The following is a 56,694-nucleotide window of genomic DNA, read 5'->3' on the forward strand; positions in this document are numbered from 1 at the left end:
GCTGCAGCCGACGATGGAAGGGCAGTTGCAGAGCTTGACGATGATTCCGGTTCCACTATGGATCGGCTATACGATTTTTTATATTCTGCTGACTGTTTTCTGCATTTTCATGGCGGTCAAAAAGCTTCGCGTCAATATGAATAAATACAAATAAGGAGGGATTCCCATGAACAATCGCGACATCCATAAGTATGTCAAAAAGACAGACAAGCTATTGAAAATGCTCCATTTTAGCCGCACTCTGCAGTCCGCTTTAGTTGCAGGCCTTGTTTTGGCAGTGGCTTTGCTGTTGGTGTCGCGCTTGTTCGTGCTTCCTTATTATGAATTTTATGCATATGCTGCGGGATTTTTTGCTGTAGGAAGTTGGCTATTACTGTCGTTCAAAAACTTGCCGAACCTTCAGCAGGCAGTTCAGGAGTTGGACCGGTTCACACCACATAATCAGCTGCTGACGGTGTGGAGGCTGACCGAAAAAAATCCTTTAACAGAAGAGTTGACTAAAAAGACTGCACAAACCGTTCCTTTCAGCTATCAATTGTTCCGTAAAGAACGCAAAGCCTGGCTGCGGCCCAAGTGGTTGATTGGGACTGTCGTCAGTGCGACTTTAATGGTACTGCTCCTGATCTTTCCGAGCAATTTGCAAAACCAGGCCAATGACGTAGAAAAAGAGCTCGAATTGGTGGAAGACATAAAAAAAGAAGTTGATGAAATGAAAAAACAGGCAGAAACAGAAATTGTGAAAAAAGAATTGGATGCATTAAAAACAACGATTGAAGATGAAAAAGACCCTGAAGCGGTATTGAGAGAAGTGGTGAAAAAGCAAAAAGAATTGGACTTGAAGGAACGGCAACTGGCTGGAAAAAAGGATGCAAGTGCCGAAACAATGTCCAAAGACATTGGGAAAGCTGCTGATCAATTAGCTGAACAAGCCGGAAACACCCAAACAGCTTTGAGCAATATGGGGAAACCGGTAGCATTTCCTCTGCAGCAGACTATCGCTAACCGTGAACAATCAACACAAAAAAATCCAAGTGAATCTGAAACCGGCAAATCTTCTGAGGGAACAGGTGACGCCGGCAGTTCCGATGCAAACGGCCAATCATCCGATAACGAAGAAGGAAAAGAAGGCGAAGGTGAGAGTAAGGGCCAGGGCCAAGGACAGGGTCAAGGTCAGGGTCAAGGTCAGGGTCAAGGCCAAGGACAGGGTCAAGGTCAGGGTCAAGGCCACGGTCAGGGTCAGGGTCAAGGCCAAGGTCAGGGTCAGGGTCAAGGTCAAGGTCAAGGACAAGGCCAAGGACAAGGACAAGGACAGGGGGCTGGCAAGGGCAAGGGCAGCCGGGATTTATTGACCGTCCCTTCCCGAATTGGCGGTGAAGGCGAAACAGCAGTGGACAGTGGCGAAATTGGCGAAGTCAAGGCTGCGGGAGAGCAGCAAGGAGCCGTTCCCGCCACAAAAGGCACAATCCAGCCGTATGAAGAGGTCGTGGGCGATTATTCGGATGCCTATTTTTCAAGCGCGGACCGTCTGCAATTGCCGCCTGATCTGCAGACCATTGTAGAGCAGTACTTTACGGATATTGAAACCGACAAATAGAAAAGAGGGGTCTCATGACATACACAACGGATCAATTTACAGAGATGAGCCAATTGCTTCAGGAAGTCAAAGAAGAGATTGGACGCTTTATCGTCGGCCAGGAACGGGCTGTCGAGTTTTCTTTATACGCGATTCTAGCGGATGGCCATGCGTTGCTAGAAGGGCTTCCAGGGCTTGGCAAGACGATGCTGATCCGGACCATTTCAGACGTGCTCGATTTGTCGTTTTCAAGAATTCAGTTCACTCCTGATTTGATGCCCTCGGATATTACAGGGACCAGTCTGATCGAGCGGGATGCAGAAGGGCGGCAACAATTTACGTTCCGGGAAGGGCCGATATTTCACCAAATGGTGTTGGCTGATGAAATTAACCGGGCTACTCCTAAAACACAAAGTGCATTGCTTGAGGCGATGGGAGAAAAAACAGTGACGATTCTTGGCGATACGAAAAAGATGGCACGCCCATTTTTTGTATTGGCAACACAGAATCCGATTGAAATGGAAGGTACCTATCCGTTGCCGGAAGCACAAATGGACCGCTTCCTATGCAAAATACTGGTTTCTTATCCGACACGCAGCGAATTGGCTGAAATCAGCCGCCGAACGACAGGAGCCCAAACAATCAGCCTCAGCAAAAAGATGAATACAGAAGGGTTGATCGAGGCACAGCAGATGGTAAAAGAAGTGCTGATGGCAGATGATATTTTGATGGTGGCTGTGGATATTATACAAAATACCCATCCTGAGCATTCAGAACATGAAGCGATCCAGCAATTTGTCCAGTATGGCAGTGGACCACGCGGCTTGCAGAGCCTGATTCGTTTGGCTAAGGCGCGTGCTTTAATGGAGGGGCGTTACCATGTATCGATTGGGGATTTGAAGTATGTGGCCAAACCGGTACTTCGGCATCGCATGCTGTTGAATTACGAAGCTGAAGCGATGGGCAAAGAAGCGGACGAGTTGATTGACTTGGTGCTCAGCAATGCTGGAAAAGGCGTTGTAAAATGATATTGTTGAATCTGCCGGCCGATTGGGGTTCACGTTTGAGCCGTTATGCCATTGGAACAAAGGCGAAAATCAGGGGCCACCATAAAGGGTCACATCGTTCTATGCGGTTTGGCAGTTCGCTGGATTTCTCCGATTTTCGGGAATACCATCCAGGAGACGATGTCCGCCACATTGACTGGAACGTTTACGCACGGACTGAAAGGGTCTACATCAAACGGTTTTTGGATGAACAGGAAATGCGTATCCACATCTTGTTAGACAGCTCCAAGTCAATGGACAGCAAATGGCTGTTTGCCAAACAGCTGGCCTTTTCTTTGGGTCTGATGGCGTTGTCGAGCGATGACCGCTTGACGGTTTCAGCTGGACAAAAAGAGACGGTTCCTTTTCGGAAAAAAGGAAAATCAGCGAGAAAGCTGTTCGAGCATTTTATGGCTTCTATGCCGGAACCGCTAAATCTGTCATTCGCAAAACAGGCAAGTTTTCATGCTGCAAAAGACTCGACTGTATTGTTCATCCTATCGGATGGATTGGAACCGCTGGAAGACTGGCAGGTATTCTTCAAACAAGCTCCTGCTTATGCGCATGATATCCGCTTTATCCATATTACGACGGAAGACGAACGGTCACCTTCGTATAAAGGGGATCTTCGCTTTATCGATGATGAAACCCAGGAGGTATTGAACGTCACAGTTACAGAAGAAGCGCTTCGTGCATACCGGAAGCAAAGTGAGCTTCACACCAAAGGGCTGGAATCGCTTTGCCGAACATATGGAATCGCTTATTTGCCGGTACAGGCAGAAGAAGGAATCGAGCAGGTACTTTTTCAGCAGATGGTTCGGAAAAATTGGATTAAATGAGGTGAAGCGGCATGGGGGCATCGAATTGGGGAATGATCTGGACAGCAGTTATGCCGCTGGCTGTGATCCTCTATTATTTCTTTAGGAAAAAATACAAGGACCAGCGCGTGTCATCAACAATGTTCTGGCAGGAGCGGATGAAAGAGCTGAAAGCTTCACCGTACCTGAAAAAATTGCAGCATCATTTATTGTTTTATTTGCAGCTGGCGGCTCTTCTGTTTTGTGTATTGGGATTATTGGGACCGTTCAGCGAGTCGGAAACGCTGGCAGGCAATGACTTTATCTTTGTCGTCGACACATCGGCGACGATGCTTGCGGGTTCCCCCCCACATTTTGAAAAGCAGCAGGAGGAAATGAAAAAGTTGGCAGCCCAAGCTGGAGGGAAACCCGTCACTATCGTCACGACAGGAGCCAGTCCAGAAGTAGTGGTCCGCAATGAACAGGACCAAAGAGTTTTGGAGCGGGCGATTGACCAACTGGAAGTAAGGTATGAAAAGGCTGAAATGGAACAGACAATTTTGTTTGCTGATACGCTTGCAGCTAACGAATCAACGGTCATTCATATTTTTACGGATTCATTGGACCGTGCTGTACTGGCCAACAAAACCGGCCAACGTTATCAAGTCCACGGAATTGATGAATCGCTGCGCAATGTTTCCATTGAGCAGTTCGGTCTATCAGAGACTGAGACGGGTGCAAGGGGCATCGTCCAGCTGGTAAATAACAGTGAAAATCCCCTTCAGGCAACAGTCCGTCTATCGGCAGGCAACATAGAGAAGACAGCGGAAGTAGAGCTGGAGCCTTCAATGGAATTGCTTGTTCCTTTCGAAGAGCTGCCCAATGAAAAGTTGTGGCAGGCGACTGTAGAAGCGGAAGATGATTATGCGGCTGATAACACAATGGCGACTTATCTGGCGCCGCCAGGAAATGCGGTCGTGGTTGACTCATCATTGCATGAACTGATCGCCAGTGGGTTCCGTTCTACGGATTTGGAAGTTCACCTGGCAGAGCCGGTCCAGTTAGAACCGGATTCAGCATTGCCGCTGGTTACCAGTCAAAGCGAGTTATTGGATGGAACAGCGCCGGTTCTATTGATTGGCCGTAATGATGAAAAAGCTTTCGAAGTAGCCGGAGAAATTGAAGCACAAGCGCATCCGCTCTTTACTTATGCTTCTCTGGAAGATGTCTATGTATCCCAGCTGTATCCACCTTTTGAAGGGTTTGAAACAATTGCGTCGATTGATGGAAATCCTTTCATTCAAGTCTCTCCTGAAGGCGATATTGCCGTGCTGACGGATATTCAGTTGACCGACTGGCCGCTGTATCCGTCATTTCCGTTATTTCTTTGGAGCGCTATGGATAGCTTATCTGGAGATACGGCGTTTCTCGGATTTTTTCAACCCAATGAACATCGCTCGGTTTCTCTCGCTTCCGATACAGGAGAATGGGAAATCTTTAAAGATGGCACTTACCTCTATTCTTATATAGAAGGCAGCGGCCCGTTTATTTCACCGTCTGAACCAGGGGTTTATGAAGTGATTGGTGAACAAGAGACGAAGAAGATGATTGTTCAATTGGCAAATGAAGAAAAGGCGCTGGAAGCCGGTTCTTCCTATGCCATGGGGCTGGCGACAACCGCCCAGGACACAGTCCGTTTTTCTTTCGTGCCGTATATTATTGTGTTGATTTTGCTGCTGGTTGCTGTGGAATGGGAGGTGTACCGCCGTGGAATTGCAACTCGATGAACCGCTTTGGCTGATTTTGCTCCTTCCTGCCGCCCTCTACTTTGGCTGGTTTGGTTTAAAGAATTTTCCTGCCAGTTCCAAAATGGCGAAAACAGTTTTTATTCTTCGTGTATTCGTGGTGGCTTTATTGATCTTCGCCTTGGCGGGGCCATCGCTGTTCAGTCCGGTAAAAGAAGAACAAGTGATTTTCCTGTTGGACCGATCGGCGTCTCTTGAAGGAATGGAGACCGAAATGGCGGCAGCAGTGGAAAAAGCTTTAAACGCTCAAAAAGATCATCAGTCGGTTGCCGTCTATACATTCGCCGAGGATTTCCTGAGCCTTCTGCCGATGACAGCAGAACCTCAGACTTTGCCTGCGGAACTGGCGATCGGCCAGAACGGCCATACCAATATCGCCCGGGCACTGGAGCTGGCTTCAAATAGTGGAGACACAGACCTTGCGACACGGTTGGTGGTTTTGACTGATGGCAATGAAACACAATCTTCTGCCATCGAAAGCTTGAATCGCCTAGAATCGGACCGTTTGCAAGTGGATGTTTGGCCCATCGAACAATCTGCAGTGAACGATATGGCCGTCAGCCGCTTTGAAACGCCTTCACGGGCATTTTTGGGAGAGGCACAGGCATTTTCTGTCTCCATTGATTCAGATGCAGAAGCTCAGGCAAAATTGATCTTTTCGGTTAACGACCGCGATTTGGATGCAAAAGAGATCTCCTTGGCAGAAGGCCAAAATGTCTTCAATTATACCTATCCGGCCAGTTCGGAAGGCTTGCTGAAGTATGAAGTGCGTTTGGAGGCTGCTGAAGATGCTTTTCTCGAGAACAATTCATTGGCGAGCATTACGGAAGTTTCCGGCAATCCGGAAGTACTGGTGGTCAATGGCGGAGAGCCGAGTCCGATTGCCGCTTTATTGGACACAAATAATTTGCGTGTAACCGAACTCTCTGGCGCTGAACTGCCGAGCAGCTTATCCGCTATTCTTCGTTATGACTCCATTATTTTCGACAACGTATCAGGAACTTCTGTCGGTGAACAGCAGATGGCCATTATTGAACAAGCTGTCCAGCAATTCGGTGTCGGTTTTATGATGGTCGGCGGCGATCAAAGTTTTGGGTTGGGAGGTTATTTCAAGACGCCGATTGAACGCCTGTTGCCGGTGGAAATGGAAGTCCAAGGCAAACATGAATTGCCTTCACTAGGCCTCATGATTGTGATGGACCGTTCAGGAAGCATGATGGGAATGAAGTTGGAGCTCGCCAAAGAAGCGGCAGCCCGCTCTATCGAATTGCTGCGTCCGGATGATACCTTGGGCGTCATCGCATTTGATGACCAGCCATGGGAAATTTTGCCGACTGCCAAAATGGCCGATCCGCAGGCCGCGGTGGATAAGGTCTTGGGAATTACGCCAGGAGGCGGGACTGAAATCTATCGTTCTTTGCAAAAGGCTTATATGGAATTGGAAGATTTGAAACTGCAGCGGAAACACATCATTCTATTGACGGATGGCCAATCTGCCACATCGAATGACTACGACGCGTTGATTGAAAATGGCAAAGACAATAACATCACCTTGTCGACAGTGTCGATCGGACAAGATGCTGACCGTAATCTGCTGGAACAGTTGGCGGACACGGGAAGTGGGCGTTTCTATGATGTGACGGACGCTACTACGATTCCTGCCATCCTGTCGCGTGAAACGATCATGATGTCACGGACTTACATTGTCGATCAACCGTTTTACCCCGTCGTTTACAGCAGCAAATGGGATGATTTATTTGCAGAAGGTGTTCCGCAACTCAATGCCTATATTGCAACTACAGCCAAAAATACCGCAACCGTTGCACTGGAGAGCGAAGAAGGCGACCCTGTGCTGGCCAGCTGGAATTACGGCCTTGGAAAAACGGTTGCTTTCACTTCCGGCAGTGGTGCATGGAGTGGGGACTTCCAAAGCTGGGCTCAGTGGCCGGATTTCTGGAACCGCAGCGTGGCTGAATTGCAGCCTACATTTGAAGAGATTCCTTATTCGGTCATGCGGAAAGAACAAGGGGTCTACACGGTAGAAGATCCTACACAAAGTTCGGCGATCTTGACGGTGGCGGCAGTTGATGAAGAGGGCAATGACATTCCACTGCAGACAGAGCCGGTGGCACCTGGAAAAGTTGAAGTCAAGTTGGATGCCGATCCGGGACTGGTCTTTTTCAGCGTCAGCAATGAAAACGGAGCGGCCTATAAAACAGGGCTGACGATTCCATACGGCGATGAATACCGAACGGCAGCAGCCAATATGCCTCTTTTGACAGCCCTGGCTGAACGGACAGGAGGGCAAGTATTGGGCACACTGGATGAAGCGTTCCGTGACATGCCTTATACCAGCGGTACGGTCCGCCCGATTCAATTGTGGCTGCTGTTGGCGGGGATGCTTCTGTTCTTCACAGACATCACACTCCGACGCTTTGGTCTGCCGAAACTCATACAAAAAAGAAAAGCCGCTAAAGAAGAGGACTCTTCTCCTGCGGCAATTGATCAATTAATAAAAGCGAAAAAGAGGAATTGACTCTTTTTCGCTTTTTGATTTAAGGAAGTAAAATATTTTGCTCTTAATTTAATGTTTCAGCTCCGGCTGGTAGCCAAGAGCTGCTGTTTCCGCATCGACCATGTATTGGCAATGAAAAAACAAGTGATCAAGATGGCGGTCCCTAATATATATGGATAGCTCATGTTGATGTCAAAAAGGATGCCGGCGAGTGCCGGACCGATCATATTGCCGAGGCTCATGTAGGCATTGTTCATACCGGCTGCAAATCCTTGTTCATCGCCAGCCAGTTTGGAGATGAGCGTATTGATGGCTGGCCGCAACAGGGAGGCGGCAGTGAAAAAGACCGCAGCCACCAGAAGGATGGCCCAGAACGAGCTGACAAACAAAATGCCGATCATGGCTCCTGCAGAAACCAGCAAGTTGACAAGGATAACTTTCATTTCGCCAAAACGTTTGAACAGCTTATCGATGACAAAAGTTTGGACCACTACACCGACAAATCCGCCGATTGTAATCAGAATAGCAATTTCTTTGGGTGTGAAACCAAACTTCTTATCTGCATATAATGCAATGGTCGATTGGAAATTAGCCAAACCGAAAGCGAAAATGAACATGACCAGCAGCATGACAAAGTAAGGGGTGTAAGTAGAACGCTTGAGCTGCTGGAGCAGGTTTTCGGATTTTTGATCTGCGGCCTGTACAGTAGGTGCGACATTCGGCAACACGACAAAAGAAATAAATGCAGCAATGAGTGCCACTGCCGTTGCAACGTAGAAAGGAAACTGGATGCTGACTTCGGCGAGGAACCCGCCGATTCCCGGCCCGATCATAAAGCCGAGCGACATGGAAGCGCCAAGCAATCCCATGCCTTTTCCGCGTTCATCAAACGTGGTGATATCAGCAACAAAGGCCATCATCGGGGGGATCAGGAATGCAGCGCCGAGTCCGCTGAAGAAGCGGGCAAGGTACAAAATCCACAGATGGGAAGCGAGCCCGAATGCCAGTTGGGATAGACCGAAAACGATCAATCCAAAGATGATCAACTTTTTTCGCCCGTATTTGTCGGACAATTGACCGGACAAAGGCGAAAACAGAAACTGGGCTAAAGCGAATGTAGCGATTAGGGTTCCGAGAGCTTGACCAGCTACGCCGAAAGTGTCCAGATAAGCTGGCATAATCGGAATGATCAAACCGATGCCGCTCATGGCAATGAACATATTGAACATCAGCACATAAAGTGCGAATTTATTTGATTTTACGGCCATAAAGAGACCTTCTTTCGTTGTTATTTCGTATTACTAAACTTTAGTCTATAGAATCTACATACTATACCCCAATTCCCACAAAAAAAACAGGCAAAAGTTCTGCCTGTCAGTTTTCCATATCCATTTTAAATTCCAGGAATAGTTCGTTGTAGATTCCCAGCATTTCAAGTCCCAGATTTTCGTAGACTTCAAGGCGCTCCCGAAGTTCTTCCGGTGGATAGAACCGTTCATCTCCGGTAACTTCCGGGTCCATCAACGCGATCGCTTCTTCGTTCGGAGTAGAGTATCCGACGTAATCCGCATTTTGTGCTGCCACTTCGGCATCCAGCATAAAGTTGATGAATGCGTGGGCGCCTTCCACATTTCCGGCTGTCTTTGGAATGACCATGTTATCAAACCATAAGTTCGAGCCTTCCTCAGGGACCACGTAATCGATGTCTTCATTGATCCACATCATATCGGCAGCCTGTCCGGACCAAGTAACCGCTACTGCAGCTTCTTCCCGGCGCATCATCTCGACGATTTCATCACCGATGATGGCTTTGACGTTCGGGCCCATTGTTTTCAATTTATCTGTGGCTTCACGCAACTCACCCATATCGGTCGAATTCAGTGAATAGCCTAAGCTGTTCAGCCCCATGCCGATGACTTCACGCGCACTGTCGACAAGGATCACTTCCTGTTCGAGTGTAGGATTCCATAAATCATCCCAACTTTCGAACGTCTGTCCCTCCAGCAAGGTCGGATTGAATGCAATTCCGACTGTTCCCCAGAAATAAGGAATCGAGTATTCGTTGCCTGGATCAAAAGGCAAGTCGAGGAAATACGGATCGATGTTCTCGAGATTCGGCAATAGCTCATGGTCGATTGGATGAAGCAGGTCGTTTTCCTTCATTTTTTCGATGGCGTATTCAGAAGGCATCGCAACATCGTAAGTCGTGCCGCCTTGTTCAATTTTGGTCATCATCGATTCATTTGAATCAAATGTTTCATAGACCACCGAAATATTGGTTTCTTCTTCAAATTGGTCGATCAGTTCGGGATCGATGTACTCACCCCAGTTGTAGACGGAAATGGAGCCTCCGCCAACTGTTGCCGAACTTTTTTCCATGGCGTTGACCACATATAAGAGAATGGCCGATACCAGCAGGATGGCTATAGCGGCTCTGACGATTTCTTTCATAGTTTGGCGCCTCCTGTTCCAGGGGTTTGTCCAGCCCGTTGATTAAAGAAGTAGTAGCCAAGGACCAGTCCAAGCGTTACTACAAAAATCAACGCGGAAAGTGCATTGATGGTCAAAGTGATTCCTGCACGAGCCATTGAATAGATCTCAATGGATAAGGTCGAGAAACCGTTTCCTGTAACGAAAAACGTAACTGCAAAATCATCAAGCGAATAAGTTAAGGCGAGGAAAAATCCAGCGAAAATACCCGGCTTGATATAAGGAATGATAACGCGTGTCAAAATATCCCGTTTCGATGCGCCAAGGTCGGTCGCAGCGTCTATCAGCGACCCGCTCATTTCCTGCAGCTTCGGCAACACCATGATCACCACAATCGGAATACTGAAGGCGATGTGTGAAATCAGAACAGAAGCAAAGCCGAGTTTAACGCCGATCATCGTGAACAAAATCAGGAACGATGCCCCAATGATGACGTCCGGACTGACGATCAAAATGGTGTTCAAAGACAGAACGGCGTTGCGCGTTTTGCGGTTTCGCAAAAAGACGATGCCAATTGCGCCAAGAACGCCGATTGCTGTTGAGATAAGTGAAGACAACAAAGCGATAATGACAGTGTTCATTAAAATGATCAGCAGCCGCGTATCGTTGAATACAGCGCCGTAATGCTCCAAAGTGAATCCTTCAAAGCTCGACATGGTGCCTCCGCTGTTGAAGGAGTAAAAGATCAGATAAAAGATCGGCGCATAGAGAATGGCAAAAACGACTACCAAATATAGTTTTGCGGATTTACTTAGTTTTGCCATTATATGCACCTCCTTTTTCTTTCTGGCCAGTCAGCATCATGATGATGATCATGAACAAGATCAGGAACACGGCAATGGTTGAACCCATTCCCCAGTTCTGTGTCACAAGAAATTGCTGTTCAATTGCTGTACCCAGTGTAATGACTTTGTTTCCAGCAATCAGGCGAGTGATGACAAAAAGCGACAAGGCAGGGATAAACACAGCCTGTACACCTGATTTCACCCCATTGATGGCCATAGGGAAAATAACACGTCTGAAAGTCGTGAAAGACGAAGCTCCCAGATCGCGTGAAGCATCGATCAATGCCGGATTTATTTTATCCAGCGAATTGAAAATCGGTAATACCATAAACGGAATGAAAATATAAACCGATACAAAGATAAAGCTGAAATCTGTAAACAATATCTGCCACGGGCCTGCTCCGAGTGTCTGAAGCAGCTTGTTGGCAGGGCCGTACAATCCGAAAATCCCGATAAAGGCGTAAGCCTTCAACAATAAGTTGATCCATGAAGGAATGATGATCAACAACAACCACAGCTGCTTATGCTTGGTCTTAGTCAACCAATAAGCTGTTGGATAGGCAATCAGGATTGTGATAACGGTAATCAGGAAAGCGTACCAGAACGAGCTTAATGTCATCCGCAGGTAAACGGAAGAAAAGAAGTTCTGGTAGTTTTCCAATGTAAAGGCACCAGTCAAATCCAAGAACGAGAAATAGAAGATCAAGGCAATCGGTGCAATAACGAATAAGGCAATCCATATATAATAAGGGACAAGGTATAACGGGCGCGATGGGTTATCTTTCATTGACAGCCGCTCCGTAGGATTCCAACCGTGCATCAAATGCTTCTTCCGATTCGTTCAAACGCATAACGTGAATCGCTTCTGGTGAGAAATCCAGGCCGATCTGTGAACCGACCTCAACTTTTTTCGTAGAATGGACGAGCCATTCGTTGCCTACTTCGTCAATTGTGGAAATTTCGAAATGCACCCCTCTGAACAATTGGGTATCAACAGTGACGGCCATTTTGCCGGCACCTGCCGCAGTGATTTCGAGATCTTCAGGACGGATGACGATTTCCACCTGTTCATTCGGATTCAATCCCGCATCCACACATTCAAAGTCTTTATTGGCAAAACGAACTTGATAATCGGCAATCATGACGCCGCTGACGATATTCGATTCACCGATAAAGTCGGCGACAAAACGGTTGATAGGCTCATCATAGATATCCATCGGGGTTCCGCTTTGTTGAATTTGGCCAGCGTTCATGACGAAAATTTCATCAGACATGGCAAGTGCTTCTTCCTGGTCATGGGTAACAAAGACGAAGGTTTTCCCAAGGCGCTGCTGAAGTTCCCGCAATTCATACTGCATTTCTGTCCGCAGTTTCAAATCCAAGGCAGAAAGGGGCTCATCAAGCAAGATGACTTCAGGATCGTTGACAATTGCACGTGCGATGGCAACGCGCTGGCGCTGGCCGCCGGACATTTCTGCGATTTCACGTTGTTCATAGCCCTGCAGATTGACGAAAGCCAAAGCCTCTCTTACGCGGCGCTCCACTTCCGGGCCTTTCACTTTCTTGATGCGCAATCCGAATGCGATGTTTTCAAATACGTTCAAATGAGGAAACAAAGCATAGTCCTGGAACACCGTATTGACTTGGCGCTGGTTTGCAGGAATCGTGTTCATTTTTTTGCCTTCTATATAGATATCGCCGCTGGTCGGTGTTGCAAAACCGGCTATCAGGCGCAAGATGGTTGTTTTCCCGCAGCCTGATGGACCAAGCAGCGTATAGAATTTTCCTTTTTCCAGTTCAAAGCTGACATTGTTCAATACATTGCCGGCACCTTCATAGGTCTGCGTGACATTTTCAAAACGTATAATTGATTTTTCGGACATAAGATCCCTCCTGAATTATAAATAAGATTGGGTAGTAACGATGATCATTTCAGAGATGCCATCAAAATCATTAATCAATTGATGGTGATTGGAAGCTTCAAAATAGATGGAATCGCCGGCAGCTGCCGAATATTGGTGATCACCGATTCTGAGCAGAACCCGTCCTTCGAGAACATAGATGAATGTTTCTGCAGAAGAGGGTTCAAATTCTTTAAAATGCCCATTTGCCTGGAAAGTTAAATAGACAGGCTCCATTTCCTTTTCATTGGATGTGGGAATAAGCCATTCCACTTCATATCCGGCTTCTTCGTCAACATGTGCAGTGTGGTCTGCGGTGGAGTATACAACTTTGACGTCCCGTTCATCGGAAAAAAATTCTTTGGGAGTGGTCCCCAGCACTTCAAGCAACGTGAAAAAGGTTTCTATAGAAGGGGAATTCATATCACGTTCCAACTGAGAAATAAAGCCTTTGCTCAAGTCGGTCCGTTTCCCCAATTCTTCCTGTGTCAATCCGTTCTTTAATCGAAGACGTTTGATTTTTGTTCCGATTTCCAACAGAATTCTCCTCGATTCCTATTAAGTAAAAATTTCATGAAGTTTAGTTAAAATATACTTTTAGTTTACTAATAGCATATATTCATTATACGAGAAGAGCGATAATTTTCAAGGGAGAATTTATTTTCAATAAAGGATTGTTATCTATTGCAATTTGGCATGGGTTTTTACTATCATAGAGAAAGTGTGAAATTAAAAAATAGTACATTTAACTTATAACAGGCTACTGGAAGCTTTCCGATGAATGAAACTAACATATAAAAACGATGGCTGGACAGAACAATAAGCCTCTGCGCGATTTCAGCCGATGTCCTGTTGTCATCGGCATTGGGAGTAGAGCAGCTTGTCCGGATACAGCTGATGAATCCAAGTACTGCAGCACGACCAAACTCTAGGAGTGATCAATGTGAACGGCAAAATGAATTTTTTTCTTGATCCTAAAAACCGGGTCATTCAAAAACCTTCGATTATGAATTATAAACAGGACCAGCAAGGATTGTATCTTGTAGCAGACAAGCGTTTTATCAATTGGATGGATGTCCATACGTATTGCCATACCTGCTTGTCGGCCTTGACGTTTGACGATGAATTTGATGCAAGCTACTGCGCCGACTGCAATGAATGGCGTGAAGAACCTTGCACAGACATCAGTTGCGAGTATTGTGAAAATCGTCCAAAACGACCTTTGGATCCCCGCCGATAAGCGGGGGTTTTTTATTTTCCCAAAGGTGTTCCGCATATTGAGATTTTTAGTTTGCATTATGTGTGCTAGAATAGAAGCAATTGAAAATGTGGAGGATGGATATGAAAAAGGAATTTGTAGTCATTGGGCTTGGCCGGTTTGGCGGAAGCATTGTGCGCGAATTGATCGAACAGGATGCGGACGTTATGGCAATCGATAAGGATTCGGAACGGGTAGATGAATTTTCGTCCATCGCGACACAAGCGGTTGTAGCGGATACGACCGATGAAGCAGTTCTGAAATCATTGGGAATCCGAAATTTTGAACACGTCATCGTGGCAATTGGGGAAAATATCCAAGCCAGTATATTAACGACGCTGATGTTGAAGGAAATAGGCGTAAAAAAAATTACGGTAAAAGCGCAAAATGATTACCATGCTAAAGTGCTGGATAAAATTGGCGCCGATAAAGTGGTTCACCCGGAACGGGATATGGGAATCCGGATTGCCCATAATATCCTGTCCAATAACGTGCTGGATTATCTCGAACTGTCCGACGAACATTCCATTATGGAAATCAAAGCTAATCACAAATTGGCAGGCTATACATTAATCGGGCTTGATATCCGGGCAAGATACGGCATCAACATCGTAGCCATTAAACGGAAAGACGACATTATCGTTTCTCCGCAGGCCGATATGGAGATTGAACAGGAAGATGTCCTGATCATCATTGGATCAGACGCGGACATCAATCGTTTCGAGAAAAAAATGATGAATTGATTGCAGCAAAACAAGAAAAAGACCGGAAAAGGGAGTGTATCCTTTTCCGGTCTTTGTTTCCCTGTATTATATGAAAATAAAGAAAGGTGCATCGGAATAATTATCCGGTGCACCTTTTTGATTTGCTTGATTAAACTTCCATAATTACCGGCAAAATCATTGGACGGCGTTTTGTTTTTTCATACAAATACGGTCCAAGAACGTCAGAAATATCATTTTTCAATTCTGCCCATTCTGTGTTTTTGCTGTGTATTTTTTTATTGAGGTGACGATTCAGCATTTGCTGAGCCTCATAAATCATTGTGCCAGACTCACGCATGTAAACGAATCCGCGTGAGATGATGTCGGGACCTGAAACCATCTTGTTCTTTTTCATGTCAACGCTGACGACAACAATGACCAATCCTTCTTCGGAAAGGACACGGCGGTCACGCAAAACGATATTGCCGATATCTCCGATGCCGCTGCCGTCGATGTAGACATCACCAGAAGGGATGCGTCCTGCAACAGAAGCTTCGTCTTGCCCTAAAGCAAGAACTTCGCCATTTTCCATGATGAATGTGTTTTCCAAAGGAACATCACATTCAACGGCCAATCCTGCATGCGTTTTTAACATCCGGAATTCACCATGAATCGGCATGAAGTATTTTGGTTTGATCAAACGAAGCATCAATTTGTTTTCGGGCTCTGAGCCGTGGCCTGATGTATGGATATTGTTAAGTGATCCATGAATCACGTCTGCTCCAGCGCGGAACAACAAGTTGATTGTACGGTTGACGCTGCTCGTATTGCCCGGAATCGGAGAAGACGAGAAGACAACCGTGTCATTTGGTTGAATCTGGATTTGGCGATGAGTGCCGTTGGCGATTCTTGAAAGGGCAGCCATCGGTTCGCCCTGTGAACCGGTGCAAAGAATCAAAACTTCGTTTGCAGGTAAGCGGTTTAAGGTTTGTGTATCTACAAATGCATCCTCAGGTGCATTGATATAGCCTAGCTCACGGCCGATTGTCATGGCGTTGTCCATGCTGCGTCCGAAGACGGCAATCTTACGGCCTTGTGCGACCGCTTCATCCGTTACTTGCTGAAGACGGTAGATGTTTGACGCAAAAGTCGCAAAGATCAGGCGTCCATCAATTTTTCTCATGATGTCTTTGATGGAATCGCCGACTTTTCGTTCTGACATGGTGAAGTCAGGAACTTCTGCATTGGTACTGTCGGACAATAAGCATAAAACGCCTTCGCTGCCGATTTGAGCCATTTTCAACAAGTTGGCAGGTTCGCCTACTGGTGTGAAATCGAATTTAAAATCTCCTGTGTGGACAATATTGCCGGGTGGCGTTTTTACCACGACACCAAAAGCGTCAGGGATACTGTGGGTAGTACGGAAAAAGCTAACAGCCGTCTTACGGAACTTGATGACGTCATCTTCTTCGATTTCCGTCATTTTCGTTTGGCGCAATAAACCATGTTCTTCCAGCTTTTTGCGCAATAGGCCAAGAGCCAGTTTTCCGCCGTATACAGGAATGTTGATTTTTTTAAGAAGGTAAGGAATACCGCCGATGTGATCTTCGTGGCCGTGTGTAATGAAAAGGCCTTTAATTTTGTCGACATTTTTTACTAAGTATGTGTAATCCGGAATAACGTAATCGATTCCGAGCAAATCGTCTTCCGGGAATTTAATGCCTGCATCGATCAGAATGATTTCATCCTGGAATTGGACACCATACGTATTTTTACCGATTTCGCCTAGTCCGCCAAGTGCGAAAACAGCTGTCTGATCGTTTTTAACGAATTTCATCGTTATTCTACGCTCTCGACTTCGTAGTTTTGGCTCGCCTGTTCATACTCGAGATGATTGCCTTCAAGCAATTGAACAAGTTCAATATTGTAGTTGCGGTCTTTTAAGTGGTGTCGGACTTCGCGCTCGGATGCTGCTTCCACATAAAGGCTTTGGGTATTTTCACGAACTGGTACTTCAAAACGGTTTTCTTGGTAGTATACTTTAAAAATCATTGTTTGCTCTCCTTTTTCCACGCTCAAATAAATGCACTTCCTTTATATTATCATGTCGTTAGACTAAAATAAAGAATAGCCCTCCTTATTTATAAAGAAGGGCTAAATCGTTTATGCAATTTTCTTTTTGTTCATGATGCCATTGAGCTGTCTGAGAAGTTTTCGTTTCAAACGTTTCAGCATAGCTTACCACTCCTTAAGGCGAGTATACTGCGTTTTCTGACAATTGTAAAGAATGCGGGCTTTATTTTAAGGGCCCAATCACATGGAATGGAGACGAGAAAATGTCTAAATTATTATTGCTCGATATTGATGGGACTTTATTGGATTCCCATAAAAAATTACCGGCTTCTGCTAAGGAAGCCTTGCAGCAAGCGCGTTTGAACGGCCATGATTTAGCCATTGCAACAGGCCGCGGCCCATTTATGATCACTAATGTCCTGAAAGAGTTGGATATCGACACTTATATTACGTTCAACGGCCAGTACATAGCCCATAAAGGCGAGGCTATCCATAAGCAGGCAATTGATGCAGATATTCTGAACGATATCTTTGAATTTGCGGATCAGCGTGATCATCCTCTGGTATTTATGAATGAAAATAAAATGGTGTCTTCGATCGACTTCCATCCGGACATTGACGAAAGCATCAAAACCTTGAAAATGGCACATCCTGAAGTGGATAAAGAATTTTACCTGAATAATGATGTCTATCAAGCCTTGGTGTTTTGCGAAGAAGAAGAAGAGCAGCAATACCATGACACATTCAAACAAGTGGATTTTGTCCGCTGGCACCGGGTATCATGCGATATTACGCCAAAAGGAGGAACCAAGGCCAGTGGTATCAAACATTTGATTAAAGCTACTGGACACTCTATAGAAGAAACCATCGCATTCGGCGATGGGTTGAATGATCTGCAGATGATGGATATTGCAGGATACAGTGTAGCAATGGAAAATGGCCATGAAGAAACAAAGAAACGTGCTTCTTATGTAACGGATCATGTAGACAATGACGGATTGGCAAAAGCGTTCAAGCATTTGAAATTGATTTGATAAAGAAAAGCGCAAGCGCCCAAAGCTAAAAAGTGAATCAGGCAAAAAAGAGACTCGGCTTACTCAGCCGAGTCTCTTTCAATTGCGATGGCGTTTTCAATTTCAGCGAATGGGTTTTTTGAGTCGATGTGGTCAAAGAACATGACGCCGTTCAAGTGATCAAGTTCATGTTGGAATGCGATGGCAGGAAGTCCTTTTAAGCGCATTTTGAACTCTTCACCATCCAAATTGAAGGCTTTGATGGTGACACGGGCGTATCTTGGCACATAGCCGGGGATTGCACGATCAACAGACAGGCAACCTTCTCCAGCTGATAAGTAAGCTTTTTCTACAGAGTGACTGACGATTTTGGGATTAACAGCAATCATGCTGAGGTTTTCGCCAGAGCTTTCGTCAAAATGCAAGGCAAAGATTCGTTTCGCTTCATTTACTTGCGGTGCTGCGATTCCAACGCCGGGGCGCAGGTCGTATTTTTTAGCCAGCTCATCGTCTTGGCTGTTTACTACATATTCCAGAAGGTCTTCACCCAGTTTCCGGTCTTCTTCAGAAAGTGGGAATTTCACTTCTTCTGAGCGTTTTCTGAGTGTAGGATGACCTTCACGTATAATGTCTTTCATTCGTATCAAGTGATTTCATCCTTTCAATTGGCTTGCTATACATACCAGTATAACGTAAAGCGGCTGTTTTGAAAAAAGAAAAAGCTGCTGGCCGGTGTTGTATTTTACTTAATGGCATACTATAGTTAATTCATGGAAATAAGGGGTGAAAAGGATGAGGAAATTAGGGGTATTGTGTGCTTTCATCATTCTTCTTTTAATGGCTGGCTGTTCAGGTTCGGGAACTCGTGAAGAATTGGATCAAGTCCTGAATGATACTTTCGATGCCGAAGAAGAATACCGGGATATCCAGGATGACCTGGAAAAACGCGAGAAAAAAGAGCAGCAATTGTTTGAAGAAATCATGGCGTTAACACAGGAGCAGCAAGAAGATGTTGAAAAACAGGCTCAAGCAGCAATTGATTCTGCAGATGAACGTCTTGACTTCCTCCAAACGGAAAAGGAATCGATGCAGGCAGCCGAAGAAAATTTCGCGGAGATTGATGGAGTGATTGAAGATGCCGAAGAGGCAGCTGTTAAAACAGATCTCGAAACGCTGAAAACGAAAATGCACGAACGATTTGATGCCCACGACGAGTTTGCTCAGGCATATGAGGGACTGATCGGACTTCAAAAAGAATTATATGAAATGTTGAAGGATGAAGAAAATAATCTGCAGATGCTTCAAGAAAAAGCTGGAGAAGTTAATAAACAAAATGAGCAGGTGCAAAATGCTGTGACAGCGTTTAATGATTTAACCCTACAGGTAAATGAGTTGAAAGATGCCACTATAGAAAAATTAAATGAAAACGAAGAGTAAGCGGCCCCTACGGCCGCTTTTTCTGTGCTATAAAAGATAACGTAATTGTGCTCTGTATTATAATACAGGTGAAAAAAACAACTGATACAGTTTTAAATATCTAAATTATTTCATTATTACTATTACGCAAAAATGTTAGGTTCTATATGATTGACCGAGTTATTCGAGTAACGTATACTGAAGTGGAATGTGAAATTGTATCATAAATTGTATGTAAGTATTTTAATACAGATAAAAAGGAGAGTTGCTTTTATGGCTGCGAAAAAATCACAGCAGTTCGATCCAGTGGAAACGCTTAACACAATCGAAGAAAAGTTTGAAATGGTCCAGATTTTAAATGAAGAAGGCGAAATCATCAACGAAGAGGCAGATCCGAAATTATCGGATGAAGACCTTCAGGAATTGATGAGCCGGATGGTTTACACCCGTATCCTTGATCAGCGGTCAATTTCGTTGAACCGCCAAGGACGTCTAGGGTTTTATGCTCCGACTGCAGGGCAGGAAGCTTCTCAATTGGCTTCGCATTTTGCTTTGTCAAAAGAAGATTTCATTTTGCCGGGCTATCGTGATGTTCCGCAATTGATCTGGCACGGTTGGCCGTTGCACCAAGCATTCCTTTTCTCTCGTGGACATTTCATGGGGAACCAAATGGCTGAAGGTTTGAATATTTTGCCTCCGCAAATCATTATCGGTGCGCAAATCATCCAGGCAGCTGGAGTGGCACTTGGCATGCAAAAACGCAAGAAAGAAGCAGTGGCGGTTACTTATACAGGAGACGGCGGTTCTTCACAAGGTGACTTCTATGAAGGAATCAACTTTGCAGGCGCATTCCGCGCACCGGCTATTTTCATTGTTCAAAATAACCAGTATGCGATTTCTACGCCTCGCGAACTTCAGACTTCAGCGAAAACCATTGCACAAAAAGCGGTTGCAGCCGGAATTCCAGGCGTCCTTGTAGACGGTATGGATCCGTTAGCGGTATACGCGGTAACACGTGACGCTCGTGAACGTGCAGTTAAAGGCGACGGACCTACATTGATTGAAACACTTTGCTACCGTTACGGACCGCACACAATGGCTGGTGACGATCCGACCCGCTACCGTACTTCAGATATCGACAGCGAATGGGAAAAGAAAGATCCACTTGTCCGTTTCCGTAAATACTTGGAAGCAAAAGGCATCTGGAATGAAGCAAAAGAAAACGAAGTAATTGAAAAAGCTAAAGAAGAAATCAAAGCAGCAATCAAAAAAGCTGACGGCGCTCCGAAACAAAAAGTATCCGATCTATTGGAGATCATGTACGAAGACGTGCCGTTTAATGTTCAGGAACAGTTGGATATTTATAAAGCAAAGGAGTCGAAGTAAGCCATGGCACAATTAACGATGATCCAAGCGATTACCGACGCTCTGAAAACAGAGATGAAGAACGATGAAAACGTTCTTGTTTTCGGTGAAGACGTAGGAAATAACGGCGGTGTTTTCCGCGCAACAGAAGGTTTGCAAAAAGAATTTGGCGAAGATCGCGTGTTCGACACGCCTTTAGCTGAGTCAGGGATTGGTGGTCTAGCAATCGGTTTGGCATTGCAAGGATACCGTCCAGTACCGGAAATCCAGTTTTTCGGATTTGTTTTTGAAGTAATGGATTCTATCAGTGGACAAATGGCGCGTATGCGTTTCCGCAGCGGCGGCAGCTTGAATTCTCCTGTAACAATCCGTTCTCCATTCGGCGGCGGTGTTCACACGCCTGAAATGCACGCTGATTCGTTGGAAGGATTAATGGCGGCTCAGCCTGGTTTGAAAGTGGTCATCCCTTCTACACCTTACGATGCAAAAGGTTTGTTGATCTCAGCAATCCGCGACAACGATCCGGTCATTTTCCTTGAGCACATGAAGCTATACCGTTCATTCCGCCAGGAAGTGCCGGAAGAAGAATACACGATTCCACTTGGCAAAGCTGAAGTGAAACGTGAAGGCAAAGATTTGACGATCATCGCTTATGGCGCAATGGTGCAGGAAAGCATCAAAGCGGCAGAAGAGCTTGAAAAAGAAAATTATTCGGTTGAAGTGGTCGATCTTCGTACCATCCAGCCGCTTGATATTGAAACAATCATTGCTTCAGTAGAAAAAACTGGACGCGCTATGGTCGTCCAGGAAGCGCAAAAACAAGCTGGAATCGCAGCGAGTGTCGTGGCTGAAATCACGGACCGCGCTATTTTAAGCCTGGAAGCACCAGTTCTTCGTGTTACTGCGCCGGACTCTGTATTCCCATTCTCACAAGCAGAACAAGTTTGGCTTCCGAACTCGAAGGATATAGTAGAGACAGCGAAGAAAGTACTTACTTTCTAATTAGACAGAACCGAAAGGGTGATATAGATGGCTTTTGAATTTCGTTTGCCGGATATCGGTGAAGGTATCCATGAAGGTGAAATCGTAAAATGGTTTGTAAAAGCAGGAGATACAATTGAAGAAGACGATATTCTTGTTGAAGTGCAAAATGACAAGGCCGTTGTCGAGATTCCCTCACCGGTTTCAGGAACAGTTGAAGAAGTATTGGTTGAAGAGGGAACGGTTGCAGTAGTTGGCGATATCTTGGTCCGTATTGACGCGCCTGACGCTGAAGAAATGAACTTTAAAGGAGACCACGGCGATAAAGAAGAAGCTGCTCCTGAAGTGAAAGAAGAAACAGAAGAACAAGTCCAGTCCGGCACTGCTGAATCAGGTCAGGAAGTCGATAAGGCCCCTGCCAAAGAAGACGAGCCGAAAGAACAGACTGGTGCAGGAGCTCAGCCGCAAGCTGACTCTACAGAAGAAGCAGATCCGAATGCTCGTGTCATTTCCATGCCGTCTGTCCGCAAATTTGCACGCGACAACGATGTTGACATCAAACAAGTCACCGGATCCGGCAATAACGGCCGCATTCTAAGAGAAGATGTAGAAGCCTTCATGAATGGTGACCAGAAAGCAGCTGCGCCAGCAGCTTCTGAAGCGCCACAAGAAACAACGCAGGAAGCGGCAGCAGAAAGCTCTGACAAAGCGGACGCAGCACCTAAAGCAGCAGCAGCTCCTGAAGGAGAGTTTCCGGAAACGCGTGAGAAGATGTCTGGTATACGTAAGGCGATCGCCAAAGCGATGGTCCACTCGAAACATACTGCTCCTCATGTAACGTTGATGGATGAAGTGGATGTCACTGAATTGGTAGCACACCGCAAAAAATTCAAGGACATTGCAGCAGAAAAAGAAATCAAACTGACTTACTTGCCTTACGTAGTAAAAGCGTTGGTCAGCACATTGCGTGAATTCCCAGCATTGAACACATCGTTTGATGATGAAACAAGCGAAGTCATCCAAAAGCATTATTTCAATATCGGCATTGCTGCTGATACAGAAAAAGGCTTGATGGTTCCAGTCATCAAAAACGCAGACCGCAAATCTATATTTGCGATTTCTGACGAAATCAACGGGTTGGCGACAAAAGCGCGTGATGGTAAATTAACTGCTGCTGAAATGAAAGGCGCTTCATGCTCGATCACCAATATTGGCTCTGCTGGTGGGCAATGGTTCACTCCAGTCATTAACCATCCTGAAGTGGCAATTCTCGGAATTGGCCGCATTGCAGAAAAACCTGTAATTAAAAATGGTGAAATTGTAGCAGCACCTGTGTTAGCATTGTCATTGAGCTTCGATCACCGAATGATCGATGGTGCAACAGCGCAACACGCATTAAATCATATTAAACGTTTATTAAGTCAACCTGAATTATTATTAATGGAGGCGTAAAACTTATGGTAGTAGGAGATTTTCCAATTGAAACAGACACGCTCGTCATCGGCTCAGGCCCTGGCGGTTATGTGGCGGCTATTCGCGCAGCACAAACTGGCCAAAAAGTAACAATCGTTGAAAAAGAATATATTGGCGGCGTTTGTTTGAATGTCGGCTGTATCCCTTCAAAAGCAATGATCTCAGTTGGACACCGTTTTGAAGAAGCTCAACACTCAGAAGATATGGGTATTGTAGCCAAAGAAGTTTCACTCAACTTTGAAAAAGCGCAAGCGTTCAAAGATGGCGTCGTTAAGAAATTGACTGGCGGCGTTGAATCGCTTCTTAAAGGCAACAAAGTTGAAATCTTGCGCGGCGAAGCTTATTTCGTTGATGAAAATACAGTACGTGTTATGGATGAAAATTCAGCACAAACGTATAAATTCAAAAATGCGATTATTGCTACCGGATCACGTCCTGTGGAAATCCCGACTTTTAAATTTACAAAACGTGTAATTAATTCAACTGGAGCTTTGGCATTAACTGAGCTTCCTAAAAAACTCGTCGTTATCGGCGGCGGCTATATCGGTACAGAGCTTGGTACTGCATTCTCAAACATGGGTTCTGAAGTAACGATCCTTGAAGGCGCACCGGATATCCTTGCTGGATTTGAAAAGCAAATGACAGCTATCGTCAAAAAAGGATTGAAGAAAAAAGGCGTTGAAGTCATCACTAAAGCATCTGCCAAAGGTGTAGAAGAAACTGATTCAGGCGTTAAAGTAACATATGAGGCAGGCGGAGAAGAAAAAACCGTTGAAGCTGATTACGTTCTTGTAACTGTAGGCCGTCGTCCAAACACAGACGAAATGGGTCTAGAAGAGTTGAACCTGAACATGTCTGACCGCGGCTTGATCGAAGTCGACAAGCAATGCCGTACAAACATTTCAAACATCTATGCAATCGGTGATGTGGTAGCTGGTCTTCAATTGGCACATAAAGCTTCATATGAAGGTAAAGTTGCTGCAGAAGCAATTGCAGGCGAGAAGTCTGAAGTTGATTATATGGCTATTCCGGCGGTCTGCTTTACAGATCCGGAACTTGCAAGCGTAGGTTTGTCTGAAGAACAGGCAAAAGAAGAAGGATTCGAAGCTGCGGCTGCGAAATTCCCATTCGCTGCAAACGGCCGTGCTCTTTCATTAAACGCAACTGAAGGATTTGTGAAACTTGTTTCACGTAAATCTGACGGCTTGCTGTTAGGTGCTCAAATTGTCGGAGCTGGCGCATCAGATATGATCGCTGAGCTTGGTCTTGCTATCGAAGCTGGAATGACAGTAGAAGATATCGCAATGACAATCCATGCTCACCCAACTCTTGCGGAAATCACAATGGAAGCTGCGGAAGTAGCTCTTGGAACACCAATTCACATTATCAAGTAAGAAACAGGGAGCCGCTTATGCGGCTTCTTTTTTTTGGAAACAATTGAAGAGGCGTGGTAAGATTTGTTTAGTAAAGGGGTGTTTAGTTTGATACATAAAAAATGGCCTGTTCTTGCAGTGTCCTTGCTCGTGTTAGCAGGTTGCGGAGAAGAACAAGGTGCTCCACCTGAAGAAAAAAATCCGCCTGCAGAAGAAGTGGGAAATGAAAAAGAAGAAACCGATAAAGTTGAAAAAACAACTGAATCGAAAGAACAGCAAGTGAACGAAGAAGAGAAAGAAGAACAAAAAGTTGTTGATGAGCCCCAGTACCGCATCAATCCGGCGAACTGGTCTGTACAGCCCATAGCAGCAGCCGATGAAAAAGTTGTACTGGTGACCATCGATGATGCTCCGGACAAACACGCGTTGGAAATGGCAGAGCTGTTGAAAAAACAAGGCATTCCAGCAATCTTTTTCGTCAATGGCCATTTTTTGGATACCGATGAAGAAAAACAACAGTTAAAGCAACTTCATGACATGGGCTTTACCATCGGCAACCATACCAATAGCCACCCCAATTTAAGGGAGTTGCCAGAACAGCAACAGGAAGAAGAAATCCTCTTACTGAACAAAACGGTGGAAGACATCATTGGGGAAAAGCCAAAATTCTTCCGGGCGCCGCACGGGGCAAACACCGACTTCAGCAAACAGCTGGTCGAGCAGGAAGGAATGGTCCTCATGAATTGGACCTATGGCTATGATTGGGAGCAGCAATACCGGGATGCTCAATCTTTGACGGATATCATGGTCAACAGCGAATTCTTGAACAATGGCGCCAACCTATTGATGCATGACCGGGAATGGACGTCTGAGGCCCTTTCAGGGATCATTCAAGGCCTGAAGGACAAAGGATACGGCTTTGTAGATCCTGAAGACATAGAAGGCATATAAAAAGATCCAAGAGCGTCCTGCTCTTGGATCTTTTTTATCTGATAGCCTGCTGCTCTTTTATTACGCGCAGCATTTGCAATGTGTCGTCTTCCGGACCTTGGACAGGCAACCCGGCTGCGACATTCATATGGATGTAGTTGATATTTTCTTCCGTAATGATTTCTCCGGGGATGAAAATAGGAATGCCCGGTGGATAAACCATGATGAATTCTGCGGAAATGCGTCCGACTGCTTCATTGATTGATATGACTTCCGTCGTAGCGTAGAAAGCATCGCGCGGCGTCATGGCAAGCCGGGGAATATCCGGAAGCAGCACAACCGGTTCAACAATGGCAGCATCGCTGTCTAAAGACTCGCTCATGCGCTGCAAAGCGTTGATCAGCAGATTCAATTCTTTCCGCGTGTCGCCGATAGTCACCAGGCATAGGATGTTATAAAGATCGGAAAGTTCAATTTCGATATTGGCGTTTTCTCTTAGCCATTCTTCAGCCTGATGCCCCGTGATGCCAAGATTTTTGACGCTGATCAATAATTTGGTCGGATCCATATCAAAAGTTGCGGAAGAATTCAGCACTTCTTTGCCTACGCAATGCAAGTGCGGAATTTTATTGATGCGCTTGCGTGCATCCTGTGCAAGTCTGATTGCCTGATCAATCAGGTCATAGCCATGAATGGCAAGCTGACGGCGTGCCGTATCAAGAGACGCCAAAATCGGATAGGAAGTCGAAGTTGTCGTCAGCATGGACAGAGTGGACTGGACACGTTTGGGTGATACCAGCCCTTCTTTGACATTTAATACGGAACTTTGCGTCATGGACCCGCCAAGTTTATGGACAGACGTTGCCGCCATATCTGCGCCTGCAGCCATAGCAGAAACAGGCAATGATTTATGGAAATGGATATGGACGCCATGCGCTTCATCGACCAGGACTGGGATGTCATGGCCATGCGCGATGTCGACAATGCGTTTTAAATCAGCGGCTACACCGAAATAAGTCGGGTTGATGACCAACACGGCTTTGGCGTCCGGATATTCAAGAATCGCTTTCTCCACCGCTTCTGCAGAAATTCCGTGGGAGATTCCGAGCTCCGGATCGACTTCGGGATGAATGAAGATCGGGATGGCGCCAGCAAATACGATAGCGGACATAATGGATTTATGGACGTTCCTTGGCACAAGAATCTTGTCGTTGGGGCCGACCACACTTAAGATCATGGTCATGATGGCACCGCTTGTTCCTTGTACGGAAAAGAATGTATGGTCTGCGCCAAAGGCTTTTGCAGCTAATTCCTGCGCGTCTTTAATGGCGCCTTTTGGTGAATGTAAATCGTCCAAAGGGGCGATATTGATCAAGTCGATCGATAAAATATTGTCGCCGACAAATTCCCGGAATGCGGGATCGACGCCCTGGCCTTTTTTATGGCCTGGAATGTGAAATTGGATCGGGTGCCGGTTTCGATGCTTTAACAGCGCATCAAATAACGGAGTTTCTAATTGAGACAATGATAAGCCCACCTCACTATATATAAAATGAAAACAAGGAGAATTATAGCATGATGCAAGTTGCTATACTATAAAAATAAAAGGATTTCCTCGTGTGGCAGCGAATACAAAATAAGCAAGGGAAAAGGAGTGAGTCCATGGAATTCAAAACAAGGGTGACAGAACTATTGGGCATTCAGTACCCCATTATACAAGGAGGATTAGCTTATCTGGCTTATGCAGAACTGGCAGCCGCAGTTTCAAATGCAGGAGGCCTTGGGCAAATTACAGCAATGAGCCTTTCTACACCTGAACAATTGCGGGAAGAAATCAGGAAAGTCAGGGAATTGACGGACAAGCCATTCGGTGTTAATTTTGCAATTGGCGAACACGGCCGTGCATTTTCTCATATGCTGGATGTGGCAATCGAAGAAAACGTACCAGTCGTCTCCATGACAGGCGGCAATCCAACACCGATTTTTGAACAGCTGAAAGGGACGGATATCAAGAAGCTGGTTCTCGTCGCTGCCACAAGACAAGCTGAAAAAGCGGAAAGCCTGGGAGCTGACGCTGTAATGGTTGTCGGCCATGAAGGCGGCGGACATTTGGGACGAGACGATATCGGTACGATGGTATTGATTCCTCAAGTGGTCGATGCGGTGGATATACCGGTCATCGCCTCAGGCGGGATCGGGGACGGCCGCGGTTGGATGGCTGCTCATGCCTTAGGGGCAGAAGGCATAGAAATGGGCACGCGCTTTATTGCCACTAAAGAATGTGTCCATGCTTCAGCAGCCTATAAGGAACAATTGATTAATAGCTCCGAGAACGATACGGTCATCATTAAACGCAGCATTGGAGCTCCTGCCAGAACACTGCGCAACAGCTGGACCGACAAAATCCTTGAAATCGAACAACAGACGCCAAGCTACGAAGCCTTAAAAGAATTCATTAGCGGTGAAGCCAATAAACGCTTCATTTATAATGGGGAAAAGGACCAGGGCTTTGGCTGGGCAGGGCAAGTTACAGGCCTGATCAAAGATGTTCCGTCAGTCCGGGAATTGATTGATGGCATGGTCAAACAAGCTGGAGAAATACGAAAGAAATGGTCAATCACTGAATGAAAAGAGGGATTAACTATGGATTATTCCTATCCATTTTCAATTGAATGGTCAACCGAAGAAATCATTGATGTCGTTAGCTTTTTTGAAGGAATCGAAATGGCTTATGAAAAAGGCATCAACAGGCAGGAGCTGCTGACGCGTTACCGCAAATTCAAGCAGGTGGTTCCTGCGATTTCGGAAGAAAAGACATACTTCCGTGAATTTGAAGAAGAAAGCGGCTATGCCAGTTTCCCTGTCATCAAGGAGATGAAAGCAGGAAGCGGCGATGGAGTCATCAAAATTAAAACGAAATAAAATGAAAAAAAGAACCTTCAGCTTTAACGGCTGACAGGTTCTTTTGATTTTTGTAGCAGGGTATTGTAAACCGGAAGCAATGCCTCGAAAGTTTCTTCGGCAAATTGGAAAAACTGCTGTTTGTTCATGGAATCCGCCTGTTTTCGAGTTAAATGGCGGCCAATCACAAATTCGCCTTTTTTGACATCGCGAAGTCGGGTCAGTAATTTCTCAATGCCTTCTTCACCTAATTCGATCAGCGCATCGGATTGGGCTTTCATATGGTCGCCAGAGGCTACAAAGTCATCCGATAGCTGTGCAAGGGCATCAGAATGCAATAGGTTTTCAGCCATGATCGCTTTATTGGGCGCTTCATAGATGACCGCCAGAATGACGAACACATGGCTTTCCCACATGCCGATTTGGAAATGCGGGACCGCTTTGTAGCCTCTTTTATAAGGAGCGAACGCAACCCAGCTGTCATTTGGCGGATTTACGGTTCTTCTCATATGCTTTGCCACGTGCGGGAAAAACTCATTTCCTGTTTTTCCAGAGAAGAAAGAAGAAAATTCAGTTCCTAGTTCCTCGAACTTCGGACGGACATATTCAGTTAATGCAGACATCCTGGCATCTAGGCCAGGAGTAGTGAAAACATCGAAATCTTGCTCATTCCAATAAGACGTCAAGTAAATATCCTCCTTAAAATTAGGTAATCAGGTTTCATTTTAACGAAGTTTGGGAAAAAAGAATATAAATACGTTTCTGCCAATGGATTTCATTAGAAGAAAGTGGTATTATAATAATTGTAACAAGATTAGTCAGAATTTTCGGAGTATGATGAGAAAGGGGTGCTCATTATGAAACAGATGATTCAGATAATCCGCAAAGCGGATGTAGAGAAGGAATACGTACATGTGCTGAAACTGGAACTTGATTATGAACTTGCTTCTTTATACGATGCGATGCAGCAAAAAGACGATCAACAAATGTCGAAAAGCAAGCAGCGGCTTCAAGAGATTCACGTGGAACTGGAGGCCCTTCATGCGCTCTAATACGTCTATACATTAAAGGCATCTGCTGAAGTAAGACAGCAGATGCCTTTTTCGTTATACTGAAACAAAGAGGAAAGGGGATACACATATGGATTTGCATGCAATGGATTTGTACATAAAGTCATTGATCAAAGAGGCGGGGCATCGCATCCGCAATTCTTTCTTAACGGATATCACCATTGAATCAAAATCGAATGCCAATGATTTGGTGACGAATATCGATAAAGAAATTGAACAATTTTTCATCGGCCGCATCCGGCGTGATTTTCCGGGCCACCGAATTTTTGGGGAAGAAGGATTTGGAGACGATATCCAAACTTCGGAAGGGGTCATTTGGATGTTAGATCCGATTGACGGCACAATGAATTTTGTTCATCAAAAACGCAACTTTGCTATTTCGTTGGGAATCTTCAAAGATGGAGTTGGCCAATTAGGTTATATCTATGATGTTGTCAATGATGATTTATACCACGGAGTTAAAGGAAGAGGAGCCTATTATAATGATGAACAGATGCGGCCGCTTATGGAGACGGTGATTGCTGAATCGATTGTTGCTATGAATGCAACATGGGCAGTGCCGAACCGTTATCTTGACCATGAAGGAACTCTTCAATTGATCCGTGACGTACGAGGCATGCGTTCTTATGGCTCCGCGGCTCTAGAGCTTGCTTATTTGGCAAGCGGACGGGTTGATGCTTATATCTCGATGAGGCTATCGCCGTGGGACATCGCCGGTGGCATGGTCATAGCCCAGGAAGTTGGGGCGGTAACGACGAACTTTAAAGGGGAACCTGCAAATCTATTGAAGCAGGATACATTTATTGCAGCTAATCCAGCCATCCACCAGGAACTGTTGAAAAAATACATCCGACTCAAGTAAAAAAAGATGCGGAATTCCGCATCTTTTTTTATAATTACAGTAATCCGGCTTCCCGCATCTCTTTCTTTTTCTTAAAGCCCATGCCCATGATCAGGCAAAGCACCAAAATTGCTGCGAAAATACCCAAAACGCTGCGCAGGCCTACAGCTAAGCCGATTCCTGCCATCGCCAGCAATGCTGCAATAGAATAAAAGACAAATACCCATTTTACGTTTTTCAATAAGCCGATCAAGCGATTTTCCTCCTGTAGCATATAGCCTGAAATAAAATCTTAGGGTTTTACACCTATATGTGCTATACTAGCACAGTTATAGGCATGAAAAAAGAATATTGGAGTGAAATTATGACTAAATTACGTAACGACCTAAGAAACATTGCAATTATTGCCCACGTTGACCATGGTAAAACAACTCTAGTGGATCAGCTTCTACAACAATCCGGAACTTTCCGTTCAAACGAACACGTTGAAGAACGTGCGATGGATTCTGGCGATATCGAAAGAGAACGCGGAATTACAATTCTTGCGAAAAATACTGCAATCCAATACAAAGATTCTAAAATCAACATTTTGGATACTCCTGGACACGCTGATTTCGGCGGAGAAGTTGAACGTATCATGAAAATGGTTGATGGTGTTCTATTAGTAGTAGATGCGTATGAAGGCTGTATGCCACAGACACGCTTCGTTCTGAAAAAAGCATTGGAACAAAACCTGAAACCAATCGTTGTTGTAAACAAAATTGACCGTGACTTTGCACGTCCTGAAGAAGTGGTTGACGAAGTCATCGAATTGTTCATTGAACTTGAAGCCAATGACGATCAATTGGAATTCCCGGTTATCTTTGCATCAGGCATGAACGGCACAGCAAGTCTTTCTTCAAATCCTGCTGATCAGGAAGAAAACATGCAGGTCATTTATGATGCGATCCTGGAACACGTCCCAGCGCCAATCGATAACAGAGATGAGCCACTTCAATTCCAGGTAGCTCTTCTTGATTACAGCGATTATGTTGGACGTATCGGAATCGGCCGCGTATTCCGCGGAACAATCGAAGTTGGCCAATCGGTTTCTTTAATGAAACTTGACGGGTCATTCAAAAACTTCCGTGTGACGAAAATGCACGGTTTCATGGGCCTTAAACGGGTGGAAATCGAAAAAGCGGAAGCTGGCGATCTGATTGCCATCTCTGGTATGGAAGACATCAACGTTGGGGAAACTGTTTGTCCACAGGATCATCAGGAAGCATTGCCGATCCTGCGCATCGATGAACCTACTTTGCAAATGACTTTCCTAGTTAACAACAGCCCATTTGCAGGTAAAGAAGGTAAATGGATTACTTCAAGAAAAATTCAGGAACGTTTGGATGCTCAATTGCAGACTGATGTATCATTGCGTGTAGAACCTACAGATTCACCGGATGCATGGATTGTATCTGGACGCGGAGAGCTGCATTTGTCGATCTTGATCGAAAATATGCGCCGTGAAGGATTTGAACTTCAAGTTTCAAAACCAGAAGTTATCGTCCGCATGGTAGACGGAGTTCGCTGCGAACCTGTTGAACGCGTTCAAGTGGATGTTCCTGAAGAATATACAGGTGCAATCATTGAATCATTAGGCGAACGTAAAGGCGAAATGCTGGATATGGTCAATAACGGAAGCGGACAAGTCCGTTTGGTGTTTAACGTACCGGCTCGTGGATTGATCGGTTACACAACTGAATTCCTTACACAGACTCGCGGATACGGAATCATCAACCATACATTCGACAGCTACCAGCCAGTTGCTTCTGGCCGTGTTGGCGGACGTCGCCAAGGTGTATTGGTATCTATGGAGCGCGGTAAAGTTTCGACTTACGGCTTGATGGGCATCGAAGACCGCGGTACTGCATTTGTTGAAGTCGGTGCTGAAATCTATGAAGGCATGATCGTTGGAGAACATAACCGCGATAGTGACCTGACAGTGAACATTGTAAAAATCAAAGCTGCAACGAACATCCGTTCAGCCAACAAAGACCAAACGACAACGATGAAAAAAGCACGTTTGATGAGTCTTGAAGAAGCACTTGAATACTTGAATGATGATGAGTTATGTGAAATTACACCACAAACGATTCGTTTGCGCAAAAAAATTCTTGATAAAGCTGAACGTGAGCGTATGGCTAAGAAGAAGAAAGTTGCCATCGAAGAATAAGTGGAATGGAAGGATGTATAATCCGTGGACGATCAAGCTTTTGTCTATGACAATATGTATCCGGTAGCCCGAATTCTATACCAAAGTCTGCCAAGTTTCGAAGCTGCAGGATATGCACTTTTTGCAGTCATCTTCCTGCTTTCGGCATTTGTTTATAAATTGGGGTTTGCTAAAAAGCTATCAATTGGAAAAAACGTAGTAATCGGCCTGTTTCTTGCGGTCGGAGGATTGGGGCTAACTTTCTTAGCCTTCTTCCTGCCGATTGTGGAGGGGCTAGTCATTGCGGCGCTTATTCTGATCCTTTATAAAATCCGCCTATGGCGCGAAAAACGCGAAAACGCTGTATCTCATTGAGATACAGCGTTTTTGCGTTCAAAGGTTTTGTAAAGGATGGGCAATAATAAAGCATAAGTAAGATGTCCGAATAGCCAATAAAGAAACGCTCCCCAATCAGTCGCTGCAGGCACATCAGCTTCGACTGCCAGCCAGGATAACAAGAAATAGAGAAACGGAAAAGGCACGGACAGGAACAGGCTGATCAGCACTAGTTGGCCGAATGGATACTTGCGTCTTTTGGCCAAATAGACATAAACAACGCCAATGATAAGTGAAATGAGCAAGTGGAAAATGAATTCAGTTATCTCAGACCATTGCACATCGCCGATCAACGGGATAAAATCAACATTCAGTAAAAGGGTATATACTTGTTCGCCAGTGACAGATTGAATCCATTTCAGCAGAAGCCCCAATATCAACCCGCTCCAAAAACCGATCCAGAGACCTTTTAAGAGCTTCATCAGAAGTCATCCTCAATACTGCGGGAGCTGCGGTAAAAGCGGAAGGAACCGGTCGCCAGGCGTTCTTTGGTCCTTTCGGTGATCCGGTCATGGCATTCATTGCACATATGAGTGTGGATGGGCCGGTTGCGCAAGCGCTTGGCCTGTAAGGTATCATCCACTAATTCTTCAATTTTATCGCAGATTACGCATTGGACACGCATGGTCTATCACTCCTATTCGAATCGGATGGCTTGGATATCGGTAATCGGATTATCCTGATTGGAGCCATCCGGAAGCAACACATGGACAGGGCCGTTTTCTCTTAGAGGCTGTCCTTTTTCACTGAATTTGAAAATCAGCTGTTGGGCATGTTCAATCGGGAATTCGAACTCTCCATTCGCCGTTTCGAAAACAACGCGCTTAGTGTGTTCAAATGGTTCTGCATTTAATAGGAATGGCTTGAACGCGATACCGAACGTACCTGTCAGCATCTCTTTCTTTTCTTTGCTCTTATACGATTTTTCTGAATTCAAGGTAGGCGGAACGGTATTGCCTTCCATGATTTCACGGGACCAATGCTCGCCCATTCCGCGTTTATACTCTTCAAGTTCGTCTTTCTCTATCCGCTCTTCCTGAAAATACGTCTCCAGATTCAATTTACGGTCATCAAAAATCCAGACAGTGGGATCTAATACTAGTTTGAACTTCACTTCACCTTTAAAAGGTACGATAAATTCCATGGGTAAACCCTCCATTAAAATATTCATTCTCTTAACAGTATACCTTTTTGTGTCAAGTTGCCAAAGGGATTCATCTCTTTCTTTATAGAGGCTTGCATTTTCCCTCCTTAAAAGATACACTTTAAACAGGAAAATAGAGAAGAAAACTCATAAAATGGGGGAGTCCTCATGGAACATACAGAAGAACAAACATACCATCTGAAGGCTTTAGAACTCCTCAAAGCTGATGCAGAAAAAATCGAGCAGCTGATTAAGGTGCAAATGGACCATTTGACATTGCCATCTTGTCCTTTATACGAAGAGGTGCTTGACACCCAAATGTTCGGTCTTTCACGCGAAATTGATTTTGCGGTAAAGCTGGGGCTCATTGAACGTGAGGCTGGAAAAAATTTAATGGATACGCTGGAGAAGAAACTTTCCATTCTGCATGAAGCGTATACAAATAAATGATCTAAAACTCAAACGAACGCTGTTTGAGTTTTTTTACAATTTAAGAAGTATAATCATTCAGCACTGCGAAAGCCGCAAGCGAAGTGAGTGTAGGCCGCTTGCGCTTTTGCCATTAAAACTATCAAATTAAAAGAGGTATAAAAATGAAATCTTACATCAAGAAATACGCAAAATTCTTCGACTACCCATTATTTTTCGCATACTTAGCACTGACCTTATTCGGATTGATCATGATCTACAGTTCAAGTATGGCCTGGTCGGTCAACTATTACGGTTCAGCGCCCGATCGTTTTTACATACAGCAATTAATCAACTTAGCCATCGCATTCCCGGTCTTTGTAGTGGCCGCAATCTTTCCATACAAGCATTTTAAAAAACGCTGGATGATGGTGACGATTTTAACTGTTGTTTTTGCCGGATTGATAGCTGTTCATTTTATTGGATTTGCAGCAGGTGGGGCAAAAAGTTGGATCAGCCTCGGATTTGCCAATATCCAGCCGTCTGAAGTGGCGAAAGTCGGCATCATCTTGTACTTGGCTGGTGTTTTTTCAAACAAATACAATAAAGGAACCATCAACAAGCTGAATGAATCCATCATTCCACCGGTTATTATTTTGACGCTCGTCTTATTTTTGGTATTTCTTGAACCGGATCTTGGTTCGATGTTGATTATCGGGTCAGTTGGTTTAGCAGTCATGTCGGCAAGTGGGGTTCGGTTAAAACCCTTTATCCGTCTGGCTGGTGTTTTTATCGCTGCAGCATCAATCATTATTGTGCCTTTCATGCTATTTGCTGGAGACATGATTTTTACCGAGAAACGCCTTGGCCGTTTAGATGCATTCTTTAATCCGTTTTCTGATGAGCTGGGCTTTGGCTTTCAAATAGTCAATGGGTATCTGGCTATCGGATCCGGTGGATTAAGCGGGCTGGGACTCGGCCAATCCATACAGAAGCTTGGCTATCTTCCGGAACCGCATACGGATTTCATCATGTCTGTCATTGCTGAAGAACTGGGAGTCCTGGGTGTCGTTTTCGTTTTAGGCGGACTGGCTTTCATTGTTTTGCGGGGGCTTTGGATTGCCATGACCACGCATGATCCGTTGGCAAGAATGCTTGCAGCGGGTGTTGCCAGCATGATCGGAATACAATCTTTCGTTAATTTAGGTGGCTTGACGGGCATAATTCCGTTAACTGGAGTCACACTTCCTTTTATAAGCTATGGCGGAACCTCGGTAATTTTGTTATCTTTAGCTATGGGAGTATTAATGAATGTTTCCATGTTCAATAAATACGAAAAAACGAAAAAGTAAAGGGTGTGCTGTGGTGTGAAGGAGATTAACAAGATCTTGGTAGCAAACCGCGGAGAAATCGCTATTCGGGTTTTCCGCGCTTGTACAGAACTGAAAATTCAAACTGTTGCGATTTACTCACAGGAAGACAGCGGTTCGTATCATCGCTACAAAGCAGATGAATCCTATTTAGTGGGTAAAGGCAAAAAGCCGATTGATGCTTACTTGGATATTGAAGATATCATTCGCATCGCAAAAGATTCCGACGTGGATGCAATTCACCCAGGATATGGTTTCTTGTCGGAAAACGTCCATTTTGCAAGACGCTGTGAAGAAGAAGGCATTGTCTTTATCGGTCCGACTTCCCGTCATCTGGATATGTTTGGCGACAAAGTGAAAGCGCGTTCTCAAGCAATCGCTGCAGGCATTCCGGTAATTCCGGGCACAGACGGCCCTGTCGAATCGTTGCAGGAAGTTGAAGAATTCAGTAAAACAGCTGGGTTTCCGTTAATGATCAAAGCTTCTCTTGGCGGTGGAGGACGCGGAATGCGCATCGTCAGAACGCAGGAAGAGCTGGCATCTTCATATGAACGCGCAAAGTCCGAAGCGAAAGCGGCTTTTGGATCGGATGAAATGTACGTTGAAAAGTTTGTTGAGAAGCCAAAACATATCGAAGTTCAAATACTAGGCGATACAGAAGGCAATGTCGTTCATTTGTATGAAAGAGATTGTTCAATTCAGCGCCGCCACCAAAAAGTCGTAGAAATCGCTCCTTCCAATTCAATCAGCAACGAATTGCGTAATGAGATTTGTGATGCTGCAGTTAAACTGATGAAAAACATTGACTACATAAATGCGGGAACTGTCGAATTCCTTGTAGCAAACGATGAATTTTACTTTATTGAAGTGAATCCGCGCATTCAGGTGGAACATACAATTACAGAAATGATCACAGGAATCGACATTGTCCATGCACAGATCCATATTGCCAGAGGGCATATGATCCATAGTGAAGAAGTGGGTATTCCACAGCAAAAGGATATTCCGTTATTCGGTTACGCGATCCAATCCCGTGTAACAACAGAAGATCCATTAAACGATTTTATGCCCGATGCCGGGAAATTGATGGTTTATCGTTCTGGTGGAGGATTCGGTGTCCGTCTGGATGCAGGAAACGGCTTCCAGGGTGCTGTTATTTCACCTTATTACGATTCACTTTTGGTGAAAGTATCTACATGGGCCGTAACGTTCAAGGAAGCTGCCGGTAAAATGGACCGCAACCTTCAGGAATTCCGTATCCGGGGAATCAAAACGAACATCCCGTTCCTGGAAAATGTCGTCAAGCATAAAAATTTCATCAAAGGTGACTTTGATACAAGCTTTATCGACAGCACACCGGAATTGTTCATCTTCCCGGTAAGGCAGGATCGCGGTACGAAGTTATTGAGCTATATCGGCAATGTGACCGTCAACGGTTTCCCAGGGATCGAGAAGAAAAACAAACCGATTCATGCAGCGCCGCGCAAACCGGAAGTGGATCTATTAGCTCCGGCACCGAGCGGGACAAAGCAGATTTTCGATCAGCAGGGTGCTGACGGATTGACAAAATGGATACATGAGCAAAAAGATGTCCTGTTGACGGATACAACATTCCGTGATGCCCACCAATCGTTATTGGCAACGCGCGTCCGTTCGCATGATTTATTTGAAATCGCCAAAGAAACTTCTCAGTTGCAGAATGACCTGTTTTCACTGGAAATGTGGGGAGGCGCCACTTTTGACGTATCCTACAGATTCCTCAAAGAAGATCCATGGGCTCGCCTGATTAAACTGCGCCAGGAAATTCCGAATGTGTTGTTCCAGATGCTGTTCCGCGGGGCCAATGCCGTCGGATACAAAAACTATCCGGATAATGTCATTCGCGAATTTGTCCGCAAGTCCGGTGATGCAGGAATCGATGTATTCCGCATCTTCGATAGCTTGAACTGGATCAAAGGAATGGAAGTGGCGATTGACGAAGTCCGCCAATCCGGCAAGATCGCTGAAGCGGCGATTTGCTACACAGGAGACATCCTGGATCCAAGCCGTGACAAGTACACGGTTCAATACTACAAGGACATGGCCAAGGAACTGGAAGCAGCGGGCGCCCATATTCTGGCCATTAAAGATATGGCGGGTCTTTTGAAACCGGAAGCAGCGTATCGCTTAGTATCCGAATTAAAAGATACGGTTTCATTGCCGATCCATCTTCATACACATGATACAAGCGGCAACGGCATCTATTTGTACTCTAAAGCCATCGAAGCAGGCGTGGACATCGTAGATACCGCACTTGGATCGATGGCAGGACTGACGTCACAGCCAAGCGCCAATTCACTTTATTACGCAACAAGCGGCAGCGGGCGTGAAGTCAGAGCAGATATTAAAGGAATCGAAAAATTGTCCCATTACTGGGAAGATGTCCGCAAATACTATGTAGACTTTGAAAGCGGCATGAACAGTCCGCATGCAGAAGTCTATGAGCATGAAATGCCAGGCGGACAGTACAGCAATCTCCAGCAGCAAGCAAAAGCAGTAGGGCTTGGATTGCGCTGGGAAGAAGTCAAAACCATGTACTCACGCGTCAACCTGCTGTTCGGGGATGTCGTAAAAGTAACGCCTTCTTCTAAAGTGGTGGGAGACATGGCTTTGTTCATGGTTCAAAATGAGTTGGATGAAGAGACTGTCATCTCAAAAGGGCAAACAATCGATTTCCCTGAATCAGTCATCGAATTCTTTGAAGGATATATCGGACAGCCTCATGGCGGATTCCCTGAAGAGCTTCAGAAAGTTATTTTGAAAGAGCGCCAACCGATTACGGTTCGCCCTGGTGAATTGCTGGATCCTGCTGATTTCGATGAAATCAAAAGAACTCTTTACGATAAGTTGGAGCGTCCGGTTACAAGCCATGAAGTATTGGCTTACGCGCTTTATCCGAAGGTGTTTGAGGAGTATACAGCTACCAATATCCAGTTCGGCAATGTTTCTGTTCTCGACACTCTGACATTCTTGTATGGGATGAGATTAGGGGAAGAAATTGAAGTGGAAATTGAAAAAGGCAAGACATTGATGATCAAGATGGTATCAATTGGCGAACCGCAAAAAGATGGAACGCGCATCATCTATTTCGAATTGAACGGCCAACCACGTGAAGTCAGCATTCAGGACATGACGGTGGAAACGGACAGTACCGCTAAACCGAAAGCAGACCCGACCAATGAAAGCCATATTGCGGCGACTATGCCGGGGACAGTATTAAAAGTCCTAACGGAAAAAGGCACTAAGGTGAAACGTGGAGATCACTTGCTGGTAACTGAAGCAATGAAGATGGAAACGACTGTTCAGGCTCCGTTTGATGGAACCATTCAAGATATCCATGTAGTGGCCAGTGATGGCATTTCTACAGGCGACCTATTGATTGAAATGGAGAAAAAATAAAAAAATGGCTGGCGCCAAAGCGCCAGCCATTTTTTTATTTTTACTTTTTAATTCGGCTGCGTGAAACGAGCAGCACCATATAACACAATAAACCGAAAAGCATAGAGATGAGCAGCGAGTGAAGAAGTGCCACAAACAAATTCAGCTTTGTCAAAACAACGAGCATGCCGGTGGTCGCTTGAAGAAGGACGATGATGAAAGCGATAATCCAACCCCAATAGATGACACGCTGGTCTTTGTATTGCTTGAATGCGTGCCAAGCAATGTAACCGAGCCAGATGACGATTAAGCCGGCTGCAGCGCGATGGCCCATTTGGACCCATTCGTACATATTGCTGGGCAATGCAAAGTCATCGTTTCGGCATAGTGGCCAATCCGCGCAGATCAAACTGGATTCGGTATGGCGTACTAAAGCGCCCGTATAGACTACGATGTAGGAGTATAACGTAACGCCTATTGTATGGAAGCGCAATTTTTTGCCGATCTGCAAACGATCAGCGTCAAACTTCCGATCCACTTCAAAGATCAGCAGCGTCAATAATAAGATGGAAGCAAACGATAGCAGGGAGATGCCAAAGTGAAGAGCTAAGATGAAATCACCTTGTCCCCAAAGAACTTGTGCTGCACCAATCAATGCCTGCAGAACTAAAAAGAAAACGGCCATAATTGCCAAAAATTTTGTTTCTCGTACATGGCCGAATTTTCTCCAGGCCCATACTGCTAAAATGACTATCAGGATACCGACGACCCCGGTAACAAGGCGGTGCGAAAATTCAATCAATACTTCAGCTGTAATATTATCCGGGATCAGCTTGCCATTACAGTCTGGCCAGTTTCGTCCGCAGCCTAAACCACTGTCAGTCTTAGTGACCAGGGCGCCGCCCAGAAGAATAAACAGCATGCCTATGGTAGCCGCAACGGCAAACCATTTAATATATCTATTTTGCTGCAAAATACCACCTACTTTTTTCTATAGAAAACTTTTCAAGATTCATTTACCTGCATACTCGATAATAGCGAAAGTTTCTTTAAAACACAACGAGAAATCAGCAATAGTAGAAACTTTCAAGATTTGGACATAATAATTGGAGCTTCACAAACTGTTCAAAAACTATTATTTTTCTATCTTAAAATAGTGAGGCCGTTCATGTATGATAGGAGATGGATATTTGTGAGACCATTTGCGTGAAAATCATCTCTTTTATCAGGAAATTTCAGTTATATGTAGAAAAACAACTGGAATTTAGATATAGTTATGGTTAGCGGAATATGCTTACAACTTTGAAAGGAGGGGAATTATATGTCAAACGGCCGGGCAATGTCTGCAGAGGCGAACGAAGCTCCGGAAGCGTCCACATTTCTGAAAGACTTCTTGGCACTTATAAAAATTGGAATTGTGAATTCTAATTTAATTACTGTTTTTACAGGATTGTGGCTCGCCTTCCAGTTCTCTGACAGACATTTTCTGAGTGAGCTGAATATCCTCGTCTATACAATAGTCGGTTCTGCACTGATCATTGCGGGTTCTGCAGCCATGAACAACTACATCGATACGGATATAGACCCGTTAATGGAAAGTAAGAAAGCACGTCCGACAGTGACAGGAAGATTTAAGCCATCTGCTGTATTGGCACTCGCTGTTTCTTTCATCGTTATAGGCGAAATATTTTTGTTTTCCGCTTCTGTATCAGCTGGTATATTGGGAATTGCCGGAGTTTTAGCGTATGTCGTCTTATATTCCATGTGGTCAAAAAGACGGCATGTCAGCAACACGATCGTGGGGAGTATCTCTGGTGCGATTCCGCCACTTATCGGATGGGCAGCTGTAGAACCATCACTGGGCGCAGGCGCTTGGGCGTTATTCCTAATCATGTTCATTTGGCAGCCACCGCATTTTTATGCACTGGCTATGAAACGGACAGAAGAGTATCGGGCAGCGAATATTCCTATGCTACCGGTAGTTAAGGGTTTTCACCGAACAAAAAAATCGATGCTTGCATGGGTTGTAATGCTTTTCCCTCTGCCATTCCTATTAATGGAACTCGGGACAGGCTTCATCATCTTAGCTACACTTTTGAATATCGGCTGGCTTGTATTGGCTATTCGCGGTTTTAAAGTGACTGATGATTTGAAATGGGCGAAGACAATGTTTATCTATTCATTGAACTATATGACCATTTTATTTGTTTCAATGATTATTTTCGCTGTCTTTGTCTGATCAATATTTCTAAAGAGAAATTATTTAAATGAGAGAGGGGTATGAAAAGCTATGATGAAAGGGATTAAAAAATGGCGCCTTTTCGCATTGATGACCACATTACTGGTTTTTCTTGCGGGATGCGGACGTGAAGAGATTTCAACTTTAATACCAGCAGGCAAAGTTGCTCAAGATCAATTTAATTTATTGATTTTATCATCTATCGTTATGTTGTTTGTCATTATTGTTGTGTCGATTATCTTCGTATTGGCAATTGTTAAGTTCCGCCGTTCTAAAATGGGAGAAGACATGATCCCAGAACAAGTCGAAGGAAGCGCGAGATTAGAATTTATCTGGACAGCTGTTCCGATTGTTCTTCTTTTGATCCTTGCTGTTCCGACAGTGTACTCGACATTCGATTTGGCTGACGTTACATCTATGGACGTTCAGGCTGAGGATGGCAATTCGACTCATTTAACAGTCAACGTAACCGGTAAACTTTACTGGTGGGAATTTGAATACCCGGAACAAGGCATTACAACTGCACAAGAGTTAGTTGTACCGACTGATGAGCGTGTTTATTTCAACTTGATTTCTGCGGATATCAAACACTCATTCTGGATTCCATCCATTGGCGGTAAATTGGATGTTAACCCTGAAAACGTAAACACTTTCTACCTTGAATTTGACCAGGAATCTTCAGAACTTGAAGATGGCGTATTCTATGGTAAATGTGCTGAGCTTTGCGGACCTTCTCACGCATTGATGGATTTCAAAGTGAAATCTGTAGATCGCGAAGAGTTTGACCAATGGGTAACGGCAATGCAGGCTGAACCAACTCCTGCCGAAGGCGCTCTTGCTCAGCAAGGTGAAGAATTGTTCGGACAAGACGGATTAGCTTGTATTTCTTGTCACGCAACTTCAGGTGCAGTCACTGCTTCTGGAGTAGGCCCTAACATGGCGACATTCGGCGACCGCAACCGTGTTGCAGGATACTTAGAACACAATGAAGAAAACCTTAAAAACTGGATTGCAGATCCACAAGAATACAAGCCGGGCAACTTGATGCCGGATGCCGCTTCTTTAAACGGGGGCAACGAATTGACAGACCAAGAACTTGATGCTCTTGCAGCCTATTTGATGGGCTTATCAGTCGAAGAGTAGAAATAAAGCTTAAAAAAGGGAGGTATACAGTGTGAGTTCTATTGCTCAAAAAAAGGGCTTCGGCGCTACGATTTGGGACTTCATGACAACGGTCGACCATAAGAAGATCGCAATCCTTTATCTCATCTCAGGTGGTATTTTCTTCCTGATCGGTGGATTGGAAGCGATGTTGATCCGTGTCCAGTTGGCTAAAGCAGGGAATGATTTCCTAAGTGCTGGAACATATAACGAAATTATAACAATGCACGGTACTACCATGATTTTCTTGGCAGCAATGCCGATTTTACTGGCTTTCATGAACGCTATTATGCCTTTGCAAATCGGCGCGCGTGATGTAGCTTTCCCATTCTTGAATTCATTAGGTTTCTGGCTTTTCTTCTTTGGTGGTATTTTCCTTAACCTTTCATGGTTTATGGGAGGAGCACCAGATGCAGGTTGGACGAACTATGCTTCTCTAGCCCTTGCATCCGAAGGAAAAGGCATTGACTTCTATTCACTGGGATTAACGATTTCCGGTTTTGGTACGCTGATCGCAGGGATTAACTTCTTGGTAACGATCATCAACATGCGTGCTCCGGGTATGACTTACATGAGAATGCCTTTGTTCACATGGACAACTTTCGTTGCTTCTGCGTTGATCTTATTGGCATTCCCGCCACTTACTGTTGGACTTTTCTTCATGGTCTTCGACCGTATGTTCGACGCTAACTTCTTTGCAGTTGAAATGGGCGGTAACACGATCATTTGGGAGCATTTATTCTGGATCTTCGGTCACCCTGAAGTTTACATCTTGATTTTGCCGGCTTTCGGTATTTTCTCCGAAATCTTTGCGATCTTCTCACGTAAACGCCTATTCGGTTACACTGCACTTGTTTTCGCAACAATCCTTATCGGTTTCTACGGATTCATGGTTTGGGCTCACCACATGTTCACAGTCGGTTTAGGGCCAACAGCCAACGCTGTCTTCGCACTTGCGACTATGATCATTGCAGTCCCAACCGGTATTAAGATCTTCAACTGGCTCTTAACGATATGGGGAGGGAATATTTCCTTCTCAGTACCAATGATCTACGCTGTAGCATTCATTCCGTCATTCGTTGCGGGTGGGGTTACAGGGGTGATGCAGGCAATCGCTCCTTTGGATTACCAGTTGCATGACTCTTACTTTATCGTAGCTCACTTCCACTACGTAATTGTAGGTGGGGTGGTTCTGGCAATTTTGGCAGGTACACATTTATACTGGCCGAAAATGTTCGGAACGATGCTTAGTGAAAAATTAGGCAAATGGACGTTCTGGTTCTTCTTCATCGGATTCCATTTAACATTCTTCATTCAGCATTTCCTAGGCTTGATGGGTATGCCACGCCGTGTTTACACGTTCGGAGCAGACCAGGGCTGGGATCTATTCAACGCAATCAGTTCTGTTGGTGCATTATTCATGGCTATCGGTGTAATTATCCTTTTAGTCAACGTAGTATTGACATCTATTAAAAACGAGCGCGTCGGCAATGACCCATGGGGTGATGGCCGTACATTGGAATGGGCAATTGCATCTCCACCGCCGTTCTATAACTTTGCTCAAACTCCATTAGTTCGTGGTCTTGATTCAGTGTGGATCGAAAAAATGGATGGCAACAAAAAAGGTATGATTTTCGCTGAACCTCTTGGCGATATCCATATGCCGAATGGCTCGATCATTCCATTTGTAATTTCACTTGGTATGTTCATCGCTTCATTCGGAGCCCTGTACTTCCTCGATGGCGACAAGCCATGGGCGTTGGCAGTGTTGATTATTGGTCTGGGAATCACTTTCGGTTCGATGCTATTGCGTTCATTGAAAGATGATCTGGGCTTCCATATTACTAAAGCAGAATTACTTGAAGACGCGAAGGGAGGCAACACCGATGGACATTAATCAAAAATATACTCCTCAATCATGGCCGGAACATCCTGAAACGGCTACGATGGAGGGGAAAAATAAGTTTATTGGTTTCTGGTTGCTTCTTGCTGCGGAGACAGTAACGTTTGCTTCGCTTTTCGCAACTTACCTTGCATTAAAAGATAAAGGGCCAAGCGGCATGGAATTCTCTGCCGCTGGACTCTTTGAACTGCCACTTGTTTTTGCAATGACAATGATTCTTTTGACCTCATCATTGACAAGTGTTTACGCTATGTACCATATGAAAAACCACAATTTCAAAGCAATGCAGGCTTGGCTTGGAATTACAGTCCTGCTTGGTGCGACTTTCCTAGGGTTGGAAATCTATGAGTTTAACCATTATGTCCATTTGGGCTTCGGCTATACGAATAGTGCTTTCAGTTCAGCGTTTTATACATTAGTTGGAACGCACGGGGCTCACGTACTATTTGGTCTTAGCTGGTTTATCGCATTAATGCTGCGCAACTCAAAACGTGGATTGAATATGTACAACGCACCGAAATTCTATTTAGCTTCGTTATACTGGCATTTTATTGACGTCGTATGGGTATTCATCTTTACTGTCGTCTATTTGATGGGAGTGATCGGATAATGGCACACGATACACATATTCATGTAAGATCGCAGGCAGAATTCGAATACACGAAGAAAAAAAGAGCAGAAGAAATGCGGGGCCATTTAGCCACATTTGCAATCATGATTTTCTTGACATTGATTGCTTTTACAATGGTTACCGCTGGATTCTCAGCTTACTTGATTGTTCCTATTATTCTTTTGCTTGCAGCTATTCAAGTCGTTCTTCAACTTTACTACTTCATGCACATGAGCGGAAAAGGGCACGGCATGGTCGCGTTCTTCATGTTCTGTGGAATGTTTGTAGCTTTCATCACCATTCTTGCATTAGTAACAATTGTTTGGTGGTAGAATATCTTAAAACCCCCTTACCTTTCGAGGTAAAGGGGTTTTTTGTCTTTCGGATAAGTTTGTAGCTCAGAACATGAAGCTGCGTTAAAACGAGCCTGGAGTAGAATAAAGGCTATTCCCACTGATATAGTAAAAGTAGATGTCCGGTTTGTTGGTGCAAGAAGAAATGGCAATCGGTCCTCTGATCATCTCTCCATAAAAGAAGGGGTTTGCGCATTTGGGATTGTTCATAGTTCGTTCATTGATATAGTTTGAAGAGCACTATATAATGAGGGTACTTGAGGAAAAGGAGGTCCCATTACAATGCCAATCAGTATTTTCGGGTTTCAGGCTTTATGGAGTCCGTATTACTTAGCAGTCCTCGTTCTGGTGACGATTCTCTATTTTTTGGTCACTGTAAAGTGGCGTGGGAAATTTGAAGGAAATCAACCGCTTAGTGTAAAACAAGCTGCGCTTTTTACTTCAGGCATCGCTTTACTTTATATTATTAAAGGTTCACCAGTGGATTTATACGGACATATTTTGTTTACCATGCACATGGTCCAGATGGCATTATTGCTGTTATTGGTTCCACCGCTTTTGATTATGGGAATTCCGAGTTATATTTGGAAAGCTTTCACTGAGCTGCCTGTCATCAAACCATTATTTAACCTTTTAACAAAACCGATGCTTGCGTTGATCCTGTTTGGAATGGCCTTTTCTTTTTATCACATTCCAATGGTTTTTGATTTTGTTAAACAGGATGTTCTTCTCCATGGCGCTGTTAATATCGTATTGTTCACATCAGCGCTTTTGTATTGGTGGCCAGTGGTCAACAATTTGGAGGGCGTGCATAAATTCCACGGTTTGAAGAAATTGGCGTACTTATTCGGACTTAGTGTATTGGTAACTCCGGCGTGTGCGTTGATCATCTTCAGTGATACACCTTTCTATGCAACGTATACGAATGGAGAAGCCTGGCTTCAGGCAATGGCTCTATGTGTACCTGCAGGAACTCTTTCTCAGTTGAACCTTTCAGGGCCTGAGTTATTCTCTACGATGTCGACGATTGAGGACCAGCGGACGGGCGGAATTACAATGAAAATAATTCAAGAGCTCGTTTTCACAGTCTTTATCTGGTTGGTATTCTATGAATGGCTGCGCAATGAAAACGATAACGCTGATGAAATCACTGCAAAAGTTTTACAGGATCGAAAAGACATGGCTTACCACAGACACAATGCTTAAAGGAGAATAACTTAAATGAATTTGCCGCTACTGCCGACTATCAGTACATTTTTTATCGTATTAAGCGCAATTTTGGTGGCGATCGGCTGGAATCTGGTTCGTCGCCGCAAAATTGAAGCTCACAAGAAAGTGATGGTGGGAGCAGGTGCTGCGGCATTGACTTTCTTCATCATCTATATGTCTCGAACGATTTTTGTCGGAAACACCGCATTTGGTGGCCCTGACGAGTTGAAAATCTTTTACACAGTCTTTTTGATTTTCCATATCACCTTGGCTACGACAGGCGGAGTTATGGGCTTGATCACAATCTATTGGGGTTGGAAAAACCAACTGTCGAAACACCGTAAAATCGGACCGATCACCAGTGTGATCTGGTTCTCCACTGCGATAACAGGGGTTATGGTCTATCTGCTGCTTTATGTTTTCTATGAAGGCGGCCACACAACTTCTGTATTTAAAGCGATATTAGGTGGATAAAAAAAGGAACCCCGAGGGGTTCCTTTTTTTATACTTTAAAATCAATTTTAATCATGCCTGCTTCGCGAGCTGAAGTAAAGAGAATGACAATCAGCGGTCCGACGAAGAATCCAAGGAAGCCGATAAGCTGAAGCCCGATAAACATGGCTATTAATGTCGCTAAAGGAGACAGGCCGATTTGAGTTCCCATCACTTTCGGTTCTACAGTCCGGCGGATGATCAGAAGTACTAAAGCCAGAATAGCCAATTGGGTTCCTTGGACGATGTCACCGGTGATGAATTCGTAAGCAAACCAAGGCGTCAGGACGATGATCGAACCTAAAATAGGAATGAAATCAATCAGCCAAATCAGCAGGGACATCACAATCGCATATTCCGGTGCGATAAACGCCAGAGCTGCCAGTGAAACGATAAAGATAATGCAACTGACCAGGAATTGTGCTTTTAAGAAACCGAAAATCACTTTGTTCAAACGTGCAAACATAAAACGGACTTTTTCCGCTGTTGAATCTTTCAGTCGGTTGAAAAGCATGACTTTCAAATCCGGCAAGTCCAACATGAACAAAAAGAGCGCGATCAGGAAGACGATAAAGCTGACGAGAAAAGAAGGGATGCCTGTCAGCAGATTTGAAATGGTATCGTAATTGACAATGGTCAAAATCCAATTGCGGATTTCTTCCATGATGCCCGCAAGTTCAGTTTCAAATGAAGAGACCACTTCAACGGGCATATCTCTAGTTGAACGGAAAAAGAACCGTTGAAACTCATCCCACATAGCAGATAGGGAGTTGATGTATTCGGGTACCATTTTCGTAAATTGAATAATTTGGCCAACCAATTGCGTGATGGTCCAATAAAGCAAAGCGGAAACAATAACAAGAAATAGAATGAAAACAGAAATTACAGAGGTTTTTCTACGCCATTTAAACCTTTTTTGTATAAAATTAACAAGTGGTTCCAAAAAAATAGCCGTAATTAAGGCGATAATTAATGGGATGGAAATAGGCAGTATGTATATGGAAATTAAAATTAAGACCGCAATGACGATGGCGGTCGTTAATGTTCTCTTCGTCAACCACTTCACTGATCAAGTCCTCCTTATGAAATTAGGATATTCATGAATCGGTTTAAAAAACCGCAGTTCAATAGTGAACTGCGGAATTTTTATACGTTGATTTCGAAAGATTGAACATCCTTTTTGATGGAGTCTAATAATCCGATACAAGTTTTAACCAAGTGTTCTGGGAACTCTTCGTCTTCACCATATTCAACACCATGCGGATAATAATGTTTACCGAGTACCGGCTTCAAGACGCGCATAGTGGCATCGTTTGAATCAACATCTCCGTCAGTAGCATAAGCGAATACGCGCAGATAATATGTGCCTTCGCGTACGATGAATTTGCGGTCATAAGTGACACGCTCGTAATCCCATTGTCCTTCTTTTGTCAGACCATGTTTGTTCATGATGCTTTCAAGTAATGCAATATCTACGTGAATGTTTTCAAGTCCTGTATTTTCAAAATACATAGGATCTCTCCTCCTCTATAACAAAAAAGACTAAATGCTCCTTTAATAATAGATCATAATTTGAGTTGTTGCAATGGCTAGATTGTGTCAGTGTAAAGGCGGCTGTTATAATAGTGTTGATACAATAGCAAAGGGGCTGTTCGGTTGAAAGACTTGCTGCGCATTATGATTTTTCTATCGATCGTTCTAATCGGCTTATTTTATTTCGATCCTGCTATAAACGAGAATGATGTTCTAGAAGCACCGCGGACGGTAGAGCCTTTGCCGAACGAAGATATTGTGGATGAATCACTGGATATCGACCGGCCGGCCACAGGCATCTCCACCTATATCGGGGAGTCCAGCGACAAATGGGTTGAGCGATACGGAGAACCCGAACGGATTGAGCCATCTGCCTTCGGATACGACTGGTGGATATATAACGCATCATACGCCCATTTTACGATGATCGGCGTGAAAGAAGGGGAAATTGTCCAAGTCTATACGGCTGGAGCGGCAACAGATGCAGCTCCCTATAAAATTGGACAAAGCCTGGATGACCTGTACCGTTTCACTATTATAGAAAATGAAGTCACCATCAAGTATGAAACCAATACCTATACCTTCAATATTGCAGCAGAAGACTTGGACAAACGGCTGCTGGTCAAATTTGACGGGCTTTACGCACAATTGTATATCGACTCTATCGACCGATCATTGGAGGCCGTCCGTTTTATGGACGCGGAAACTTTAATTCGCCACCAGCCTTATGACATGATGTATTCAGGTGAGTTATTGCCGATCCAAACACCCTCTTCAACGCTTCAGCAATCCATCAATGAAGGGAATGCTAAACAGATTATCGATTTAGTCAATGTTTACCGGTTGCATCATCAAACCAGGCCGTTGGCCGTCAATCCTGTGGCCAACAAGGTCGCTGAAGCGAATAGCGAAGATATGGCTAAGCAGAATTTTTCTTCCGAGGAAATGGAAATCAAAGATCTGCATGCCCGCTTACAAGAAGCAGATATCGTGTTTAAGCAAGCGGCTGTCAACACGGCAACACGCTATTACGATGCAGCGGAGACAGTGCATGGCTGGACCAATTCGGACAGCCATCGTAAAACTTTGCTCAGCCAACAATACAACCAAACGGGAGTCGGTGTTTTCGGCAAGTACTATACCCAGACCTTCCTTGAAAAAGAGCCTGCTACTGTTGAGAAGCAATAGCAGGCTTTTCCTTTTTGGGGATGATGAAAAACGAACCGGTTGCTGTCGCAATATGTTTTCCATCCTCCTGAAAGATATTTCCTTCAAGTACCATCGTATGTCTGCCGCTGCGAATTACACGTGCCTGTGCACTTATTTTCTTTTCATCAGCCACAGTGAGATAGTTGATCGTCAGCGTCGTGGTTACAGCTGCAAATCCGGGATCGCATTTGCTGTTTGCCAGTGTGCCCATCGCAGTATCGAGCAGCACTGCCAGAATCCCACCATGGGGAATCCCTACGTTATTATGGATGTGGGGAGTATTTGGAATAGACACCATAGAAGCTTGGTCGTCTGTAATACGGGTCATGTCCAAACTTGCGCTTAAATAGGTAGCAAATTCACCTTGCTGTTTTTTTTCGAAATTTGTCATGTAATCAGTCAGGATTTCTAAATCTTCAGCGCTGCTATTTTCGAGAATACGCTCCAATTGATGTGTTATCGGGTTCATGATGACAATCCTTTCAAGTCTGTAGTGAAATTCAAAAATATCTGCTATGATTAAAGCGTAAAGGAGGAAAATGCTATGATTATGACCTATGAATGGGCTGAAATAACTGACTTTGCAGATGAGTTAGGCCAAATGATCTTACAATCAGAGCAAGCTGACCTTTACCGGGCTGCTTATGCCTCTGTCTATAATGATAAAAATCTTGCGGATGAAATCCAGGCTTTCGCCAGATTAAAAGACCAATATGAAGAAGTACAGCGTTTTGGGAAATATCATCCGGAGTACTCACGGGTGATGAAACAGATCCGAGTCGATAAACGACGCTTGGACCTGAACGAAAAAGTGGCCAATCTGCGCTTGGCTGAAAATGAGCTTCAGGACCTTATGGACCAAGTGAGTTTTATCCTCGGAAGATCTGTTTCAGAGGCAGTAAAAATCCCTTCTACCAATCCATTTTTCTCATCCGAATCTTCCTGTGGAGGAAGTTGCGGTACAGGCGGCGGCTGTTCTTGTTCGGCATGATCGCTTTTTAGAGCCAAAGGCCATAAAAAAAGTGCAACGCTTGCGTTGCACTTTTTTCTATGCGGTTTCTTATTCCATGTCGGAAATGATTTCCACAGCTAGATCCGGTCGTCCGGTGATAATGCCTTTGGCTCCTGCGCCTATCAAAGCACGCATTGCATCCTGTTCATCAATGACCCAGTAATGCACGGGAATATTCAAACTCTCCAAGAACGCAATAAAGCGGGGAGAATCCAACCGGAACACAGAGGATTTGACAGGAATCTGGAAAACGTCTGCCCGCGGCTGATACAAATGGCCAAACTGGCTATTGTAGGCCGTATAAGCTTTTCTGACTTCATTCTCGCCTGCGCCGATGGCTACACGGTTTTGTGCATATAAATTAAATCGGTCAATTTGTTCATCGAAGAAAGAAGTCACGACCACGCGGTCTTGAGCTCCGAGTGAATCGATCAGACGCCATAGTTTAGAAGGCACTAAACTGCCTTCATAGGTTGCAGGATCGTCCTTTATGTCGATATTGATAAACATTTGAGGGAATTTTTCAATCAGTTCGCGCAACAATACAACCCGTTCGTTTTTCCCGCGGTAAGAATGGTTGCCATCGGTATCGATAAAATGATAGCCGAGATCGAAAGCCTTCAACTGGTCAAGCGACATGTCTGCAACTCTGCCAGCCCCATCCGTAGTCCGGTCGATGAATTCATCATGGAAAACCAGGATTTCTTCATCATTGGTCATGCGGATATCGATTTCGAAACCATGGACTCCAAGATCAGCTGAGCGATTGAATGCAGCCATAGTGTTTTCAGGCGCCAATTTGCTGCCGCCCCGATGTGCCAGGACGATTGGGCGTTCGTAATTCAAAACTTCTTTTGCGGGCCGTTGCTGGGGGTTAGCCAATGCTTTAGAGCCTGCCCATGCAGCAGCTCCGACAGCCGCAGCTGCTAAGCCGATTTTTGTCTTTTTACCCATACTTGTTGTTACCTCCCTGAAATACTGTAATAAAAACAGTATAGCGAATTGAATGGTGCACTGTCATTTTATCCCTCTTTAACAACCAGAAAAATTTCAGCGTCTGCAAGTGAAAAAATCAGCTGTCTGCAAAAGTCTATTAACAAGCTTGGACAATCAGCTGCGGATCAACACTTCTGAAGCAATGGAAGTTTCTCGGTATTCGGTTGCGGCTTTTTTCTTTCCTATGGTATTCTAGAAGCTAAGAAAAGAGGGATACTTATGCATGATCGCCAAGGCCTCATTGTCTATGTGCATCATTTGAAACAAGCTAAATCGCTGCGGAAATTTGGGCATGTCCATTATATTTCCCGCAGATTGAAATACGTCGTCCTGTATATGGACCAGGATGTCATAGAAGCAACCAAAACGAAATTAAATAAATTGCCTTATGTAAAACAAGTGCTCGAATCATACCGTCCCTTCCTGAAAACGGAATATGAAAATGCCAAGCCTGATAAAGCAAAAGAATATGATTACAAGATTGGCTTGTAATTATTGCATCGGCGGAATGTAATGGTTTAATCTTAAAACGGAAATCAAGTGGTTGTGGAAAAATTTTCTGTCTGCATAAACGGAAGAGTGTTTAACTTCCATTTTGATCGGCGTATGTCCGAGTGCAGCAACCGCTTGTTCAAATACGTCCAACCGCTTGGAATTGACTGGAATTCCTTCGCGGCAAATATAGATCGGCATAAAGTTTCCTTCAGCAGCCGGTTTGAATGCAGCAGCAATTGATAGTACATCCTGTCCCTGCGGATTGGTGGAGAGAAAAACAAATCCATGCATGAAACGTTGTTGATTGCTTGTGATGAGTTCGCGGAGCTCATAGATATCTCCGTACCCTTCTCCGAGTTCGATAAAACGTTGTATCATCATTTCACGTCCTTTCCAGTCTTCATTTTACCATTATGCATGTAAAATGCATCAAGAAAATCATTTAAGTTAGAGGCGATAGTATGCGTGTTGTAGCAGGCTCGGTTAAAGGGATCCCATTAAAGGCGGTGCCTGGCAATTCCACCAGACCGACGACAGATAAAGTGAAAGAATCCATTTTCAATATGATCGGCCCATTTTTTGATGGAGGCGTTGCGTTGGACCTGTTTGCCGGAAGCGGCGGACTGGGCATTGAAGCGCTTAGCCGCGGCATTGACCATGTCATTTTTACAGACAAGGACCGCCGAGCGGTTGAAACGATCCAAAGCAACTTGGAAAAGACACGCCTTACGGACCAGGCAGAAGTATTTCGGGCCGATGCGGAACGGGCGGTCAAGGCCATAAAGAAGAACGGTGTACAGGCGAGGTTGTTGTTCCTGGATCCTCCATATCATTTGAAAAAATCCTATGATTTGATGGACAAAGCGGGAGAATTGGAAATCGTGACGAAAGATGCGATTATAGTTTGTGAGCACGACAAGGAAGTGGAGCTTCCGGATCGCACTAAGTATTTTGAACGCTATAAAAAAGAACTTTACGGGAGCACCATCATTTCAATTTACCGTTACCAGGGGGAAGAGGGAGAACGCATTGACTAAAATTGCTGTAGTTCCAGGGAGTTTTGACCCGATAACAATGGGGCATCTGGATATCATTAAACGCGCATCCACTATTTTTGATGAAGTGAAAGTCGTGGTTATGAACAATTCTTCAAAAAATCCTTTATTTGACGTCAACGAGCGTATGGATCTGATTTCGCAAGTGACGCAATCGATTCCGAATGTCAAAGTGGATTCTTTTTCAGGATTGCTGATTGATTACTCAGTTGAAGTAAAAGCAAACGCTATCATTCGCGGCCTTCGAGCTGTCAGTGATTTTGAATACGAAATGCAAATCACATCCATGAACCGGTTCTTAAATGAAAATATCGAAACTTTGTTCATGGTATCCAACAACCAATATTCGTTCCTCAGTTCGAGTATTGTTAAAGAAGTGGCAAAATACAAAGGCAGCATTACCGGTCTTGTACCCGAAGCGGTCGAAAAGGCTCTTCATTCAAAATTTCAGTGAGTCACGATTTTCGTGGCTTTTTCTTATGGATAGCTTAAGGCAGCAACGATTTCAGCCGATGAAAGGAAGAACTGGATGAAAAATAAACGATTACTCATTTTCGTCGCGGTGGTGGCTTTGGTGGTCTTTCTGTCTTCTTATCGTTTGGATGCCTATATTACAAGACCCGGAGGCGCATACGAGCTGTCACCGCTTGTAGAAGTCGCAGGAGGCGACGAAGACGATGAAGGGAGCCTCAGCCTGATGACGGTTTCCATGCTGACGGCGACTCCCGCTTTGTATGTCTGGGCAAAATTCCAGGATGGCTACAAGGTCATACCGCCGGAGCAGGTCAGAAGCCCTCATGAAAGCGATGAAGAATACAATGTGCGTCAGTTGAAGCTCATGTCCGATTCACAGGTGAATGCGTTGCAGATTGCATTTGAGCAGGCGGAGTTGCCATACGAAGTCAGCAACGATGGCGTCTTTGTCCTGAATGTATTAAATGGGGGAGCGGCAGATGGCATTTTAGCGCCTGGGGACCGAGTCCTCGAAGTGGATAGCAATAATTTCAGCGAAATGCAGGAGTTCATCGATTATTTAAGCGACAAGAAAGCCGGTGAACAGGTGGAAGTGCTTTATGAGCGGGATGGCCGCGAAATCAGTACAGCCATCGAATTGGCGCCGCTGCCGACTGATCCGGAACGGGTCGGCCTCGGGATATCTTTTGTTGAAGATAAAAGTATCGAGACAACGCCTGAAGTGAAAATCGACTCCGATACCATTGGCGGCCCTTCCGCTGGTTTGATGTTCACACTTGAGATCCTGAACCAGCTGGTGGATGAAGATATTACTAAAGGCTATGATATCGCCGGCACCGGTACCATGGAAAGTGATGGTTCTGTAGGCAGAATTGGCGGCATCGATCAAAAAATCATGGCTGCTGATTCTGCAGGCATTGACATTTTCTTTGCGCCGAACGCAGCAGTGGAAGGCGGCGGTGACAGCAACTATACCATCGCTGTGGAAACGGCCGAAAAAATCGGCACAGCGATGGAAATCGTTCCAGTCGATACGGTGGAAGATGCCTTGGCATTTTTGGAAGAACTTCAGCCCCGGTAAATCGGCGGTGTTGTGAATTCTTTTTTTAACTCAGTGGAGCCTATACCTTGTAAGTACATCGCAGTGGCATGAATATCAAGTTTTCCCATCGGGTCGTCCAGCTCAGCTGCACGGCTCACTACAGGAAGCTTGATATTCTTTTTTTGCAGATTTAGATAGCTTCTCCCGGCTTCTGACATGCCGAGGAGCCTGATATAAGCCGGAGCTTCAAATGAGCGCAGGAGCTGCCACGTAAAGCCTGTGTAGATATGCGTCAGCATCCGTTGGATCCGTGTCCGTGTAAACCGTTTTGATTTAATCAGTGAAATGAACGCTTCAAAGCTGTCTGCTGTTTTGGCGGACTGGTAGATTAAATTTTCGATGCCTTCAGTCACTTCGGCATACTGCTTCAACCTTTTCGGCCCTTCCCGCAAAACTGTAAAGCGCAACAAAGGATAAAACTGTTCCCAGCTGGCGAAGGTGCCGTATTCTTTTTCCACTTTCTTTAATGACGCAATCGAAGTTTTTGGCATATAAGCCGATAATTCCTCGACGGAGTCTCCTTTAAAGAATGCATCGCGAATCCCGGTGGCACTGGCAATCGGCAGTCCTGCTTGGATCGGGTCATGATAATTGGCGCCTATCCGCTGGATGGTCAAGGGGGTTATGGAAGAACCTAGTTTTTGAGCGGCTTCCAGATAATGAAAACCTAAAATATTATTCGGCTGCGTCAAATCGGCAAAGTCCGTGCCATTGCCGACCAAAGACAAGTAGGCGTTATTCAGTGCTTTGGGGTAGCTGATGCCGGTCTGGACAGCTTCATGGATAAGCTGCTGGTATTCCACCGCATGTTCAGTCAGCAATTGGTGTGAATTCAAGAATGGCTCAATAGCCCCCTGTTCACTGCCGAAGCAAAAAGAAGAGCAGCCGATGGCATCGAGCAGCGCGATGCCGCCTTTTGCGAAATCTGCGGCCTGAGCCGTTGCATACACATAGGGAAGTTCTATTACCATATCGATGCCGGCATCCAATGCCATCTCTGTGCGTGCCCATTTATCGGCGAATGCCGGTTCCCCGCGCTGCAGGAACTGTCCGCTCATCGCTGCGATGACGATGTCGGCGCCTGACTCTTTACGGGCTTGCTGTGCGTGATGGAGGTGTCCGTTATGAAAAGGGTTGTATTCAACTATAATTCCTACAGCTTCCAATCTGCTCACCTCTTTGGTAGAATTAACAATAGTATACCGATGTTTGAAATAGTGTGACAAGATTTTTTCTTGACATCTTTTTCTGTGCATTATATAATCAACTTTGTTGTCTTGAGGTGATTACTTATGAAAATAGCGATTCAACAGCTTCAAAAGCATCGCAAAGACGGACTGCCAATTGACCAAATGGTTCATTTGGATGCAGTGAAATCACGGAATAGCGATATTCGGGAAATTTCACCTGTACATGTTACAGGACATTGCACAATTGGTTCGCAACAATTAACGTGCCAAATCCATCTCGAAGGTATGCTTACGCTGCCTTGTGCCAGAACTTGGGAGGATGTTGAGTTTCCGATAAACGTTGATTCGGTTGAAGTCTTCGATTGGTCTGAAAATGCCAAAGAGGATAAGCTAAGCGACGTTCACCCTGTAGAAACTGAGATCAT

Annotated in this window: 60 protein-coding genes (2 of these 60 cut by a window edge); 38 read left to right on the plus strand and 22 right to left on the minus strand. The window is 44.8% G+C overall.

What is annotated here, in order from left to right:
* The 6 genes in view from IRE19_RS03445 to IRE19_RS03470 are tightly spaced (at most 14 nt apart) and all read left to right on the plus strand, a layout consistent with a single transcriptional unit that may run on beyond the window.
* Positions 1-154 carry the 3' portion of an ABC transporter permease gene (locus tag IRE19_RS03445; protein ID WP_191713927.1) on the plus strand. Its footprint begins 689 nt before the window's first position, so the window shows 154 of its 843 coding nt (coding positions 690-843); the start codon falls outside the window, past its left edge; its stop codon occupies positions 152-154.
* A gap of 12 nt (positions 155-166) precedes the next feature.
* A complete protein-coding gene (locus tag IRE19_RS03450) occupies positions 167-1,594 on the plus strand; it encodes a DUF8809 domain-containing protein (RefSeq protein ID WP_203339351.1) in 1,428 nt (475 codons plus the stop codon).
* A gap of 14 nt (positions 1,595-1,608) precedes the next feature.
* Positions 1,609-2,601, plus strand: a complete 993-nt coding sequence (locus tag IRE19_RS03455) for an AAA family ATPase (RefSeq protein ID WP_203339352.1) — start codon at positions 1,609-1,611, stop codon at positions 2,599-2,601.
* Positions 2,598-3,458 carry a DUF58 domain-containing protein gene (locus IRE19_RS03460; protein WP_203339353.1) on the plus strand — a complete coding sequence of 287 codons (861 nt, stop codon included), beginning with the start codon at positions 2,598-2,600 and terminating at the stop codon, positions 3,456-3,458. Before IRE19_RS03455 ends, IRE19_RS03460 begins: the two co-directional genes overlap by 4 nt.
* A gap of 11 nt (positions 3,459-3,469) precedes the next feature.
* Positions 3,470-5,203, plus strand: a complete 1,734-nt coding sequence (locus IRE19_RS03465) for a vWA domain-containing protein (protein ID WP_203339354.1) — start codon at positions 3,470-3,472, stop codon at positions 5,201-5,203.
* The gene (locus IRE19_RS03470; protein WP_203339355.1) at positions 5,184-7,757 is read left to right on the plus strand and encodes a VWA domain-containing protein; all 2,574 of its coding nucleotides are present in this window, start codon (positions 5,184-5,186) and stop codon (positions 7,755-7,757) included. The genes IRE19_RS03465 and IRE19_RS03470 overlap by 20 nt, the downstream gene beginning before the upstream one ends.
* A 56-nt stretch (positions 7,758-7,813) precedes the next feature.
* Here the strand turns inward: IRE19_RS03470 and IRE19_RS03475 are convergent, their stop codons facing one another.
* The 6 genes from IRE19_RS03475 to IRE19_RS03500 form a co-directional block, all read right to left on the minus strand.
* Positions 7,814-9,004 carry an MFS transporter gene (locus IRE19_RS03475; RefSeq protein WP_203339356.1) on the minus strand — a complete coding sequence of 397 codons (1,191 nt, stop codon included), beginning with the start codon at positions 9,002-9,004 and terminating at the stop codon, positions 7,814-7,816.
* Between the two features lie 106 nt (positions 9,005-9,110).
* On the minus strand, positions 9,111-10,187 hold the full coding sequence (locus IRE19_RS03480) for an ABC transporter substrate-binding protein (protein ID WP_203339357.1): 1,077 nt from the start codon (positions 10,185-10,187) through the stop codon (positions 9,111-9,113).
* Positions 10,184-10,990 (minus strand): ABC transporter permease, encoded by an 807-nt coding sequence (locus IRE19_RS03485; protein ID WP_203339358.1) that lies wholly within the window; start codon positions 10,988-10,990, stop codon positions 10,184-10,186. The genes IRE19_RS03480 and IRE19_RS03485 overlap by 4 nt, the downstream gene beginning before the upstream one ends.
* Complete coding sequence (locus tag IRE19_RS03490; RefSeq protein WP_203339359.1) at positions 10,974-11,798, minus strand: ABC transporter permease; 825 nt, start codon at positions 11,796-11,798, stop codon at positions 10,974-10,976. Before IRE19_RS03490 ends, IRE19_RS03485 begins: the two co-directional genes overlap by 17 nt.
* Positions 11,788-12,894, minus strand: a complete 1,107-nt coding sequence (locus IRE19_RS03495; RefSeq protein WP_203339360.1) for an ABC transporter ATP-binding protein — start codon at positions 12,892-12,894, stop codon at positions 11,788-11,790. Before IRE19_RS03495 ends, IRE19_RS03490 begins: the two co-directional genes overlap by 11 nt.
* Before the next feature lie 15 nt (positions 12,895-12,909).
* A complete protein-coding gene (locus IRE19_RS03500; protein ID WP_203339361.1) occupies positions 12,910-13,449 on the minus strand; it encodes a helix-turn-helix domain-containing protein in 540 nt (179 codons plus the stop codon).
* Positions 13,450-13,855: 406 nt separating this feature from the next.
* Between IRE19_RS03500 and IRE19_RS03505 the strand changes: the two genes are divergently transcribed.
* Both IRE19_RS03505 and IRE19_RS03510 read left to right on the plus strand, forming a co-directional pair.
* On the plus strand, positions 13,856-14,152 hold the full coding sequence (locus tag IRE19_RS03505; protein ID WP_191713938.1) for a hypothetical protein: 297 nt from the start codon (positions 13,856-13,858) through the stop codon (positions 14,150-14,152).
* Between the two features lie 101 nt (positions 14,153-14,253).
* On the plus strand, positions 14,254-14,913 hold the full coding sequence (locus IRE19_RS03510; protein WP_191713939.1) for a potassium channel family protein: 660 nt from the start codon (positions 14,254-14,256) through the stop codon (positions 14,911-14,913).
* Positions 14,914-15,043: 130 nt separating this feature from the next.
* Here the strand turns inward: IRE19_RS03510 and rnjA are convergent, their stop codons facing one another.
* Together rnjA and IRE19_RS03520 are read right to left on the minus strand one after the other, a co-directional pair.
* A complete protein-coding gene (rnjA, locus tag IRE19_RS03515) occupies positions 15,044-16,711 on the minus strand; it encodes a ribonuclease J1 (RefSeq protein WP_191713940.1) in 1,668 nt (555 codons plus the stop codon).
* Positions 16,712-16,713: 2 nt separating this feature from the next.
* Positions 16,714-16,926 carry a DNA-dependent RNA polymerase subunit epsilon gene (locus tag IRE19_RS03520; RefSeq protein ID WP_203339362.1) on the minus strand — a complete coding sequence of 71 codons (213 nt, stop codon included), beginning with the start codon at positions 16,924-16,926 and terminating at the stop codon, positions 16,714-16,716.
* Positions 16,927-17,210: 284 nt separating this feature from the next.
* Here IRE19_RS03520 and IRE19_RS03525 point away from each other — a divergent pair, with 284 nt between their 5' ends.
* Positions 17,211-17,981 carry a Cof-type HAD-IIB family hydrolase gene (locus IRE19_RS03525; protein WP_203339363.1) on the plus strand — a complete coding sequence of 257 codons (771 nt, stop codon included), beginning with the start codon at positions 17,211-17,213 and terminating at the stop codon, positions 17,979-17,981.
* A gap of 59 nt (positions 17,982-18,040) precedes the next feature.
* Here IRE19_RS03525 and def read toward each other — a convergent pair whose 3' ends face one another.
* The gene (gene def / locus IRE19_RS03530; RefSeq protein ID WP_203339364.1) at positions 18,041-18,607 is read right to left on the minus strand and encodes a peptide deformylase; all 567 of its coding nucleotides are present in this window, start codon (positions 18,605-18,607) and stop codon (positions 18,041-18,043) included.
* A gap of 145 nt (positions 18,608-18,752) precedes the next feature.
* Between def and IRE19_RS03535 the strand changes: the two genes are divergently transcribed.
* The 6 genes from IRE19_RS03535 to IRE19_RS03560 all read left to right on the plus strand — a co-directional run bounded on the left by IRE19_RS03535 (position 18,753) and on the right by IRE19_RS03560 (position 25,519).
* Positions 18,753-19,397 (plus strand): YkyA family protein, encoded by a 645-nt coding sequence (locus IRE19_RS03535; protein ID WP_203339365.1) that lies wholly within the window; start codon positions 18,753-18,755, stop codon positions 19,395-19,397.
* A 252-nt stretch (positions 19,398-19,649) separates the two neighbouring features.
* Positions 19,650-20,762: a pyruvate dehydrogenase (acetyl-transferring) E1 component subunit alpha gene (gene pdhA, locus IRE19_RS03540; RefSeq protein WP_191713945.1), complete on the plus strand. Its 1,113-nt coding sequence runs from the start codon at positions 19,650-19,652 to the stop codon at positions 20,760-20,762.
* 3 nt (positions 20,763-20,765) lie between these two features.
* Complete coding sequence (locus IRE19_RS03545; protein WP_191713946.1) at positions 20,766-21,743, plus strand: alpha-ketoacid dehydrogenase subunit beta; 978 nt, start codon at positions 20,766-20,768, stop codon at positions 21,741-21,743.
* 27 nt (positions 21,744-21,770) lie between these two features.
* Positions 21,771-23,174, plus strand: coding sequence for a dihydrolipoamide acetyltransferase family protein (locus IRE19_RS03550; protein ID WP_203339366.1), 1,404 nt, complete (start codon positions 21,771-21,773; stop codon positions 23,172-23,174).
* Between the two features lie 5 nt (positions 23,175-23,179).
* Entirely contained in the window at positions 23,180-24,589 is a 1,410-nt protein-coding gene (lpdA, locus tag IRE19_RS03555; protein WP_203339367.1) for a dihydrolipoyl dehydrogenase, read from the plus strand.
* Positions 24,590-24,676: 87 nt separating this feature from the next.
* On the plus strand, positions 24,677-25,519 hold the full coding sequence (locus IRE19_RS03560) for a polysaccharide deacetylase family protein (RefSeq protein ID WP_203339368.1): 843 nt from the start codon (positions 24,677-24,679) through the stop codon (positions 25,517-25,519).
* Between the two features lie 34 nt (positions 25,520-25,553).
* Here IRE19_RS03560 and IRE19_RS03565 read toward each other — a convergent pair whose 3' ends face one another.
* Entirely contained in the window at positions 25,554-27,023 is a 1,470-nt protein-coding gene (locus tag IRE19_RS03565; protein WP_191713950.1) for an aminotransferase class I/II-fold pyridoxal phosphate-dependent enzyme, read from the minus strand.
* Positions 27,024-27,160: 137 nt separating this feature from the next.
* On the opposite strand from IRE19_RS03565, the gene IRE19_RS03570 reads away from it, so the two are divergent.
* Both IRE19_RS03570 and IRE19_RS03575 read left to right on the plus strand, forming a co-directional pair.
* Positions 27,161-28,126, plus strand: a complete 966-nt coding sequence (locus IRE19_RS03570; RefSeq protein WP_203339369.1) for an NAD(P)H-dependent flavin oxidoreductase — start codon at positions 27,161-27,163, stop codon at positions 28,124-28,126.
* 15 nt (positions 28,127-28,141) lie between these two features.
* Positions 28,142-28,420: a UPF0223 family protein gene (locus IRE19_RS03575; protein ID WP_191713952.1), complete on the plus strand. Its 279-nt coding sequence runs from the start codon at positions 28,142-28,144 to the stop codon at positions 28,418-28,420.
* Positions 28,421-28,443: 23 nt separating this feature from the next.
* On the opposite strand, the gene IRE19_RS03580 is transcribed toward IRE19_RS03575, so the two are convergent.
* Positions 28,444-29,085, minus strand: a complete 642-nt coding sequence (locus IRE19_RS03580; protein WP_203339370.1) for a YktB family protein — start codon at positions 29,083-29,085, stop codon at positions 28,444-28,446.
* A 171-nt stretch (positions 29,086-29,256) separates the two neighbouring features.
* Between IRE19_RS03580 and IRE19_RS03585 the strand changes: the two genes are divergently transcribed.
* Together IRE19_RS03585 and IRE19_RS03590 are read left to right on the plus strand one after the other, a co-directional pair.
* On the plus strand, positions 29,257-29,451 hold the full coding sequence (locus IRE19_RS03585) for a hypothetical protein (RefSeq protein ID WP_191713954.1): 195 nt from the start codon (positions 29,257-29,259) through the stop codon (positions 29,449-29,451).
* 88 nt (positions 29,452-29,539) lie between these two features.
* A complete protein-coding gene (locus tag IRE19_RS03590) occupies positions 29,540-30,331 on the plus strand; it encodes an inositol monophosphatase family protein (protein ID WP_203339371.1) in 792 nt (263 codons plus the stop codon).
* A gap of 34 nt (positions 30,332-30,365) precedes the next feature.
* Here IRE19_RS03590 and IRE19_RS03595 read toward each other — a convergent pair whose 3' ends face one another.
* Positions 30,366-30,563, minus strand: coding sequence for a YlaF family protein (locus IRE19_RS03595; RefSeq protein WP_432419928.1), 198 nt, complete (start codon positions 30,561-30,563; stop codon positions 30,366-30,368).
* A gap of 111 nt (positions 30,564-30,674) precedes the next feature.
* Here IRE19_RS03595 and typA point away from each other — a divergent pair, with 111 nt between their 5' ends.
* Together typA and IRE19_RS03605 are read left to right on the plus strand one after the other, a co-directional pair.
* Positions 30,675-32,522, plus strand: coding sequence for a translational GTPase TypA (typA, locus tag IRE19_RS03600; RefSeq protein ID WP_203339372.1), 1,848 nt, complete (start codon positions 30,675-30,677; stop codon positions 32,520-32,522).
* A gap of 24 nt (positions 32,523-32,546) precedes the next feature.
* On the plus strand, positions 32,547-32,876 hold the full coding sequence (locus IRE19_RS03605; RefSeq protein WP_203339373.1) for a YlaH-like family protein: 330 nt from the start codon (positions 32,547-32,549) through the stop codon (positions 32,874-32,876).
* Here the strand turns inward: IRE19_RS03605 and IRE19_RS03610 are convergent.
* The 3 genes from IRE19_RS03610 to IRE19_RS03620 are packed head-to-tail and all read right to left on the minus strand — an operon-like array spanning position 32,870 to position 34,041.
* A complete protein-coding gene (locus tag IRE19_RS03610; RefSeq protein ID WP_191713958.1) occupies positions 32,870-33,319 on the minus strand; it encodes a hypothetical protein in 450 nt (149 codons plus the stop codon). The two genes, IRE19_RS03605 and IRE19_RS03610, sit on opposite strands and share 7 nt — an antisense overlap.
* Complete coding sequence (locus IRE19_RS03615) at positions 33,319-33,522, minus strand: YlaI family protein (RefSeq protein WP_146556486.1); 204 nt, start codon at positions 33,520-33,522, stop codon at positions 33,319-33,321. Before IRE19_RS03615 ends, IRE19_RS03610 begins: the two co-directional genes overlap by 1 nt.
* A 12-nt stretch (positions 33,523-33,534) precedes the next feature.
* The gene (locus IRE19_RS03620; RefSeq protein ID WP_203339374.1) at positions 33,535-34,041 is read right to left on the minus strand and encodes a peptidyl-prolyl cis-trans isomerase; all 507 of its coding nucleotides are present in this window, start codon (positions 34,039-34,041) and stop codon (positions 33,535-33,537) included.
* Positions 34,042-34,209: 168 nt separating this feature from the next.
* On the opposite strand from IRE19_RS03620, the gene IRE19_RS03625 reads away from it, so the two are divergent.
* The 3 genes from IRE19_RS03625 to pyc all read left to right on the plus strand — a co-directional run bounded on the left by IRE19_RS03625 (position 34,210) and on the right by pyc (position 39,257).
* On the plus strand, positions 34,210-34,491 hold the full coding sequence (locus IRE19_RS03625; RefSeq protein ID WP_058384833.1) for an Fpa/YlaN family protein: 282 nt from the start codon (positions 34,210-34,212) through the stop codon (positions 34,489-34,491).
* 143 nt (positions 34,492-34,634) lie between these two features.
* Positions 34,635-35,801: an FtsW/RodA/SpoVE family cell cycle protein gene (locus IRE19_RS03630; RefSeq protein WP_191713960.1), complete on the plus strand. Its 1,167-nt coding sequence runs from the start codon at positions 34,635-34,637 to the stop codon at positions 35,799-35,801.
* A 15-nt stretch (positions 35,802-35,816) separates the two neighbouring features.
* Entirely contained in the window at positions 35,817-39,257 is a 3,441-nt protein-coding gene (pyc, locus tag IRE19_RS03635; RefSeq protein ID WP_203339375.1) for a pyruvate carboxylase, read from the plus strand.
* A gap of 40 nt (positions 39,258-39,297) precedes the next feature.
* Here pyc and IRE19_RS03640 read toward each other — a convergent pair whose 3' ends face one another.
* The gene (locus tag IRE19_RS03640; RefSeq protein WP_191713962.1) at positions 39,298-40,209 is read right to left on the minus strand and encodes a COX15/CtaA family protein; all 912 of its coding nucleotides are present in this window, start codon (positions 40,207-40,209) and stop codon (positions 39,298-39,300) included.
* Positions 40,210-40,557: 348 nt separating this feature from the next.
* Between IRE19_RS03640 and cyoE the strand changes: the two genes are divergently transcribed.
* From cyoE to IRE19_RS03675, 7 genes are all read left to right on the plus strand, one after another.
* Positions 40,558-41,475, plus strand: a complete 918-nt coding sequence (gene cyoE, locus IRE19_RS03645) for a heme o synthase (protein WP_203339376.1) — start codon at positions 40,558-40,560, stop codon at positions 41,473-41,475.
* A gap of 51 nt (positions 41,476-41,526) precedes the next feature.
* Positions 41,527-42,618 carry a cytochrome c oxidase subunit II gene (coxB, locus tag IRE19_RS03650; protein WP_191713964.1) on the plus strand — a complete coding sequence of 364 codons (1,092 nt, stop codon included), beginning with the start codon at positions 41,527-41,529 and terminating at the stop codon, positions 42,616-42,618.
* Positions 42,619-42,649: 31 nt separating this feature from the next.
* Positions 42,650-44,533, plus strand: coding sequence for a cytochrome c oxidase subunit I (locus IRE19_RS03655; protein ID WP_191713965.1), 1,884 nt, complete (start codon positions 42,650-42,652; stop codon positions 44,531-44,533).
* Positions 44,523-45,149 (plus strand): cytochrome (ubi)quinol oxidase subunit III, encoded by a 627-nt coding sequence (locus tag IRE19_RS03660; RefSeq protein WP_203339377.1) that lies wholly within the window; start codon positions 44,523-44,525, stop codon positions 45,147-45,149. The genes IRE19_RS03655 and IRE19_RS03660 overlap by 11 nt, the downstream gene beginning before the upstream one ends.
* Positions 45,149-45,481, plus strand: coding sequence for a cytochrome c oxidase subunit IVB (gene ctaF / locus IRE19_RS03665; protein ID WP_203339378.1), 333 nt, complete (start codon positions 45,149-45,151; stop codon positions 45,479-45,481). The genes IRE19_RS03660 and ctaF overlap by 1 nt, the downstream gene beginning before the upstream one ends.
* A gap of 303 nt (positions 45,482-45,784) precedes the next feature.
* Positions 45,785-46,708, plus strand: coding sequence for a cytochrome c oxidase assembly factor CtaG (gene ctaG, locus IRE19_RS03670; RefSeq protein WP_203339379.1), 924 nt, complete (start codon positions 45,785-45,787; stop codon positions 46,706-46,708).
* A gap of 15 nt (positions 46,709-46,723) precedes the next feature.
* Entirely contained in the window at positions 46,724-47,185 is a 462-nt protein-coding gene (locus IRE19_RS03675; RefSeq protein WP_203339380.1) for a DUF420 domain-containing protein, read from the plus strand.
* A gap of 28 nt (positions 47,186-47,213) precedes the next feature.
* Here IRE19_RS03675 and ytvI read toward each other — a convergent pair whose 3' ends face one another.
* Positions 47,214-48,269, minus strand: a complete 1,056-nt coding sequence (ytvI, locus tag IRE19_RS03680; RefSeq protein WP_203339381.1) for a sporulation integral membrane protein YtvI — start codon at positions 48,267-48,269, stop codon at positions 47,214-47,216.
* A gap of 80 nt (positions 48,270-48,349) precedes the next feature.
* Complete coding sequence (locus IRE19_RS03685; RefSeq protein ID WP_191713971.1) at positions 48,350-48,715, minus strand: YugN family protein; 366 nt, start codon at positions 48,713-48,715, stop codon at positions 48,350-48,352.
* A gap of 144 nt (positions 48,716-48,859) precedes the next feature.
* Between IRE19_RS03685 and IRE19_RS03690 the strand changes: the two genes are divergently transcribed.
* Positions 48,860-49,924, plus strand: a complete 1,065-nt coding sequence (locus tag IRE19_RS03690) for a CAP domain-containing protein (RefSeq protein WP_203339382.1) — start codon at positions 48,860-48,862, stop codon at positions 49,922-49,924.
* Here IRE19_RS03690 and IRE19_RS03695 read toward each other — a convergent pair.
* Positions 49,905-50,414 (minus strand): PaaI family thioesterase, encoded by a 510-nt coding sequence (locus tag IRE19_RS03695; RefSeq protein ID WP_203339383.1) that lies wholly within the window; start codon positions 50,412-50,414, stop codon positions 49,905-49,907. The two genes, IRE19_RS03690 and IRE19_RS03695, sit on opposite strands and share 20 nt — an antisense overlap.
* A 75-nt stretch (positions 50,415-50,489) precedes the next feature.
* On the opposite strand from IRE19_RS03695, the gene IRE19_RS03700 reads away from it, so the two are divergent.
* Positions 50,490-50,936, plus strand: a complete 447-nt coding sequence (locus tag IRE19_RS03700; RefSeq protein WP_203339384.1) for a YlbF/YmcA family competence regulator — start codon at positions 50,490-50,492, stop codon at positions 50,934-50,936.
* A gap of 69 nt (positions 50,937-51,005) precedes the next feature.
* On the opposite strand, the gene IRE19_RS03705 is transcribed toward IRE19_RS03700, so the two are convergent.
* Positions 51,006-51,911, minus strand: a complete 906-nt coding sequence (locus IRE19_RS03705) for a glycerophosphodiester phosphodiesterase family protein (protein ID WP_203339385.1) — start codon at positions 51,909-51,911, stop codon at positions 51,006-51,008.
* A gap of 261 nt (positions 51,912-52,172) precedes the next feature.
* Here IRE19_RS03705 and IRE19_RS03710 point away from each other — a divergent pair, with 261 nt between their 5' ends.
* Positions 52,173-52,445, plus strand: a complete 273-nt coding sequence (locus tag IRE19_RS03710) for a YlbG family protein (protein ID WP_191713976.1) — start codon at positions 52,173-52,175, stop codon at positions 52,443-52,445.
* Here the strand turns inward: IRE19_RS03710 and IRE19_RS03715 are convergent, their stop codons facing one another.
* Entirely contained in the window at positions 52,446-52,826 is a 381-nt protein-coding gene (locus IRE19_RS03715) for a DUF7147 family protein (RefSeq protein WP_203339701.1), read from the minus strand.
* 83 nt (positions 52,827-52,909) lie between these two features.
* Here IRE19_RS03715 and rsmD point away from each other — a divergent pair, with 83 nt between their 5' ends.
* From rsmD to IRE19_RS03730, 3 genes are all read left to right on the plus strand, one after another.
* Entirely contained in the window at positions 52,910-53,485 is a 576-nt protein-coding gene (gene rsmD, locus IRE19_RS03720; protein ID WP_191713977.1) for a 16S rRNA (guanine(966)-N(2))-methyltransferase RsmD, read from the plus strand.
* Complete coding sequence (gene coaD, locus IRE19_RS03725) at positions 53,478-53,957, plus strand: pantetheine-phosphate adenylyltransferase (protein ID WP_191713978.1); 480 nt, start codon at positions 53,478-53,480, stop codon at positions 53,955-53,957. The genes rsmD and coaD overlap by 8 nt, the downstream gene beginning before the upstream one ends.
* A 75-nt stretch (positions 53,958-54,032) precedes the next feature.
* The gene (locus tag IRE19_RS03730) at positions 54,033-55,058 is read left to right on the plus strand and encodes a SepM family pheromone-processing serine protease (RefSeq protein WP_203339386.1); all 1,026 of its coding nucleotides are present in this window, start codon (positions 54,033-54,035) and stop codon (positions 55,056-55,058) included.
* Here IRE19_RS03730 and IRE19_RS03735 read toward each other — a convergent pair.
* Positions 55,046-56,245: a nucleotidyltransferase gene (locus IRE19_RS03735; protein ID WP_203339387.1), complete on the minus strand. Its 1,200-nt coding sequence runs from the start codon at positions 56,243-56,245 to the stop codon at positions 55,046-55,048. The two genes, IRE19_RS03730 and IRE19_RS03735, sit on opposite strands and share 13 nt — an antisense overlap.
* A gap of 126 nt (positions 56,246-56,371) precedes the next feature.
* Here IRE19_RS03735 and IRE19_RS03740 point away from each other — a divergent pair, with 126 nt between their 5' ends.
* Positions 56,372-56,694, plus strand: the 5' portion of a protein-coding gene (locus IRE19_RS03740) for a YceD family protein (protein WP_191713981.1). 211 nt of this gene lie beyond the right edge of the window; the window shows 323 of its 534 coding nt (coding positions 1-323); its start codon is at positions 56,372-56,374; the stop codon falls past the right edge of the window.

It is taken from the genome of Planococcus beijingensis (genome assembly GCF_016820615.1).
Taxonomy (GTDB): Bacteria; Bacillota; Bacilli; order Bacillales_A; family Planococcaceae; genus Planococcus; species Planococcus notacanthi.

Excerpts from the sequence above, each read along its gene's own strand:
- IRE19_RS03660 (WP_203339377.1), top strand. The coding sequence starts at position 44,523 with ATGGACATTAATCAAAAATATACTCCTCAATCATGGCCGGAACATCCT.
- ctaG (WP_203339379.1), top strand. The coding sequence starts at position 45,785 with ATGCCAATCAGTATTTTCGGGTTTCAGGCTTTATGGAGTCCGTATTAC.
- IRE19_RS03520 (WP_203339362.1), bottom strand. The coding sequence starts at position 16,926 with ATGATTTTTAAAGTATACTACCAAGAAAACCGTTTTGAAGTACCAGTT.
- IRE19_RS03705 (WP_203339385.1), bottom strand. The coding sequence starts at position 51,911 with ATGGGTAAAAAGACAAAAATCGGCTTAGCAGCTGCGGCTGTCGGAGCT.
- IRE19_RS03495 (WP_203339360.1), bottom strand. The coding sequence starts at position 12,894 with ATGTCCGAAAAATCAATTATACGTTTTGAAAATGTCACGCAGACCTAT.
- IRE19_RS03465 (WP_203339354.1), top strand. The coding sequence starts at position 3,470 with ATGGGGGCATCGAATTGGGGAATGATCTGGACAGCAGTTATGCCGCTG.
- IRE19_RS03455 (WP_203339352.1), top strand. The coding sequence starts at position 1,609 with ATGACATACACAACGGATCAATTTACAGAGATGAGCCAATTGCTTCAG.
- IRE19_RS03625 (WP_058384833.1), top strand. The coding sequence starts at position 34,210 with ATGGAACATACAGAAGAACAAACATACCATCTGAAGGCTTTAGAACTC.
- rnjA (WP_191713940.1), bottom strand. The coding sequence starts at position 16,711 with ATGAAATTCGTTAAAAACGATCAGACAGCTGTTTTCGCACTTGGCGGA.
- IRE19_RS03700 (WP_203339384.1), top strand. The coding sequence starts at position 50,490 with ATGATTATGACCTATGAATGGGCTGAAATAACTGACTTTGCAGATGAG.
- rsmD (WP_191713977.1), top strand. The coding sequence starts at position 52,910 with ATGCGTGTTGTAGCAGGCTCGGTTAAAGGGATCCCATTAAAGGCGGTG.
- IRE19_RS03590 (WP_203339371.1), top strand. The coding sequence starts at position 29,540 with ATGGATTTGCATGCAATGGATTTGTACATAAAGTCATTGATCAAAGAG.
- IRE19_RS03460 (WP_203339353.1), top strand. The coding sequence starts at position 2,598 with ATGATATTGTTGAATCTGCCGGCCGATTGGGGTTCACGTTTGAGCCGT.
- IRE19_RS03570 (WP_203339369.1), top strand. The coding sequence starts at position 27,161 with ATGGAATTCAAAACAAGGGTGACAGAACTATTGGGCATTCAGTACCCC.
- lpdA (WP_203339367.1), top strand. The coding sequence starts at position 23,180 with ATGGTAGTAGGAGATTTTCCAATTGAAACAGACACGCTCGTCATCGGC.
- pdhA (WP_191713945.1), top strand. The coding sequence starts at position 19,650 with ATGGCTGCGAAAAAATCACAGCAGTTCGATCCAGTGGAAACGCTTAAC.
- IRE19_RS03545 (WP_191713946.1), top strand. The coding sequence starts at position 20,766 with ATGGCACAATTAACGATGATCCAAGCGATTACCGACGCTCTGAAAACA.
- IRE19_RS03585 (WP_191713954.1), top strand. The coding sequence starts at position 29,257 with ATGAAACAGATGATTCAGATAATCCGCAAAGCGGATGTAGAGAAGGAA.
- IRE19_RS03715 (WP_203339701.1), bottom strand. The coding sequence starts at position 52,826 with ATGATACAACGTTTTATCGAACTCGGAGAAGGGTACGGAGATATCTAT.
- coxB (WP_191713964.1), top strand. The coding sequence starts at position 41,527 with ATGATGAAAGGGATTAAAAAATGGCGCCTTTTCGCATTGATGACCACA.
- cyoE (WP_203339376.1), top strand. The coding sequence starts at position 40,558 with ATGTCAAACGGCCGGGCAATGTCTGCAGAGGCGAACGAAGCTCCGGAA.
- IRE19_RS03630 (WP_191713960.1), top strand. The coding sequence starts at position 34,635 with ATGAAATCTTACATCAAGAAATACGCAAAATTCTTCGACTACCCATTA.
- IRE19_RS03620 (WP_203339374.1), bottom strand. The coding sequence starts at position 34,041 with ATGGAATTTATCGTACCTTTTAAAGGTGAAGTGAAGTTCAAACTAGTA.
- IRE19_RS03510 (WP_191713939.1), top strand. The coding sequence starts at position 14,254 with ATGAAAAAGGAATTTGTAGTCATTGGGCTTGGCCGGTTTGGCGGAAGC.
- ctaF (WP_203339378.1), top strand. The coding sequence starts at position 45,149 with ATGGCACACGATACACATATTCATGTAAGATCGCAGGCAGAATTCGAA.
- IRE19_RS03535 (WP_203339365.1), top strand. The coding sequence starts at position 18,753 with ATGAGGAAATTAGGGGTATTGTGTGCTTTCATCATTCTTCTTTTAATG.
- IRE19_RS03695 (WP_203339383.1), bottom strand. The coding sequence starts at position 50,414 with ATGAACCCGATAACACATCAATTGGAGCGTATTCTCGAAAATAGCAGC.
- IRE19_RS03610 (WP_191713958.1), bottom strand. The coding sequence starts at position 33,319 with ATGAAGCTCTTAAAAGGTCTCTGGATCGGTTTTTGGAGCGGGTTGATA.
- IRE19_RS03685 (WP_191713971.1), bottom strand. The coding sequence starts at position 48,715 with ATGTATTTTGAAAATACAGGACTTGAAAACATTCACGTAGATATTGCA.
- IRE19_RS03710 (WP_191713976.1), top strand. The coding sequence starts at position 52,173 with ATGCATGATCGCCAAGGCCTCATTGTCTATGTGCATCATTTGAAACAA.
- IRE19_RS03575 (WP_191713952.1), top strand. The coding sequence starts at position 28,142 with ATGGATTATTCCTATCCATTTTCAATTGAATGGTCAACCGAAGAAATC.
- IRE19_RS03615 (WP_146556486.1), bottom strand. The coding sequence starts at position 33,522 with ATGCGTGTCCAATGCGTAATCTGCGATAAAATTGAAGAATTAGTGGAT.
- IRE19_RS03675 (WP_203339380.1), top strand. The coding sequence starts at position 46,724 with ATGAATTTGCCGCTACTGCCGACTATCAGTACATTTTTTATCGTATTA.
- typA (WP_203339372.1), top strand. The coding sequence starts at position 30,675 with ATGACTAAATTACGTAACGACCTAAGAAACATTGCAATTATTGCCCAC.
- IRE19_RS03475 (WP_203339356.1), bottom strand. The coding sequence starts at position 9,004 with ATGGCCGTAAAATCAAATAAATTCGCACTTTATGTGCTGATGTTCAAT.
- IRE19_RS03490 (WP_203339359.1), bottom strand. The coding sequence starts at position 11,798 with ATGAAAGATAACCCATCGCGCCCGTTATACCTTGTCCCTTATTATATA.
- IRE19_RS03550 (WP_203339366.1), top strand. The coding sequence starts at position 21,771 with ATGGCTTTTGAATTTCGTTTGCCGGATATCGGTGAAGGTATCCATGAA.
- IRE19_RS03450 (WP_203339351.1), top strand. The coding sequence starts at position 167 with ATGAACAATCGCGACATCCATAAGTATGTCAAAAAGACAGACAAGCTA.
- IRE19_RS03525 (WP_203339363.1), top strand. The coding sequence starts at position 17,211 with ATGTCTAAATTATTATTGCTCGATATTGATGGGACTTTATTGGATTCC.
- IRE19_RS03730 (WP_203339386.1), top strand. The coding sequence starts at position 54,033 with ATGAAAAATAAACGATTACTCATTTTCGTCGCGGTGGTGGCTTTGGTG.
- IRE19_RS03485 (WP_203339358.1), bottom strand. The coding sequence starts at position 10,990 with ATGGCAAAACTAAGTAAATCCGCAAAACTATATTTGGTAGTCGTTTTT.
- IRE19_RS03480 (WP_203339357.1), bottom strand. The coding sequence starts at position 10,187 with ATGAAAGAAATCGTCAGAGCCGCTATAGCCATCCTGCTGGTATCGGCC.